At 44.6% G+C, this 57,671-nt stretch carries 39 protein-coding genes and 1 pseudogene (1 of these 40 cut by a window edge); 24 read left to right on the top strand and 16 right to left on the bottom strand.

Translation table 11 applies throughout. From position 1 onward, the window contains the following. The 16 genes and pseudogenes from ppsB to nrnB form a co-directional block, all read left to right on the top strand. Positions 1-1,193, top strand: partial view of a plipastatin non-ribosomal peptide synthetase PpsB gene (ppsB, locus tag ACFVP7_RS11390; RefSeq protein ID WP_396582135.1) — the final stretch only. It extends 6,490 nt beyond the left edge of the window; only the last 1,193 of its 7,683 coding nucleotides appear in the window; its start codon lies beyond the left edge, outside the window; its stop codon occupies positions 1,191-1,193. A 17-nt stretch (positions 1,194-1,210) separates the two neighbouring features. Then, the gene (ppsC, locus tag ACFVP7_RS11385) at positions 1,211-8,878 is read left to right on the top strand and encodes a plipastatin non-ribosomal peptide synthetase PpsC (RefSeq protein WP_338734032.1); all 7,668 of its coding nucleotides are present in this window, start codon (positions 1,211-1,213) and stop codon (positions 8,876-8,878) included. A 25-nt stretch (positions 8,879-8,903) separates the two neighbouring features. After that, a complete protein-coding gene (ppsD, locus tag ACFVP7_RS11380; RefSeq protein WP_338734030.1) occupies positions 8,904-19,703 on the top strand; it encodes a plipastatin non-ribosomal peptide synthetase PpsD in 10,800 nt (3,599 codons plus the stop codon). Between the two features lie 7 nt (positions 19,704-19,710). Then, positions 19,711-23,550, top strand: coding sequence for a plipastatin non-ribosomal peptide synthetase PpsE (gene ppsE / locus ACFVP7_RS11375; protein ID WP_396583264.1), 3,840 nt, complete (start codon positions 19,711-19,713; stop codon positions 23,548-23,550). A gap of 109 nt (positions 23,551-23,659) precedes the next feature. Beyond that, the gene (locus ACFVP7_RS11370) at positions 23,660-24,052 is read left to right on the top strand and encodes a DUF1360 domain-containing protein (RefSeq protein ID WP_003231518.1); all 393 of its coding nucleotides are present in this window, start codon (positions 23,660-23,662) and stop codon (positions 24,050-24,052) included. A 135-nt stretch (positions 24,053-24,187) separates the two neighbouring features. After that, positions 24,188-25,720: a glycoside hydrolase family 10 protein gene (locus tag ACFVP7_RS11365; RefSeq protein ID WP_285298576.1), complete on the top strand. Its 1,533-nt coding sequence runs from the start codon at positions 24,188-24,190 to the stop codon at positions 25,718-25,720. An 83-nt stretch (positions 25,721-25,803) separates the two neighbouring features. Further along, complete coding sequence (locus tag ACFVP7_RS11360) at positions 25,804-25,956, top strand: hypothetical protein (RefSeq protein ID WP_041055511.1); 153 nt, start codon at positions 25,804-25,806, stop codon at positions 25,954-25,956. Beyond that, positions 25,946-26,249, top strand: a pseudogene (locus ACFVP7_RS11355) (hypothetical protein). Before ACFVP7_RS11360 ends, ACFVP7_RS11355 begins: the two are co-directional and overlap by 11 nt. A gap of 90 nt (positions 26,250-26,339) precedes the next feature. Next, positions 26,340-27,482 (top strand): acyl-CoA dehydrogenase, encoded by a 1,143-nt coding sequence (locus tag ACFVP7_RS11350; protein ID WP_338734023.1) that lies wholly within the window; start codon positions 26,340-26,342, stop codon positions 27,480-27,482. A gap of 43 nt (positions 27,483-27,525) precedes the next feature. After that, positions 27,526-29,175, top strand: coding sequence for an AMP-binding protein (locus ACFVP7_RS11345; RefSeq protein WP_338734021.1), 1,650 nt, complete (start codon positions 27,526-27,528; stop codon positions 29,173-29,175). A 9-nt stretch (positions 29,176-29,184) separates the two neighbouring features. After that, positions 29,185-30,519: an acetyl-CoA carboxylase biotin carboxylase subunit gene (locus tag ACFVP7_RS11340; RefSeq protein WP_338734019.1), complete on the top strand. Its 1,335-nt coding sequence runs from the start codon at positions 29,185-29,187 to the stop codon at positions 30,517-30,519. Between the two features lie 14 nt (positions 30,520-30,533). Continuing rightward, complete coding sequence (locus ACFVP7_RS11335; protein ID WP_014476962.1) at positions 30,534-30,755, top strand: acetyl-CoA carboxylase biotin carboxyl carrier protein subunit; 222 nt, start codon at positions 30,534-30,536, stop codon at positions 30,753-30,755. A 14-nt stretch (positions 30,756-30,769) separates the two neighbouring features. Beyond that, positions 30,770-31,669, top strand: coding sequence for a hydroxymethylglutaryl-CoA lyase (gene ldeG / locus ACFVP7_RS11330; protein ID WP_185184388.1), 900 nt, complete (start codon positions 30,770-30,772; stop codon positions 31,667-31,669). A 20-nt stretch (positions 31,670-31,689) separates the two neighbouring features. Beyond that, complete coding sequence (locus ACFVP7_RS11325) at positions 31,690-32,472, top strand: enoyl-CoA hydratase (RefSeq protein ID WP_130572423.1); 783 nt, start codon at positions 31,690-31,692, stop codon at positions 32,470-32,472. Positions 32,473-32,482: 10 nt separating this feature from the next. Next, the gene (locus tag ACFVP7_RS11320) at positions 32,483-34,018 is read left to right on the top strand and encodes an acyl-CoA carboxylase subunit beta (protein ID WP_213420270.1); all 1,536 of its coding nucleotides are present in this window, start codon (positions 32,483-32,485) and stop codon (positions 34,016-34,018) included. Positions 34,019-34,187: 169 nt separating this feature from the next. After that, positions 34,188-35,387 carry an oligoribonuclease NrnB gene (gene nrnB / locus ACFVP7_RS11315; RefSeq protein WP_338734011.1) on the top strand — a complete coding sequence of 400 codons (1,200 nt, stop codon included), beginning with the start codon at positions 34,188-34,190 and terminating at the stop codon, positions 35,385-35,387. 48 nt (positions 35,388-35,435) lie between these two features. Here the strand turns inward: nrnB and ACFVP7_RS11310 are convergent, their stop codons facing one another. From ACFVP7_RS11310 to ACFVP7_RS11300, 3 genes are all read right to left on the bottom strand, one after another. After that, positions 35,436-36,032 (bottom strand): DedA family protein, encoded by a 597-nt coding sequence (locus tag ACFVP7_RS11310; RefSeq protein ID WP_338734009.1) that lies wholly within the window; start codon positions 36,030-36,032, stop codon positions 35,436-35,438. Between the two features lie 72 nt (positions 36,033-36,104). Then, on the bottom strand, positions 36,105-36,998 hold the full coding sequence (galU, locus tag ACFVP7_RS11305; RefSeq protein WP_338734007.1) for a UTP--glucose-1-phosphate uridylyltransferase GalU: 894 nt from the start codon (positions 36,996-36,998) through the stop codon (positions 36,105-36,107). Positions 36,999-37,004: 6 nt separating this feature from the next. Then, positions 37,005-37,451 (bottom strand): GtrA family protein, encoded by a 447-nt coding sequence (locus ACFVP7_RS11300; RefSeq protein WP_129137661.1) that lies wholly within the window; start codon positions 37,449-37,451, stop codon positions 37,005-37,007. Between the two features lie 634 nt (positions 37,452-38,085). Between ACFVP7_RS11300 and xynD the strand changes: the two genes are divergently transcribed. Then, a complete protein-coding gene (xynD, locus tag ACFVP7_RS11295) occupies positions 38,086-39,627 on the top strand; it encodes an alpha-L-arabinofuranosidase (protein WP_338734004.1) in 1,542 nt (513 codons plus the stop codon). 130 nt (positions 39,628-39,757) lie between these two features. Further along, positions 39,758-41,026 carry a glucuronoarabinoxylan endo-1,4-beta-xylanase XynC gene (xynC, locus tag ACFVP7_RS11290; RefSeq protein ID WP_029317861.1) on the top strand — a complete coding sequence of 423 codons (1,269 nt, stop codon included), beginning with the start codon at positions 39,758-39,760 and terminating at the stop codon, positions 41,024-41,026. Positions 41,027-41,304: 278 nt separating this feature from the next. Here the strand turns inward: xynC and ACFVP7_RS11285 are convergent, their stop codons facing one another. The 3 genes from ACFVP7_RS11285 to ACFVP7_RS11275 form a co-directional block, all read right to left on the bottom strand. Continuing rightward, positions 41,305-41,568, bottom strand: coding sequence for a YnfE family protein (locus tag ACFVP7_RS11285; RefSeq protein WP_003231535.1), 264 nt, complete (start codon positions 41,566-41,568; stop codon positions 41,305-41,307). Positions 41,569-41,634: 66 nt separating this feature from the next. Next, positions 41,635-43,134, bottom strand: a complete 1,500-nt coding sequence (gene eglS / locus ACFVP7_RS11280) for an endo-1,4-beta-glucanase EglS (RefSeq protein ID WP_122895420.1) — start codon at positions 43,132-43,134, stop codon at positions 41,635-41,637. A gap of 302 nt (positions 43,135-43,436) precedes the next feature. Beyond that, positions 43,437-44,834 carry a sodium:alanine symporter family protein gene (locus ACFVP7_RS11275; RefSeq protein ID WP_015383775.1) on the bottom strand — a complete coding sequence of 466 codons (1,398 nt, stop codon included), beginning with the start codon at positions 44,832-44,834 and terminating at the stop codon, positions 43,437-43,439. Positions 44,835-45,344: 510 nt separating this feature from the next. Between ACFVP7_RS11275 and ACFVP7_RS11270 the strand changes: the two genes are divergently transcribed. Further along, positions 45,345-45,698, top strand: a complete 354-nt coding sequence (locus ACFVP7_RS11270; RefSeq protein ID WP_221776841.1) for a hypothetical protein — start codon at positions 45,345-45,347, stop codon at positions 45,696-45,698. Positions 45,699-45,723: 25 nt separating this feature from the next. Beyond that, complete coding sequence (locus ACFVP7_RS11265) at positions 45,724-45,849, top strand: hypothetical protein (RefSeq protein ID WP_003231548.1); 126 nt, start codon at positions 45,724-45,726, stop codon at positions 45,847-45,849. Between the two features lie 46 nt (positions 45,850-45,895). Here the strand turns inward: ACFVP7_RS11265 and parC are convergent, their stop codons facing one another. The 3 genes from parC to ACFVP7_RS11250 all read right to left on the bottom strand — a co-directional run bounded on the left by parC (position 45,896) and on the right by ACFVP7_RS11250 (position 51,093). Beyond that, positions 45,896-48,316, bottom strand: coding sequence for a DNA topoisomerase IV subunit A (gene parC / locus ACFVP7_RS11260; RefSeq protein WP_338733994.1), 2,421 nt, complete (start codon positions 48,314-48,316; stop codon positions 45,896-45,898). 3 nt (positions 48,317-48,319) lie between these two features. Next, positions 48,320-50,287, bottom strand: coding sequence for a DNA topoisomerase IV subunit B (parE, locus tag ACFVP7_RS11255; RefSeq protein WP_029726677.1), 1,968 nt, complete (start codon positions 50,285-50,287; stop codon positions 48,320-48,322). Between the two features lie 398 nt (positions 50,288-50,685). Next, the gene (locus tag ACFVP7_RS11250) at positions 50,686-51,093 is read right to left on the bottom strand and encodes a CoA-binding protein (RefSeq protein WP_003245606.1); all 408 of its coding nucleotides are present in this window, start codon (positions 51,091-51,093) and stop codon (positions 50,686-50,688) included. A gap of 169 nt (positions 51,094-51,262) precedes the next feature. Between ACFVP7_RS11250 and plsY the strand changes: the two genes are divergently transcribed. Both plsY and ACFVP7_RS11240 read left to right on the top strand, forming a co-directional pair. Beyond that, complete coding sequence (gene plsY, locus ACFVP7_RS11245; protein ID WP_003231560.1) at positions 51,263-51,844, top strand: glycerol-3-phosphate 1-O-acyltransferase PlsY; 582 nt, start codon at positions 51,263-51,265, stop codon at positions 51,842-51,844. An 87-nt stretch (positions 51,845-51,931) separates the two neighbouring features. Continuing rightward, complete coding sequence (locus ACFVP7_RS11240; RefSeq protein WP_003231562.1) at positions 51,932-52,219, top strand: HesB/YadR/YfhF family protein; 288 nt, start codon at positions 51,932-51,934, stop codon at positions 52,217-52,219. Positions 52,220-52,249: 30 nt separating this feature from the next. Here the strand turns inward: ACFVP7_RS11240 and ACFVP7_RS11235 are convergent, their stop codons facing one another. From ACFVP7_RS11235 to acnA, 7 genes are all read right to left on the bottom strand, one after another. Continuing rightward, complete coding sequence (locus ACFVP7_RS11235) at positions 52,250-52,549, bottom strand: hypothetical protein (protein ID WP_069703549.1); 300 nt, start codon at positions 52,547-52,549, stop codon at positions 52,250-52,252. Positions 52,550-52,564: 15 nt separating this feature from the next. Beyond that, on the bottom strand, positions 52,565-52,981 hold the full coding sequence (locus ACFVP7_RS11230; RefSeq protein WP_212059646.1) for a YbgC/FadM family acyl-CoA thioesterase: 417 nt from the start codon (positions 52,979-52,981) through the stop codon (positions 52,565-52,567). 84 nt (positions 52,982-53,065) lie between these two features. Then, a complete protein-coding gene (tlp, locus tag ACFVP7_RS11225; protein ID WP_003231568.1) occupies positions 53,066-53,317 on the bottom strand; it encodes a small acid-soluble spore protein Tlp in 252 nt (83 codons plus the stop codon). A 36-nt stretch (positions 53,318-53,353) separates the two neighbouring features. Next, positions 53,354-53,500, bottom strand: a complete 147-nt coding sequence (gene sspN, locus ACFVP7_RS11220) for an acid-soluble spore protein SspN (RefSeq protein WP_003231569.1) — start codon at positions 53,498-53,500, stop codon at positions 53,354-53,356. 64 nt (positions 53,501-53,564) lie between these two features. Further along, positions 53,565-53,690 (bottom strand): FbpB family small basic protein, encoded by a 126-nt coding sequence (locus ACFVP7_RS11215; RefSeq protein ID WP_003244964.1) that lies wholly within the window; start codon positions 53,688-53,690, stop codon positions 53,565-53,567. A gap of 80 nt (positions 53,691-53,770) precedes the next feature. Continuing rightward, on the bottom strand, positions 53,771-54,283 hold the full coding sequence (locus tag ACFVP7_RS11210; RefSeq protein WP_003231571.1) for a redoxin domain-containing protein: 513 nt from the start codon (positions 54,281-54,283) through the stop codon (positions 53,771-53,773). 71 nt (positions 54,284-54,354) lie between these two features. Further along, complete coding sequence (acnA, locus tag ACFVP7_RS11205; RefSeq protein WP_003231573.1) at positions 54,355-57,084, bottom strand: aconitate hydratase AcnA; 2,730 nt, start codon at positions 57,082-57,084, stop codon at positions 54,355-54,357. A 227-nt stretch (positions 57,085-57,311) separates the two neighbouring features. Here acnA and sspO point away from each other — a divergent pair, with 227 nt between their 5' ends. Together sspO and ACFVP7_RS11195 are read left to right on the top strand one after the other, a co-directional pair. Then, the gene (gene sspO / locus ACFVP7_RS11200) at positions 57,312-57,458 is read left to right on the top strand and encodes an acid-soluble spore protein SspO (protein ID WP_003244839.1); all 147 of its coding nucleotides are present in this window, start codon (positions 57,312-57,314) and stop codon (positions 57,456-57,458) included. 31 nt (positions 57,459-57,489) lie between these two features. Continuing rightward, positions 57,490-57,636 (top strand): small acid-soluble spore protein P, encoded by a 147-nt coding sequence (locus ACFVP7_RS11195; RefSeq protein WP_003221237.1) that lies wholly within the window; start codon positions 57,490-57,492, stop codon positions 57,634-57,636. Positions 57,637-57,671 lie beyond the last annotated feature (35 nt).

The raw sequence follows: 57,671 nt of genomic DNA, 5'->3' as shown, positions 1-57,671 counted from the left end.
ATGAGGAGCTATATGCACTTGAACTGTTTGATGTAAAGGATAGCCTAACAGAAGCACGGTACACGATTGAGGAAGCAGCCAGCCGGATGCAAGAACATATTCGTTTGGAAACCGGCCCCTTGCTTCATGCTGGATTGTTTAGAACCGAGAATGGTGACCATTTATTTCTGACGATTCATCACTTAGTTGTTGATGCGGTTTCCTGGCGAATTTTGTTCGAGGATTTTTCAGCTGCTTACAAACAGGCAGTCTCAGGAGAATCTATTAAACTGCCGCAAAAAACAGATTCATATTTAACGTATTCTCAAAGAATAGTTGACTACTCTAAAAGCCGCCAGATGCAGCGCGAAGCAGCGTACTGGGATGAGTGCGAGAACCGTCACATCCAGCCTGTTCCAAAAGACAATGACGCAGCATCTAACACATTCATAGATACAGAAGTGATTGATTTTGAGCTATCTCGCCATCACACAGAATTACTATTAACGGCTGCACATAAAGCTTACAGCACGGAGATGAATGATATCCTTCTGACAGCTTTAGGTTTTGCTTTGCAGAAATGGACGGGAAATAACCAATTTAAAATCAGCATGGAGGGCCATGGAAGGGAATCATATCTTGAGGACATCGATATTAGCAGAACTGTTGGCTGGTTCACCTCCATTTATCCTGTGTGGCTTGATATGAGAGATTCCGATCATAAGGACAAAGAAGAGCGGCTGGGCCACCTTATTAAACAGACAAAAGATATGCTGCACCGTATACCGCATAAAGGCGCGGGCTACGGCGTGCAGAAATATATCAGCAAAAGATGGGGCTCTGAGAAAAACAGCCCAGAAATCAGCTTTAATTATTTAGGCCAGTTTGATCAGAATATTCAATCAAATGCCTTTGAGGTGTCTGACATCAAGCCAGGAAATGAGATCAGCCCGAACTGGGAGCGTCCTTATGCACTGGATATCAGCGGCGCCGTTTCTTCGGGGTGCCTGAACATGCACATCATCTATAACAGGCTGCAATTCGAAGAAAAAACAATCCAAACATTTTCCAGGCATTTTAAACAGACACTGGAAAACATCATTGAGCATTGTACGGGCAAAGAAAACCGAGAATGGAGCGCATCTGATTTCACTGATGAAGACTTAACGCTTGATGAATTGAGTGAGATTATGGGAGCCGTCAACAAACTATAGGGAGAGGAGATTCACTGATGCCGCAGCAACCCGAAATACAGGATATATACCCTTTGTCATTTATGCAGGAAGGGATGCTTTTTCACTCATTGTATGATGAACAGTCGAGAGCTTATTTTGAACAGGCTTCTTTTACAATCCATGGACAGCTCGACTTGGAGCGTTTCCAGAAAAGTATGGATGCTGTTTTTGACAGGTACGATATCTTTCGAACAGCATTCATCTATAAAAATGTAGCCAAACCTCGCCAAGTCGTGCTCAAGCAACGTCATTGCCATGTTCATGTTGAAGACATTTCTCATCTCAATGAAAGGGATAAAGAACATTGTACAGAGGCATTCAAAGAGCAGGATAAATCCAAAGGCTTCGATCTCCAAACGGATGTACTGATGAGAATATCTATTTTAAAATGGGCGCCTGATCATTATGTCTGTATCTGGAGCCACCATCATATTTTAATGGATGGCTGGTGTTTAGGCATCGTCATTAAAGACTTTCTCCATATTTATCAAGCGCTTGGAAAGGGGCAGTTTCCTGATTTGCCTCCCGTACAGCCGTACGGGACGTATATTAAATGGCTGATGCAGCAAGATCGTGAAGAAGCAGCTGAGTATTGGAAAAAGAGGCTTCAGCATTTCGAAAAAGCTTCGCCTCTGCCTAAAAGAACAGATCAAATGTCGGATGGGACATTACAGCAGATCACGTTTACCATTCCTGAAAAAGAAACCTCCGAATTACAGAAAATCGCTGCAGCATGTGGTGCGACACTTAACACTGTGTTCCAAGCTTTATGGGGAATCATGCTCCAAAAGTTCAATCGTCGCGACGATGCCGTATTCGGATCAGTTATATCAGGCAGACCTTCTGAGCTAAAAGATGTGGAAAACATGGTCGGACTTTTTATCAATACCATTCCTATTCGAGTCCAAAGTGATTTTCTGTCTTTTTCTGACCTAGTCAGCAGAATGCAAAAGGACATGACTGAGGCAGAAGCTTATAGTTACTTTCCCTTATATGATATTCAGGCGCAGAGCGCTCTTAAACAAGAGCTGATCGATCATATTATCGTCTTTGAAAATACACCTACTCAACAAGAGATTGAAGAGCTGAATCAAGCTGGATCATTTGATTTCTCCGTGAAAGATTTTGAGATGGAAGAGGTAACCAATTATAGATGCAGTGTCAAAGTAATCCCAGGGCGTACTTTGTACGTTCGGATTCATTTTCATACAGGCGCTTATCAACCAAATATGATGTCTGAGATAAAAGATTATTTACAGCACATGATCTCTGACGTCATCTCTGATCCATCTCTTCCTGTGTCAAAGATGACGTTGCTAGATGAGGACAAAACACGGAAAATCGTTTCTCAAAATAACAGGACAGTATCTGTTTCACCTGAAGCCCCAACCCTGCATGGGCTGTTTGAGCGACAGGCGGCAGTCACACCGGAGCGGCTGGCCATTCGCTTTTCCGGCGGTTTGCTGACGTACGCTGAGCTTGACTTGTATGCCAGTCGGCTGGCTGCGCACCTTGCGGCACGCGGCGTCACAAACGAAAGTATCGTCGGTGTCCTGTCTGAGCGGTCACCTGACATGCTGATCGCTGTCCTTGCTGTATTGAAGGCCGGAGGGGCGTATTTGCCGCTTGATTCTGCGTATCCAAAGGAGCGGCTGAGCTACATGCTGAAAGACAGCGGGGCATCGCTCTTGCTGACACAGCCGGGATGCTCCGCACCAAACTTTTCTGGCGAAATGCTTGAAGTGGACATGACATCTCTTGCGAGCGAAAAAGCAGAAAACCATGAGTTTACTCCAGCTGACGGCGGTTCACTCGCCTATGTCATCTATACATCGGGCTCTACCGGGCAGCCGAAAGGAGTGGCCGTTGAGCACCGTCAGGCTGTTTCTTTTCTGACCGGCATGCAGCACCAGTTTCCGCTTTCGGAAGATGACATTGTCATGGTGAAAACCTCTTTTTCCTTTGATGCGTCTGTCTGGCAGCTGTTTTGGTGGTCGCTTTCCGGCGCTTCGGCTTATCTGCTTCCGCCCGGCTGGGAGAAAGATCCGGCATTGATCGTAAAAGCCATTCATCAGGAAAACGTGACAACGGCTCATTTTATTCCGGCTATGCTGAACAGCTTTCTAGATCAAGCGGAAATGTTAGCGCTCGGTGACGGGACAAACCTAAAGCGTGTATTCGCCGGAGGTGAACCGCTTGCGCCGCGTACGGCAGCCCGTTTTGCTTCTATCTTGCCACAGGTCTCATTAATCCATGGTTACGGGCCGACAGAAGCAACGGTAGACGCGGCATTTTACGTGTTGGACCCAGAACGGGACAGGGACCGTTTGCGGATTCCGATTGGGAAGCCCGTACCCGGTGCGCGTTTGTATGTTTTAGATCCACATTTAGCCGTACAGCCTTCTGGTGTCGCCGGCGAACTGTACATTGCCGGAGCGGGTGTTGCCAGAGGTTATTTGAATCGGCCGGCATTAACGGAGGAGCGTTTTCTTAAGGACCCGTTTTACCCGGGTGAACGCATGTACAAAACCGGGGATGTGGCGCGCTGGCTCCCTGACGGGAATATTGAATTCCTCGGGCGCACGGATGATCAGGTGAAAATCCGCGGCTACCGGATTGAACCGGGAGAAATTGAAGCGGCACTAAGAAGCATAGAAGGCGTAAGGGAGGCGGCCGTTACCGTACGGACAGACAGCGGCGAGCCGGAATTATGCGCTTATGTAGAAGGGCTCGAAAGAAACGAAGTGCGGGCACAGCTTGAAAGACTGTTGCCGGGCTACATGGTCCCAGCCTATATGATAGAGATGGAACAGTGGCCGGTTACACCAAGCGGAAAGCTCGACCGAAACGCCCTGCCAGCTCTTAACGGAGCGGCAGATGCGGAGACCTACACGGCGCCGAGAAACGTGACTGAGATGAAGCTTTCTCAGCTGTGGGAGGACGTGCTGAAAAATGGCCCTGTCGGGATTCACGACAACTTTTTTGACCGCGGGGGACATTCCTTAAAAGCAACGGCGCTTGTCTCACGGATCTCAAAAGAATTCGATGTACAGGTGCCGCTAAAAGATGTGTTTGCCCATCCGACAGTAGAAGGGCTGGCGGCCGTTATCCGTGAAGGAACGGACAGTCCATATAAAGCGATAAAACCGGCTGAAAAACAGGAAACCTATCCGGTTTCCTCTGCCCAAAAGCGGATTTATGTCCTTCAGCAGCTGGAGGACGGAGGGACAGGCTACAATATGCCGGCTGTATTAGAGCTCGAAGGGAAGCTCAACCCTGAAAGGATGGACAGAGCTTTCAAAGAGCTGATCAAGCGCCACGAGTCGCTTCGGACCTCCTTCGAACAGGACGCAGGAGGCGATCCGGTGCAGCGCATCCATGACGAGGCGCCGTTTACGTTACAGACTACAGTTCTCGGCGCACGAACCGAACAGGAGGCCGCAGCCGCATTTATCAAACCGTTTGATCTCAGCCAAGCGCCGCTGTTCCGTGCCCAAATCGTAAAGGTATCAGATGAGCGGCACCTGTTGCTGGTTGATATGCATCACATCATTTCAGACGGTGTTTCCGTCAACATTCTGATTCGGGAATTCGGCGAACTGTACAATAATCGGAAGCTTCCGGCACTGCGCATTCAATATAAAGATTATGCCGTATGGCAAGAAGGATTCAAAACAGGAGATGCGTACAAAACGCAGGAAGAGTACTGGCTGAAGCAGCTCGAGGGCGAGCTGCCTGTGCTGGATCTTCCGGCTGATCATGCCCGCCCGCCTGTGCGAAGCTTCGCGGGTGACAAGGTCTCATTTACGCTGGAACCAGAGGTTGCATCAGGCCTTCACAAGCTGGCACGAGAAAACGGAAGCACACTGTACATGGTGCTCCTTGCGGCTTACACCGCGTTCTTGTCACGCTTAAGCGGACAGGAAGATATCATCGTCGGCTCGCCAATTGCCGGCCGGCCTCACAAGGATCTTGAGCCGATACTCGGCATGTTTGTGAACACGCTGGCGCTTCGGACGCGCCCGGAGGGCGGGAAGCCATTCGTACAGTATTTGCAGGAAGTGCGTGAGACAGCATTGGAAGCCTTTGAGCATCAGGATTACCCATTCGAAGAGCTTGTCGATAAGCTTGAATTGACACGGGATATGAGCCGAAATCCGCTGTTTGACGTAATGTTTGTTCTTCAAAACATGGATCAGGAATCGTTGGAGCTGGATGAACTTTGTCTCAAACCTGCAGCAAACAATGGGCATCAAACGTCCAAATTTGATTTAACCCTATATGCCCAGGAACAGCCCCACGGTTTGCTGACGTTCCAAATGGAGTTTAGTACTGACTTATATAAGAAAAAAACGATAGAAAAGTGGCTTCAATACTTCATCAATATGTTACTCTCCATCATCAAAGACAACAAAGCCGCTCTCGGAACAATAAATATCCTGAATGAGGATGAGACCCATTACCTTATCCACGAGCTCAATCGTACAAAAATAGATTATCCAAGAAATGAAACCATCAGCAGACTCTTTGAAATGCAGGCTGAACAAACGCCTAATGCTGTAGCAATTGTCAGCGACACCCAAGTATTTACTTACGAGGACCTGAACAGCTGGGCAAATCAAATTGCCTCAGTTCTACAGATTAAGGGCGTAGGGCCTGATAGTGTTGTAGCCTTGTTGACAGGCAGAACACCAGAACTCATTGCAGGAATGCTGGGCATTCTAAAAGCCGGGGGAGCCTATCTGCCTATTGCTTCTGATCTGCCTGTTGAACGAATAGCTTATATGCTGTCAGACAGCGGGGCGGCATTACTCCTTCAATCTGAAAAAACAGAAAAACAACTATTAGACATTGAATGTGAACAAATCATAATCGAAGATATTCAAAAGCAAGGAAAAACGAAGAACGTTGATTCTTCAGCAGGGCCACATTCACTCGCATATATCATTTATACTTCTGGATCAACCGGTAAACCAAAGGGTGTCATGATTGAGCAGCGAAGTGTAATTCGTCTTGTTAAAAACAGCAATTATATTACATTTACACCTGAAGACCGCCTTCTGATGACATCATCAATCGGTTTCGACGTTGGGTCATTTGAAATTTTCGGACCGCTGCTAAATGGTGCCGCTTTGCATCTGTCCGATCAACAAACATTTCTCGATTCCCATCAGCTTAAGAGGTACATAGAACATCAAGGAATCACAACGATTTGGCTGACATCTTCTCTATTCAATCATTTGACAGAACAAAATGAACAAACATTTTCACAGCTGAAACATTTGATTATAGGCGGAGAAGCTTTGTCGCCGAGCCACGTCAATCGAATCAGAAATGTCTGCCCTGAAGTATCTATATGGAATGGATATGGCCCTACCGAAAATACAACTTTTTCGACATGTCTTCACATTCAAAAAACATATGAACTTTCCATTCCGATCGGGCGGCCGGTTGGTAATTCCACCGCTTTTATCTTAAATCAATGGGGAGTGCTGCAGCCGGTCGGAGCTGTCGGTGAACTTTGTGTCGGCGGAGATGGCGTCGCCAGAGGATATTTGGGCCGTCCTGATTTAACGAAAGAGAAATTTGTCCCACATCCATTTGCACCTGGCGATCGACTGTATCGCACAGGTGATCTGGCGCGCTGGCTTCCTGATGGCACAATTGAGTACGTTGGGCGTATTGATGATCAAGTAAAAGTCAGAGGCTATCGGGTGGAGCTGGGTGAAATCGAATCAGCACTTCGTCAAATAGACGGGGTCAAAGAAGCCGCAGTGTTAGCACGTACAGCCCAGACCGGGAGCAAAGAGCTGTTTGGCTATATCAGCGTAAAAGCAGGCACGAATGCTGAACAAGTGCGTTCACTTCTCGCGCGTTCGCTGCCAAACTATATGATCCCGGCGTACATTATTGAAATGGAGACTCTTCCGCTCACATCAAACGGCAAATTGAACCGAAAAGCACTTCCTGAACCAAATTTCACATCTAAACAAACGTACGCTCCGCCTCGAAATGACCTTGAAGACCAACTTGTGTTGATCTGGCAGGAGGTTCTCGGCATCCAGAGGATCGGAATAGAGGATTCGTTTTTTGAATTGGGCGGAGATTCAATCAAAGCGCTTCAAGTTTCTGCACGCCTTGGGCGCTATGGGCTAAGCTTGCAGGTAAGTGATTTATTCCGTCATCCAAAGATAAAGGACTTATCACCATTTATCTGTAAGTCAGAGAGAATCATAGAGCAAGGATCCGTTCAGGGAGACGTTCCTTGGACGCCTGTTCAGCAATGGTTTTTTTCACAAGATATTGAAGAAAGACACCATTTCAATCAGTCTGTCATGCTATTCCATTCTGGACGTTTGTCTGAAAACGCCCTTAGACCAGCCTTGAAAAAACTGGCGGAGCATCATGATGCGCTTCGGATGGTTTATCGCAACGATGGCAAGCGATGGATTCAAATCAACCAAGGCATTCATGAGTCACAGCTATACAGCTTAAGAACCTCTGATCTTTCACAGTCAGAAAGCGGCTGGGAGACGCAAATCAAACAAGAAGTTGCAGATCTTCAGCAAAGCATCAATTTGCAGGAAGGGCCATTGTTGCACGCCGCTTTGTTTAAAACACTGACCGGAGATTACTTGTTCCTTGCGATCCATCACCTTGTCGTTGATGGTGTCTCATGGCGGATTTTGCTGGAGGATTTGTCAGCAGGATATCAACAAGCTGCTGCAGGCCAGACGATCCAGCTTCCGCCTAAAACGGATTCCTATCAGGAATACGCAAGACGCATACAGGAATATGCCCAAAGCAGTAAGCTGATTCGCGAAGAGGCGTATTGGCGAAGTGTAGAAGAACAACAAGCCGCAGAACTGCCATATGAAATACCGCATCATCTGAACATCGACTCCAGCAAAAGGGACTCATTAAGCTTTTCACTGACTGAAGCAGACACCGCCGTCTTGCTGCAAAACGTCAATTACGCCTATGGCACAGATACACAAGATATTCTGTTAACCGCAGCATCCTTGGCGATTTGTGAATGGACAGGAGGAAGTAAGCTCCGTATCGCTATGGAAGGACACGGGAGAGAACACATTCTGCCAGAGTTAGATATCAGCAGGACGGTCGGCTGGTTTACATCCATGTATCCGGCCCTCATAAGCTTTGAAAATCATAGGGATGAGCTCGGAACCGCAGTAAAAACCGTTAAAGATACACTGGGCCGGATACCAAACAAAGGGGTAGGTTACGGTATGCTGAAATACCTTACACACCCTGAAAATAAAAGCATTACGTTTTCAAAAACACCTGAAATCAGCTTTAACTATTTGGGCCAGTTCAACGACATCGAAAGACAGGACACCTTCCGCCCATCAAGCCTTGGTAGCGGAAAGGATATCACTCATACATGGAAGCGCGAGCAAATTATCGAGATGAGCGCAATGGCAGCAGACAAAAAGCTCCATTTCAATCTTAGTTATCCGCCAGCCCGCTTTCACAGAAACACAATGGAGCAGCTTATTAACAGGATTGAACACTTTTTGCTGGACATTATGAAACACTGCGCCGGTCAACAGAAAGCAGAAAAGACACTGAGCGATTTCAGCAGTCAATCATTAACGGCAGAGGACTTGGACAGCATATCCAGCTTGGTGGAAGAATTGTAGAAAATCGTGACAGGGAGACATGAACATGACAAAAGCGAATTCAATTCAGGATATTTATCCGCTGTCTTACATGCAGGAAGGGATGCTTTTCCATTCCCTCCTGCAAAAAGATTCACAGGCGTATGTTGAGCAAGCTTCTTTTACAATAGAAGGAAAAGTCAACCCGCAGTTTTTTCAAAACAGCATCAACGCTCTTATAGAAAGACATGATATTTTTAGAACGATTTTTATCAGCCAAAATGTTTCCTCCCCTCAGCAGGTTGTTCTGAGAGAACGAAATGTCATCGTACTGGAAGAAGACATTACTCATTTAAACGAGGCGGAGCAATCACAGTTTATCGAGCAATGGAAAGAAAAAGACCGGGACCGGGGGTTTCATTTGCAAAAGGATGTGCTCATGCGCATCGCTCTTATTCAAACAGGAGAGAGCCAGTACACTTGCATTTGGACCTTTCATCATATCATGATGGACGGTTGGTGCCTCAGCATTGTGCTAAAGGAGTTTCTGCATATTTACGCATCTTATGTAAATGCATCCCCAATAACATTGGAGCCGGTCCAGCCATACGGAAAGTATATCAAATGGCTGATGGAGCAAGACAAAGAGCAGGCGGTTTCTTATTGGGACCATTATCTTTCCGGCCACGAACAGCAAACCGTGCTCCCGAAGCAGAAAAAAACAAAGGGAAAAAGCAGGCAGGAACACGTTACATTTTCATTCTCTAAGGAAGAAAGCAGCAGGCTTTCAGAGCTTGCTGCTAGAGAAGAAGTGACACTCAGTACGATTTTTCATACCATTTGGGGCATTCTGCTACAAAAATATAATAATAACGATGACGCCGTATTCGGTTCTGTCATTTCAGGAAGACCCGCAGAAATCGAAGGCATTGAACATATGGTAGGTCTTTTCATTAATACGATGCCGGTTCGGGTGCAAGGGGCAAAAACGCCATTTCTTCAACTTATAAAAGATATGCAAAAAGACCGTCTTGCCGCTGAAGCGTACAGCTACCACCCTTTATATGAGATTCAATCCCGCTCAGCTGTTAAGCAAGGGCTGATTGATCATATTCTCGTATTTGAAAACTATCCGGTGCAGCAAGAGATTCAAATGCTGAACAAACAGGAACATGCTTCTGATCTTTTTCAGATTCATAATTTCACTGTCGCAGATGAAACCAACTACAGCTTTTATCTTATGGTGGCGCCAGGGGAAGAAATTCATATCAAAATGAACTATGATGCGGAGCAGCACGATCGGTCTTTTGTGCTCTCTGTCAAAGAGCATCTTCTGAATGCTGTATCACAAATCTTAAATAATCCGAATCTTCCACCTGAAGAAATCGATATCACGACAGATACTGAAAAGCGGCAGCTGATTGGAGAAATCACAGATCGAACACCAGTTTACGAAACCATCCATGCCATGTTTGAAAAGCAAGCGGAAAAGACACCAGATGCTCATGCTGTAATTGATCAAGCCTGCTCATTAACATACAGAGAACTGAATAAAGCGGCTAACAGATTGGCACGGCATTTACGAATGAAAGGCGTTGTGAGACAGGAACCCGTTGCGATTATGATGGAACGCTCTGCGGCGTTTATCACCGGCGTTCTTGGAATCTTAAAGGCAGGCGGCGCCATTGTTCCGGTTGATCCGCATTACCCGGCTGACAGAATCCGTTATATTCTGCATGATTGCGGCTGTTCGCATGTTGTTTCACAAGCGCACCTTTCCTCATCGTTAGAAGACAATTACATTATCACTCATCCAGAAGATATCGAAAGCAAAGTAGACGGCAGTAACATAAAGTCAGTCAACAATGCTGACGATCTGCTGTATATGATTTATACATCAGGCACAACAGGTAAACCAAAGGGTGTTCAATTTGAGCATCGAAACATGGCTAACTTGCTGAAGTTCGAATATACTCACTCCGGCATTGACTTTGAAGCAGATGTTCTGCAATTTGCTACACCTTCCTTCGACGTCTGCTATCAAGAAATATTTTCTGCGCTTCTGAAAGGCGGCACACTCCACATCGTGCCAGAAGCCATAAAAAGAGATGTGCCTCAGCTGTTTGCATTTATAAACAAGCATCAGACGAATATTGTGTTTCTCCCAACTGCTTTTATCAAAATGATTTTCAGCGAGCGAGAACTTGCGAACTCGTTTCCTGATGGCGTCAAACACCTGATCGCAGCCGGGGAACAATTAATGATTTCAGACCTTTTCCAAGATGTGTTGCGTGAACGCGGCATACACCTGCACAATCATTACGGACCTTCAGAAACTCATGTGGTATCTACGTATACCATTCATCCTGGAGACCCTATTCCTGAGCTTCCGCCAATCGGTAAACCGATAGGCTGTACTGATCTATATATTTTGAATCATCAAAAACAGCTTCAGCCATGCGGCGTACCAGGCGAACTCTATATTTCCGGCGCAAGTGTTGCCAGAGGATATGTCAATCACGATAAACTGACAAGCGACAAATTTTCATCCGATCCATTCAAGCCTGGTGTGATCATGTACCGGACAGGTGATTTGGCCAGACGGCTTGAAGACGGCAACATCGAATATATCGGACGGGCAGACAATCAAGTGAAAATCAGAGGTTATCGAATTGAGCCGCAAGAAATCGAAGTCACGTTAATGAATCACCCGGACATTAGTGAGGCTGCCATTCTCATCTGGCAAGATCAAAACGGTGAACATGAATTATGCGCTTACTATTGCAGTGTACAAAAGCTGAACGCAATAGATTTACGCAGTTATATGGCTAGTGAGCTCCCAGAATACATGATTCCGGCGAAATGGATATGGGTTGACAGCATACCTCTTACCCCAAACGGAAAAGTAGATCGCGCAGCACTTCCGGAGCCAGATGCTTCAATCAGCGGAAACCCATATACTGCCCCTCGAAATCTGTTAGAGGCAAAGCTTTCGCAACTATTTGAAGATGTGCTAAAGAATGGGCATATAGGCATCCAAGACAACTTTTTTGACAATGGCGGTCACTCGTTAAAAGCAACAGTGCTTATGTCACGGATCGCAAAGGAATTCCATGTGCAAGTTTCACTTAAGGACATCTTTGCTCATCCGACTGTTGAAGGATTAGCTTTAATTATTCGAGAGGCAGAACAAAATCTGTATGCAGCAATTGAACCAGCAGAAAAAAGGGATACATATCCTGTATCTTCGGCCCAAAAACGAATCTATGTGCTTCAACAGCTTGATGAGGGTGTCGCCTATAACATGCCTGCGGTCTTAGAACTGGAAGGTGCACTGGATGTCGCCAAACTGTCTGCTGTATGTAAAGAACTGATCAGTCGGCATGAGCCGCTTCGAACTTCCTTTGTACCCGGAGCTGATGACGAGCCGGTTCAGCGTATCCACACCGAAGTGCCGTTTACGTTAAGTAAAGAGACCACTATCGAGGGATTTGTCCGTCCCTTTGATTTCAGCCAGGCGCCATTATTTAGAGCAGGCCTTATAGAAGTGTCAAACGAGAAGCATGTATTGCTGGTGGATATGCACCATATCATTTCAGATGGTGTATCCGTTCAGCTCCTAATCCGAGAATTTACCGATCTTTATGCAAACCGGCAGCTTAAGCCATTGCGGATCCAATATAAAGATTACGCCGTATGGCAGCAGAAATTTAAAAAGGGAGACTCGTACCAAAAGCAGGAGACTTACTGGCAGCAGCAGTTTAGCGGGGATCTTCCTATACTGGAGCTTCCAACAGATAAACGACGTCCGGCAGAACGGCAATTCATAGGCGGAAAAGTAACCTTTCAATTGGACAAAGAGATCACGGCCCGCATAAAGCGGCTCGCCCATAAAAACAGAAGCACGCTTTATATGACGCTTCTCGCTTTGTATTCAGCCTTTTTGTCTCGGTTAAGCGGTCAGGATGATATCGTGATTGGTTCACCAATCGCCGGACGGCCCCATGCCGACCTTGAAGCTGTTCTTGGGATGTTCGTCAATACACTGGCTCTCCGCACACGCCCAGCGGGTAATAAGACATTTGAGGAATTTCTGAAAGAAGTCAGACAGACGGCATTAGAAGCGTATGAGCATCAGGATTACCCGTTTGAAGAGCTTGTGGACAAACTCGGTGTGCAGCGGGAAATGAGCCGGAATCCTTTGTTTGACACAACGCTAGTCCTTCAGAATATGGAACAGCAAAAGCTAAAAATGAATGATGTACAGCTTCAGTGGAACGACTTGGAGCACCCAATATCAAAATTTGATATTTCCCTATACGTTACAGAGCATGATTCCGAGCTTTTCTGTCAGTTTGAATACAGTACAGCTTTGTTTGAGAAAGAAACCATCCAAAGGTGGGCCAGCCTTTTCTCCACGCTTGTGGAACATACAGCTGCCAGCTCTGAAACAGAATTGGACGATATTCCAATCTTAACAAATGAAGAAGAGAGAGATTTCATTGAAGCATGCCATCCGTTTGAGGAGACGGGCTATTCAATGAATCAAACGCTCCACTATGCACTCGAACAGCAGGCAGCAAAAACGCCTGATCAGGCGGCCGTTATCTTCGAAGATGGAGCGATGACCTATAAAGAATTGAACGAACAGGCTAACCGTATCGCCTGGGAGCTGATTGGACGGGGGGTAAAACCCGAAACGACTGTTGCCATTATAGGAAAGCGTTCACCTGAAATGCTGCTTGGCATTTATGGCATTCTTAAAGCTGGCGGCGCTTATCTGCCCATCGACCCGGATTATCCGGAAGAACGAATCAGCTTTCTGCTGGAGGACAGCGGTACAAACATTCTCCTGCTTCAGTCTGCCAGCCTTCATATTCCGGCATTTACAGGAGAGATTATCTATCTCAATCAGACAAATAGCGGACTGGCACATCGTTTGTCCAATCCGAATGTGAACGTTCTCCCGCAATCTTTAGCCTATGTCATCTATACATCCGGCTCTACCGGGATGCCTAAGGGTGTTGAAATTGAACATCGATCAGCGGTGAATTTTTTGAATTCCCTACAGTCCCGCTATCAGCTAAAGCATTCAGATATGATTATGCACAAAACATCATATTCATTCGATGCTTCAATATGGGAGCTGTTTTGGTGGCCTTATGCCGGAGCTTCTGTTTATCTGCTTCCTCAGGGAGGCGAAAAAGAACCTGAAGTGATCGCAAAGGCCATAGAAGAACAAAAGATCACAGCTATGCATTTTGTGCCTTCAATGCTCCATGCATTTTTAGAACATATAAAATATCGCTCTGTACCGATTAAGACAAACAGACTCAAGCGAGTGTTTTCTGGAGGAGAACAGCTGGGGACCCATCTTGTCTCCCGATTTTACGAGTTGCTTCCAAATGTTTCAATATCCAATTCCTATGGGCCAACGGAAGCAACCGTAGAAGCTGCATTCTTTGATTGTCCGCCGCAAGAAAAACTTGAACGGATTCCAATTGGAAAACCTGTTCATCATGTCAGATTGTATATCCTGAATCAGAATCAGCGGATGCTGCCAGCTGGATGTATCGGAGAACTGTACATTGCCGGAGCGGGTGTTGCCAGAGGTTATTTGAATCGGCCGGCATTGACGGAGGAGCGTTTTCTAGAAGACCCGTTTTACCCGGGGGAACGCATGTACAAAACCGGAGATGTGGCGCGCTGGCTCCCTGACGGGAATATTGAATTCCTCGGACGCATGGATGATCAGGTGAAAATCCGCGGCTACCGGATTGAGCCGGGAGAGATTGAAGCGGCACTAAGAAGCATAGAAGGCGTAAGGGAGGCGGCTGTTACCGTACGGACAGACAGCGGGGAGCCGGAATTATGCGCTTATGTAGAAGGGCTCCAAAGAAACGAAGTCCGAGCGCAGCTTGAGAGCCTGTTGCCGGGCTACATGGTCCCAGCCTATATGATAGAAATGGAACAGTGGCCGGTTACACCAAGCGGAAAGCTCGACCGAAACGCCCTGCCAGCTCCTGGCGGAGCGGCAGATGCGGAGACCTACACGGCGCCGAGAAACGTGACTGAGATGAAGCTTTCTCAGCTGTGGGAGGACGTGCTGAAAAATGGCCCTGTCGGGATTCACGATAACTTTTTTGACCGCGGGGGGCATTCCTTAAAAGCAACGGCGCTTGTCTCACGGATCGCCAAAGAATTCGATGTACAGATGCCGCTAAAAGATGTGTTTGCCCATCCGACGGTAGAAGGACTGGCTACCGTTATCCGTGAAGGAACGGACAGTCCATATGAAGCGATTAAGCCCACTGAAAAACAGGAAACCTATCCGGTTTCCTCTGCCCAAAAGCGGATTTATGTCCTTCAGCAGCTGGAGGACGGAGGGACAGGCTACAATATGCCGGCTGTGTTAGAGCTCGAAGGGAAGCTCAACCCTGAAAGGATGGACAGAGCTTTCAAAGAGCTGATCAAGCGCCACGAGTCGCTTCGTACCTCCTTCGAACAGGACGCAGGAGGCGATCCGGTGCAGCGCATCCATGACGAGGTGCCGTTTACGTTACAGACTACAGTTCTCGGCGAACGAACCGAACAGGAGGCCGCTGCCGCATTTATCAAACCGTTTGATCTCAGCCAAGCGCCGCTGTTCCGTGCCCAATTCGTAAAGGTATCAGATGAGCGGCACCTGTTGCTGGTTGATATGCATCACATCATTTCAGACGGTGTTTCCGTCAACATTCTGATTCGGGAATTCGGCGAGCTGTACAATAATCGGAAGCTTCCGGCGCTGCGCATTCAATATAAAGATTATGCCGTATGGCAAGAAGGATTCAAAACAGGAGACGCGTACAAAACGCAAGAGGCGTACTGGCTGAAGCAGCTCGAAGGCGAGCTGCCTGTGCTGGATCTTCCGGCTGATCATGCCCGCCCGCCTGTACGAAGCTTCGCGGGTGACAAGGTATCATTTACGCTGGATCAAGAGGTTGCATCAGGCCTTCATAAGCTGGCACGAGAAAACGGAAGCACACTGTACATGGTGCTCCTTGCGGCTTACACCGCGTTCTTGTCACGCTTAAGCGGACAGGAAGATATCATCGTCGGCTCGCCAATTGCCGGCCGGCCGCACAAGGATCTTGAGCCGATACTCGGCATGTTTGTGAACACGCTGGCGCTTCGGACGCGCCCGGAGGGCGGGAAGCCATTCGTACAGTATTTGCAGGAAGTGCGTGAGACAGCATTGGAAGCCTTTGAGCACCAGGATTACCCGTTCGAAGAGCTTGTCGATAAGCTTGAATTGACACGGGATATGAGCCGGAACCCAGTGTTTGATGCGATGTTAGTTGTTCAAAATAATGATTACGAGCCATTGCATCTTCATGATTTGCAAATGAAGCCGGCACAAGTTTCTCATCTCGTTTCTAAATTTGATTTGACACTACAGGCATCTGAAGGCGACGGAAACATTCATTTCCTTTTTGAATATTCAACCGCATTGTTCGAGAAAACCACCATTGAACGCTGGGCATCGCATTTAACAAATGTACTTAGCATCATCGGCAAAAACCCGGAGGTGACACTCAACCATATCGACATCCTGACCCAAGAAGAGCGGCACCAGCTGCTTAATGAGTTTAACACCGGGCAAGCGAATCAATACGGAGTTCAAACAATCAGTCAACTGTTTGAGCAGCAAGCTGCACGAACACCAAAAGCTTCTGCACTTGTCAGCGGAGACAAAACACTCACTTATCAGGAGCTTGACGAGTGGTCCAATGGAATCGCACGTGCATTGCGCAGCCGAGGTGTTAAGCCGGACACACCAGTAGGCATCATGATGCATCGTTCGTTCAGTATGATAGCATCCATACTTGGTGTGTGGAAAGCCGGAGGCTGTTACGTTCCCATCGATCCTGAATACCCGACAGAACGGAAACGCTATATCCTTAGCGACAGCGGAACGAAACTGCTGATGACAATAAATGAAGCGGATCGGGAAGCACTTGCTGACTTTGAAGGAGAGATCTTAGCGATAGAAAGTGTAGAGGCAGACGACAAATCGCCGCTGCCGCAAATGTCGTCTGCCCATCATTTGGCTTATATCATTTATACCTCTGGAACGACTGGCCATCCAAAAGGGGTAATGGTCGAGCATAAAGGTATTGCCAACACTCTTCAGTGGCGGCGAAACGCTTATGCATTCAACGAGACAGATACCATTCTGCAGCTCTTTTCTTTCTCATTTGACGGCTTTTTAACTAGTATGTTTACACCGCTTTTGTCAGGTGCAAAAGCCGTTTTGCTTCATGAAGAGGAAGCGAAGGATATTCTGGCCATTAAGCATCAGCTGTCTTGTCAGCGGATTACACATATGATTATTGTGCCTGTTTTATATCGAGCGCTTTTGGACGTAGTGCAGCCGGAAGATGTAAAGACACTTAGAGTCGTCACACTGGCAGGAGAAGCAGCTGACCGCGAATTGATCGACCGCAGCTTAGCTATATGTCCGCATACCGAACTCGCCAACGAATATGGACCGACAGAAAACAGCGTGGCGACTACCGTCATGAGACATATGGAAAAGCAGGCATACGTAAGCATCGGCCAGCCGATTGACGGGACTCAAGTGCTGATTTTAAATAGCAATCATCAGCTTCAGCCAATCGGTGTTGCGGGAGAGCTTTGTATAGCAGGAACAGGGCTTGCAAGAGGGTACGTCAATCTTCCAGAACTGACAGAGAGAGCATTCATGCAGAATCCATTTAAACCCGAAACACGAATGTACCGAACAGGAGACGCCGCCAGATGGATGGCCGACGGTACACTCGAATATCTCGGAAGAATCGATGATCAAGTCAAAATCAGAGGATACCGTGTAGAAACGAAAGAAATTGAATCGGTCATCCGGTGTATAAATGGTGTAAAAGACGCCGCAGTAGTTGCTCATGTAACAGCGTCAGGACAAACCGAATTAAGTGCTTATGTGGTGGCAAAACCAGAGTTGAGCACAAATGCTGTACGCTCAGAATTACAAAACAAGCTGCCGGTGTTTATGCACCCTGCGTTTATTGAAAAACTGGACTCACTTCCATTGTCACCAAACGGCAAGCTGGATCGCGGAGCACTTCCAAAACCTGTATACAACCACGAAGGTGAACGTCCATTCCTCCCGCCAGCCAGCAAAATGGAACAAATACTGGCAGATATATGGAAAGAAGTACTGGGGGCAGAAAAGATCGGAACAGATGATTCGTTCTTTGAACTTGGCGGAGATTCAATCAAAGCGTTACAGGTATCTGCGCGGCTTCACCGGTTAGGCAAGCAAATGGCAGTGAAAGATTTGTTTAGCCATCCGACCATTCAAGAATTGGCAGCTTATATCCGTGATTCAGATACAAGTTCCAGCCAAGCTGCGGTTGAGGGAGACGTACAATGGTCGCCTGTTCAAAAATGGTTTCTTTCTCAAGATATAAAAGAAAAACACCATTTTAATCAGTCCGTAATGCTGCATCGAAGCACCTCTGTACAAGAAGACGCACTGCGCAAAACGTTAAAAGCAATAACGTGTCATCATGATGCGCTGCGAATGGTGTTTACACAGAATGAACAAGGAAAGTGGGATCAATATAATCGGCCGCTCAGTCATTCGGACGACGCGTTGTACGGCCTTCAGATGATTGATTTATGCACTGATGGAAATAGACCGTATGAACCTCTTATCAAGCGCCATGTACTTGATATTCAGCAGAAAATGGATTTGAAGAATGGTCCGCTGCTGCAAGCCGGTCTTTTCCACACAATTGACGGTGATTTCTTATTTTTATCGGCTCATCACCTCGTCGTTGACGGCATTTCATGGCGGGTTCTGCTTGAAGATTTGGCTTTAGGGTATCGCCAAGCTGCAGGCGGGGAGGATATCAAACTGCCGCCTAAAACAAGCTCATTTAAAGCGTATACGAAAAAGCTCTCTGACTACGCTGAAAGCCAGCAGCTCATGAAACAGTTCAAGTATTGGCGCGAAGCCGAAGAGTATCAAACAGAGGCATTGCCTTTTGATCACATCGATGGAACTAGAGCACACGAGGGACAACGGTCCACGATTTCGTTTACCTTAAACGAGAAAGAGACAGCAGCACTCTTAAAAAACGCCAACAGCGCATATAACACTGATACGCAGGACATGCTGCTCGCTTCTGTCATTCTTGCGCTGCGCCATTGGACCAATCAATCCGCCTTCAAACTATCATTAGAGGGCCACGGGCGAGAGGATGTATTAGAAGGAATAGATGTGAGCCGGACGGTTGGATGGTTTACCGCCATTTATCCGTTATTGGTTAAATTGAACGCAGACTTGCCAGATTCGGAAGAATACATGGTTCATGTGCTAAAAACAACAAAAGATACACTGAGACGTGTACCTGACAAAGGATTCGGCTACGGTGTCATCAAATATTTGACGCCTCCTGGCAAAAAAGACATCAATTTCACAGGTGCACCAGAAATCAGCTTTAATTATCTTGGTCAATTTGAAAGCGGCCGCTCAGCTGAAGTACCTGAGGAGGACGCCTTCTCATTCTCTCCGCTTGGTGCCGGAGGTGATATCAGCACAACATGGAACCGTGAACAGTCGCTGGATATCAGCGCAATCGCTGCAGAAGGAAAATTGACTGTCAATATGACTTATGACAATGCCCGCTTTCAGCGCAAAACCATCGAACAGCTTAGCGAAACATGCCGTCAATTTTTATTACAGCTGATCGAACACTGCCAGAACAAAAGAGAAACAGAAAAGACGATCAGTGATTTTGATGATCAAGAACTAACCGAGGACGCGCTGCAAGAGATTGCTGATATGCTCAGTTTTCACTAATGAAACCGTGAAGAAAGGTGCAGACACTATGGATAACATCAAAAAAATCAAGAACATTTATCCTCTGAGTCATATGCAGGAGGGAATGCTGTTTCATTCCTTCCTCCGTAAAGAGGAGGGGGCGTATGTCGAGCAGTCGCTCTTCACCATTAAAGGAAGCCTCAGCTATGACTGGTTCCAGCGCAGCATTCAAGCCATTATCGACCGCCATGATATTTTCAGAACCGTGTTTTTGCCGCACGTCCCGCATTTGTCGGGACCTCGGCAAGTCGTGATGACAGAACGTGAATTCCATTTGTACAGCGAAGACATTTCCCATCTGCCAACAAACGACCAGAATGAGTATATTGAACGCTTTAAAGAGAAGGACAAGCAAAAAGGCTTTGATCTGCAAAAAGACATGCTGATGCGGATTTCTCTGTTCAAAACAGCTGAAGATGAGCATGTCTGTCTTTGGAGTCACCATCACATTTTAATGGACGGATGGTGCCTAGGTATCGTTATGCAGGAATTTATGCAAATTTATCAATCGATTCATGCAGGAAAACCGCTTTCATTAGACCCTGTCCGTCCGTACAGCACCTATATTTCATGGCTGACAAACCGAGACAAAGAAAAAGCAGCGGCCTACTGGGATACCTATTTAAAAAACTACAGCACTCCATCACCTCTGCCTCGTGTGTCTGATAAAGAAACAAAAGAAGGTTATCACCGTGAAGATTTGATATTTTCATTAAATAAACCACTGACAGACAAGCTGAAAGAGACTGCCAAACAACACGGCGTCACGCTCGCTACCCTTATTCAGGCAGTCTGGGGTGTGATGCTGCAGCAATATAACCGCACAGACGACGTTGTGTTTGGCGCAGTTGTATCAGGAAGACCGTCAGAAATCCCAGGCGTGGAGCAAATGATAGGGTTGTTTATCAATACCATACCGATTCGAATTAAAACACACCAAGACGAAACGTTTCACGAGCTGCTCATACGCTGCCAGAAAGAAATGCTGGAAGCTGAGCCGTTTACCTGCCAGCCTTTATTTGATATTCAGGCAAACACCGCATTAAAACAGGAACTGATTGATCACATTATCGTCTTTGAAAACTATCCGTTACAGCAGAAAATCGCCGATTCCGCTGATCAAACCGATTCACCGCTGCAAATCGATCAAGTTCAAGTATCCGAGCAATCAGGATATAACTTTAATCTTGTCGTTGCTCCCGGCGAAGAGCTTGTCATCAAGTTCAGCTATAATGCATTCGTTTACGATGCTGCCTGGATCAGCTGTATCAAGAGGCAATTTACGCAAGCGCTTAGCACAGCTGCACAGCACCCTCATATGCCAATTGCTGATTTTTCTTTTCTTGATGCAACAGAAAAAGAGCAGATTGTCACACAGTTCAACAATACAAAAACGGAGTATCCAAAGAATCATACAATTATCGATTTATTTCGCGAACAAGCAGAAAAGACGCCAGACCATACCGCACTTGTGTATGGCAATATGTCTATTTCGTATAAAGAGCTTGATAAACGCTCTAATGTGCTCGCCAGAGAGTTAATTCAAAAGGGATTTCGGAAAAACGAGACAGCCGGAATATTGGCTGCACATTCTCCCGAATTCATGATCAGTGTGCTTGCCGTATTAAAAGCAGGGGGAGCATACCTCCCGCTTGATGCGGAGCTTCCGCCTGAACGAGTCAGCTTTATGCTTGAGGAAACGCAGGCAAAAATGCTGATTGTTCAAAAGGGATTGGAGCAAAACGCTGCGTTCTCAGGAACATGTATCATTTCAGATGCGCAGGGATTGATGGAAGAGAACGATATCCCTAATAATATCAGCTCCAGCCCGGATGATCTTGCGTACATCATGTATACCTCAGGATCAACAGGCCGGCCGAAAGGGGTCATGATCACGAATCGCAATGTCGTGTCCCTTGTCAGAAACAGCAATTACACGTCTGCGTCCGGTGATGACCGGTTTATTATGACTGGATCTATCAGCTTTGACGCCGTCACCTTTGAAATGTTCGGGGCACTTTTAAATGGCGCAAGCCTTCATATCATTGATAAATCGACAATGCTGACACCTGATCGGTTTGGAGCGTATTTGCTTGAAAATGACATCACAGTGCTATTTTTAACGACAGCTCTTTTTAATCAGCTGGCACAGGTACGAGCTGACATGTTTCGCGGACTCCATACGTTATATGTCGGAGGAGAAGCACTTTCGCCTGCTCTGATGAATGCTGTCAGGCACGCCTGCCCAGATCTCGCGCTTCATAATATTTACGGGCCAACGGAAAACACAACATTTTCAACCTTTTTTGAAATGAAGAGAGACTATGCGGGGCCGATTCCGATTGGAAAACCAATCAGCAATAGCACCGCTTACATCTTAGATACAAAAGGACGTCTTTTGCCAATAGGCGTTCCCGGCGAGCTTTGTGTTGGCGGTGATGGAGTCGCTAAAGGCTATTTGAACAGAGAAGATCTGACAAATGCTGTGTTTTCTCCTCATCCTTTCTTGCCTGGAGAAAGAATTTACCGTACTGGTGATTTGGCGCGCTGGCTGCCTGATGGAAACTTAGAATACATCAGCAGAATTGACAGGCAAATGAAAATCCGCGGAAAACGAATTGAGCCTGCCGAAATAGAAGCGCGCCTGTTAGAAATGGAAGGCGTTCAAGAAGCAGCCGTGACATTGAGAGAAAAAGATGGAGAGGCGCAGCTGTACACTCATTACGTCGGTGATCACAAAAAAACAGATACGGATTTTCGCACCGATTTGGCGCGTGTGCTTCCAGACTATATGATCCCGCAGCACTGGGTGCGTGTGGAACGGATGCCGCTTACCGGAAACGGAAAAATAGACCGCAGCGCGCTGCCTATTCCAGAAAATAAGCCTGCCAAACGACAGGACATCATATTGCCAAGAAACTTGGTTGAAGAAGAATTAGCGAACATTTGGAAGCAAGTCCTCGGTGTTAACACAATCAGTATTGATGATGACTTCTTTGCTATTGGCGGACATTCACTAAAAGCACTGCAAGTCATACATACACTAAAACATCAGCAGAACATTGACATACCGATTGATTTCTTGTTCGAACATCCGACAATCTCTCAGCTTGCCGAAAAACTTTATTCTAAACAGCTGAGAGCGGCAGATGAACAGCATGTGATCAAACTGAACCAGCACGGCGCGCAAAATCTTTTCTGCTTCCCGCCGATATCTGGATTTGGCATTTATTTTAAAGATCTTGCTTTATTGCTGAATGAGAAGGCAGCCGTATACGGGTTTCACTTTATTGAACAAGACACCCGCATTGAACAATATGTTAATTGCATGACGGACATACAGCCTGAGGGCCCATACGTTTTATTAGGCTACTCTGCAGGCGGAAACCTGGCTTTTGAAGTGGCACAGGCTATGGAGCGCAAAGGATTGGAAGTCAGCGACTTCATTATCGTGGACGCTTATCTAAAAGAACAGCCTTTGCCTATCGATACCGGGAATGACGAATCTGCAGCATATCTGCCTGAAGCAGTCAGAGAAAAGGTGATGAAGAAAAAAAGAAACTATCAGGAATATTGGGCACAATTGCTGAATGAAGGGCACATCAAAGCAAGCATTCATTTCATCGAAGCTGGAATCCACCCCGAAACCAGCGAGAATACAGGCTTAACGAAATGGGAAGGCGCCTGTGGAAATTATAGTGAGTACACGGGTTTTGGCGCTCATAAAGACATGCTGGAAGGAACATATGCTGAAAAGAATGCTGACATCATCCTCGACATTTTAGAAAAGATCACTTCAAATCAAGTAATACTGCACAAACGATAAAGCGGATTAGCGGACAGAGGCCATTCTCTGTCCGTCTTTCTTTTTGTATCAAGAATGGATAAGGGACACTTGGGAATGATAACATCATCCTTTTCTTGGAGGCTTCTCAATGGACCGTCTTTCTTTTCTAACTTTTATCATGCTGATTCTAGCCAGTTACAGGCTGACACATTTGATTGTATTCGACAAAATCACAGAATTTATCCGAAAACCTTTTATGAAAAAGAAAAGGATTGTTGATCAAAACGGGCATGTAGATGAAAAAAGCGTGCCGGCTTCTAACTTTGGATACATGCTCAATTGCTACTGGTGTGCCGGTGTTTGGTGTGCCATCTTGATCGGACTTGGCTATCTTTTTTTGCCTCGTATTGCAATACCGCTGATCTTTATTTTAGCCATTGCCGGAGCACAAGCGATCCTTGAAACGGCTGTCGGTGTCGGCGTAAAACTTATTGATGTGTTAAAAAGTCTGCAAACCATGATGAATGATAAAAAGTCCTAAAAGCGGTTCACAACATGCTTTAGGACTTTTTTCGTTTATTTAGTGAGATAGACATTCTGTTAATCACCCTTTTAAAGCCCGGGAATACCGTAATAGCGAATAGTGAAAGTGATGTAATGGGGGAGAAGAAACAGAATGAAGGTTTGCCAAAAGTCGATTGTCCGTTTCCTTGTCAGCTTGATCATCGGAACGTTTGTCATTTCCGTTCCGTTTATGGCCAATGCGCAGTCTGACAGGGAGCTGAGAGCCGTATGGATTGCTTCCGTATTAAATATTGATTGGCCGTCCAAAAAAGGGTTATCTGTGAAAGAGCAAAAACAGGAGTATATCAAACTGCTGGACGATGTGCAAAAAATGGGAATGAATGCCGTTATCGTTCAGATAAAACCGACGGCTGATGCCTTTTATCCGTCAGCTTACGGGCCTTGGTCGGAATACTTAACCGGTGTCCAAGGGAAGGACCCGGGCTATGATCCTCTTGCATTTATGATTGAAGAAACCCATAAACGAAATTTGGAATTTCACGCGTGGTTTAACCCTTACCGTATTACAATGAATCATACAGATCTTAATAAATTGTCTGAGAGTCACCCGGCAAGAAAACATCCAGATTGGGTTGCCGCCTACGGAAACCAGCTGTATTATCATCCAGGCATTCCAGAAGCGAGAGATTTTATCGTCAAAGGCATTGAAGAAGTCGTAAAACATTATGATATCGATGCTGTTCATATGGATGATTATTTTTACCCTTATAAAATAGCAGGACAGGAATTTCCTGATCAAGCACAGTATGAACAATACGGAAAAGGCGCTTTTTCTAATATCGATGACTGGCGGCGGGACAATGTGAACCAGCTTGTCAAACAAATCAACCAAACAATTAAAGCTGCAAAACCGTATGTCAAATTCGGCATCAGTCCCTTTGGAGTATGGAGAAACGCCGCAGATGATTCGACCGGATCGAATACAAAAGCAGGCGTCAGAAATTATGACGATCTATATGCAGACACAAGACATTGGATCCAAGAAGGCGACATCGATTATATTGCTCCGCAAATTTATTGGAGTATCGGCTTTAACGCAGCGGCTTACGACGTGCTGGCTGATTGGTGGAGCAATGAAGTCAAAAATAGGCCTGTTCACTTATATATTGGCCAGGCAGCATATAAAATCAATAACAATTTTGATCCGCCTTGGTCCGACCCTGAGGAATATGTGCGGCAAATCACTTTGAACCGCCAGCTTGAACTGGTGAAAGGAAGCATGCATTTCAGCCTCAAGGACCTCAACAAAAATCCGCTTGGCATCAAAGACAGGCTTATCGCCGATCTTTACAGCAAGCCGGCACTGGTTCCGCAAATGCCTTGGCTTGACAATACCGCCCCAAAAAAACCGAAGCTTACGAAAGTCACCGAAGACAAAAACGGCAATCTTCTGCAGATTAAAGATCACCCATCAAATCAAAAAACGAAAGAAACAGCCTATTATGCGATATACAGAGCCGAAGGGAAAAAGCAGAGAACATTGCTGGCAACGCAAAGAAAAACACATGAGCAGCAAACCTTCTTAGATAACACGGCAGATCCTAACAAGAAATATACGTATTATGTCACTTCAGCAGACCGGCTTCATAACGAAAGTAAGGCTTCCAAACGAACAACAAAATAAGAAATGAGAAGGACGGCTTTCTAAGTCGTCTTTTTTTAAAAGTGATTTTGGAGACAGGAAACGATGGTAAACCGCTGTAGGCGGTGTTTGGACATTTTCCATTATTGGAATCTGAGAAGCTAGTACTAAGTAAAATCGAAGAGAAACACGTACAGGACGTGTTTTACGTTTTCATTTCTAGTCTGGTTAGGTGCCACATTATTTTTTGTGCTGTTCGAAGATGCTGTGTTGACTGATACGGCTGAAGAAGCCTTTTTGACGAACTTTCTTCTCTTGGAAGCGGGCACCGCTCTTGTTTTATGCCTTGTGTTCTTTCTCTATCAAAAACTCGATCAATCACAGTTCGCGGTGATCAAGCTAGGTATATGGGGATCAGCGGTCGGTTTATTGATGGATACGATTTCCCTTTGGAATCTCCCTCATCTTCCCGGCTTTATCAAAGGGCCAAGTCATTGCGTTTGCGATATGGATGGTATGCGCCTACTGCATGTATTTGCTCATTCCGCTGAAATTATCACATAAAAAATGATTCAGTTTTAATTTTCAGACTTTTCTTGTCAGGGAATGATTATAGAACTCGCCTAATAGGATGTTACAAAGATGTGAAGGAGGAAACGATGTGAATTTTGAGCTGACAAAAGAACAACAAATGGTGCGTGAAATGGTAAAAGATTTTGCGAAAAAAGAAATTGCTCCTCACGCTGAACATGTAGATCAAACAGGCGAGTTCCCGATACAAACATTTGAAAAAATGGGTGAACTCGGTCTGATGGGTATTCCATTTCCAGAAGAATACGGCGGATCTGGCGGTGATACGATTTCATATGCCTTAGCGGTTGAAGAAGTCGGCAAAGCCTGCGGCAGTACTGGATTAAGCTATGCTGCAGCGGTCTCGCTAGGTGCAAGCCCTCTTTACTACTTCGGAACAGAAGAGCAAAAACAGACGCATTTGACGCCGCTGGCTTCAGGCACAGCACTCGGATCATTCGGCCTGACGGAGCCAAATGCCGGCTCAGATGCAGGAGGCACTCAAACAAAAGCGATTTCAAATGGTGACGAGTATGTAATCAACGGCGAAAAGTGCTGGATCACTAATGCAAGCTACGCACGCACAGTTATTGTAACCGCCGTAACAGGCAAAAACAAAGACAGAAAAAACATCATCTCCGCATTAATCGTGCCAACTGACACACCAGGACTTACGATTACGAGCCCGTACGATAAAATGGGCGTCCGCGGATCGAATACAGCGGAAATTTTGCTTGAGGATGTAAGAGTGCCTGCGGCCAACTTACTTGGCGATCCAACAAAAGGGTTTAAACAGTTTCTATATACGCTGGACGGAGGGCGAATCTCCATCGCTGCTCTTGCAGTCGGCATTGCCCAAGCGGCCCTTGACGCATCATTGGCATATGCGAAAGAACGAAAGCAGTTTGGACAGCCGATTTCTTCCTTTCAAGCGATTCAATTTAAGCTTGCTGACATGGCGATGGAAATTGATCTGGCACGGCAAATGGTGTTAAAAGCCGCTTGGCTGAAAGACCATAACCACCCGTTCACCAAAGAAGCGGCGTACGCCAAGCTATTCGCATCTGAAATGGCGACAAGAGCTTGCAATCAAGCCATTCAAATCCATGGAGGTTCAGGCTATATGAAAGAGTATGGGGTAGAACGGATGCTGCGGGACGCAAAATTAATGGAAATCGGTGAAGGCACATCTGAAATTCAGCGTCTCGTGATCGCCAGACAGCTTTTAAAATAAAAATGTAAACGCTTTCCCATCATTAAGAAAGGAGGAACAATGAATGGCTGAACTCATCCATTCCACAATCGGCAGGCTGCTGGAACAAACAGCTGATGCGTATCCCGATCGAGACGCTGTTGTGTATCCAGACCGAAATATCCGCTATACGTACGCTCAATTTGACAGTCTGTGCCGTCAAACCGCTAAAGGTCTCATGCGGATGGGGATTGGAAAAGGAGACCACGTCGCCATATGGACTTCTAATATCCCTGAATGGCTTGCCGTCCAGTTCGCAACTGCGAAGATCGGAGCCGTGCTCGTAACCGTCAATACCAATTATCAAGCACACGAACTGGACTACTTGTTAAAGCAATCGGATGCCGCCGCGCTTATTATCATGGATTCATACAGGGGCACTTCTTATCCAGACATCGTGAACAGTTTAATTCCAGAACTGCAAGAAGCAAAGCCCGGCCAACTGAAATCTGAACGCTATCCCTTTTTAAAAACGCTGATCTATATTGGCAATAAACGGTTGCCTGGCATGTATCATTGGGACGATACAGAGATATTGGCGAAAACAGTGACAGATGCTGAGCTTGAAGAGAGAATGAACAGCCTGGATAAAGACGATGTGATTAATATGCAATACACATCAGGAACGACAGGGTTTCCAAAAGGCGTGATGCTGACCCATTTTAATGTCATCAATAACGCTGCCAATATCGCTGAATGTATGGTTTTAACCTCTCAAGACCGCATGTGCATCCCGGTTCCGTTTTTTCACTGCTTTGGATGCGTGCTTGGGGTTTTGGCATGTGTATCGGTCGGGGCAGCCATGATACCCGTGCAAGAATTTGATCCCGTTACCGTCCTTAAAACGGTAGAAAAAGAGAGATGCACAGCGCTCCATGGTGTGCCTACCATGTTTATCGCCGAGCTGCATCATCCGGATTTTGATGCATATGATCTATCGACGCTCCGAACAGGAATCATGGCCGGCTCTCCCTGTCCAAGTGAAGTGATGAAAGCTGTGATTGAAAGGATGGGCATGAAAGACATTACGATCGCCTATGGACAAACCGAAGCCTCGCCAGTCATTACTCAAACGAGAGCAAATGATTCCTTCATAAGAAGAGTCGAAACAACCGGCCGCGCCCTGCCACATACTGAAGTGAAAATTGTAGAACCCGGGACATGTCAAGAAGTTCAAAGAGGCATGCAGGGAGAACTGTGCACCCGCGGCTATCACGTCATGAAAGGCTATTATAAAGACAAAGAAGCGACCAGAAAAGCAATCAATCACGACGAATGGCTGTTTACCGGAGATCTTGCTGTCATGGATGAAGACGGGTACTGCCGCATCACCGGAAGATTAAAAGATATGCTCATCAGAGGCGGCGAGAACATTTATCCGCGGGAAATTGAAGAATTTTTATACCGGCATCCCGCTGTTTTAGATGTACAGGTCGTTGGTGTGCCTGACGCCAAATTCGGGGAGGAAGCTGCAGCCTGGATTAAACTGAAAGACGGTAAAAGCGTTTCACCTGATGAGCTTAAAGCCTATTGCAAAGGGAAAATCGCCCGCCACAAAATTCCGCGTTATGTTATTTTTACGGATGACTATCCGATGACGGCCTCAGGCAAAATTCAAAAATATAAACTGCGAGAAAAAACGATTGAAATGTTCAACCTATCATCAAGTCAATGAGGTGAAATCATGTTTACAAAAGTACTGATCGCCAACCGCGGTGAAATTGCAATAAGAATTATCCGAACATGCAGCCGTCTCGGCATTAAAACGGTCGCGGTTTATTCAGAAGCAGACAAGGACGCGCCCCATACAAAAGCCGCTAAAGAGGCTTATTTGATCGGGGAATCGAGAGTCAGTGAAAGTTATTTAAATATAGAGAGAATCATAAAGACGGCGAAAAAAGCAAATGCCGACGCGATCCACCCTGGATATGGATTGTTATCAGAAAACAGCCGATTCGCTGAACGCTGCAAGCAAGAAAACATCGTGTTTATCGGGCCTTCCCCTGATATCATCGCAAAGATGGGCAGCAAAATTGAAGCGCGAAAAGCAATGGAGGCTGCAGGAGTCCCTGTGGTGCCGGGCGTTTCTGAATCCCTCGGAGATATAGAGGCAGCCTGCCGCACCGCAAGTCAAATCGGCTATCCTGTCATGCTGAAAGCTTCAGCGGGCGGAGGCGGCATCGGAATGCAGCGTGTTGAAAATGAAGAAGCATTAAAAAAAGCGTACGAGGGAAACAAAAAACGCGCAGCAGATTTTTTCGGTGACGGGTCGATGTATATAGAAAAAGTTATTGAACATGCGCGTCACATCGAGGTTCAGCTTTTGGCCGATCAACACGGCCATACAGTACATCTGTTTGAACGTGATTGCTCTGTTCAGAGGCGCCACCAAAAAGTCATTGAAGAAGCACCGTCTCCATTTGTAGACGATGAACTAAGAATGAAGATCGGGCAAACAGCGGTAAAAGCAGCGAAGGCAATCGGCTATACGAACGCAGGCACCATCGAATTTATAGTTGACCAGAAGCAAAATTTTTATTTCCTCGAAATGAATACGAGACTGCAAGTTGAACACCCCGTGACTGAAGAAATAACAGGCCTGGACTTAGTTGAGCAGCAGCTGCGGATTGCTGCGGGCCATACACTCACATTCTCCCAAAAAGACATCCAACGGAACGGGCATGCGATAGAGGTTCGAATATACGCGGAAGATCCCAAGACCTTCTTCCCGTCACCAGGTACGATCACTGCGTTTTCACTTCCTGACCAAAAAGGAGTCAGACACGAATGTGCGGTAGCAAAAGACAGCACCGTTACCCCTTTTTATGACCCGATGATCGCTAAGATGATTGTCAAAGGCCAAACCAGAACAGAAGCAATTGAAAAACTAGAGACAGCGCTTCGCGACTATCGTGTAGAGGGAATCAAAACAAATCTTCCGCTTCTCATACAGGCTGCGGCAACAAAGGCATTTAAAGAAGGGGATGTCACGACTGACTTTTTGAAACAACACCTATAAAGGAGGCAGTTGTCATGACGGTTAGCATACAAATGGCAGGAAACCTGTGGAAAGTCCACGTCAAAGCCGGCGACCAAATCGAAAAGGGCCAGGAGGTAGCCATTTTGGAATCGATGAAAATGGAAATCCCGATCGTTGCAGATAGAAGCGGAATCGTAAAAGAAGTCAAAAAAAATGAAGGCGACTTTGTAAATGAAGGAGACGTACTGCTCGAACTGAGCGATTCCACTCAATAATTTGGAGGAAGACCATGTCATATCCTAAAAAAGTGACAATCAAAGAAGTCGGCCCGCGTGACGGCTTACAAAACGAGCCCGTATGGATCGCAACAGAGGATAAAATAACCTGGATCAACCAGCTTTCCCGGACAGGGCTTTCGTATATTGAAATCACATCCTTCGTTCACCCGAAATGGATTCCGGCGCTTCGAGATGCTATCGACGTAGCAAAAGGCATCAACCGTGAAAAAGGGGTAACGTACGCGGCACTTGTCCCGAATCAAAGAGGACTGGAGAATGCGCTTGAAGGAGGCATTGACGAAGCTTGCGTTTTTATGTCCGCCAGCGAGACGCACAACAGAAAAAACATCAATAAATCCACTTCTGAATCCCTTCATATACTCAAACAAGTAAACAACGACGCAAAAAAAGCAAACCTCACAACAAGAGCCTACCTCTCGACTGTATTCGGCTGTCCGTACGAAAAAGATGTCCCCATTGAACAAGTCATTCGCCTTTCAGAAGCTCTATTTGAATTTGGAATTTCTGAACTGTCGCTTGGAGATACGATTGGAGCGGCTAATCCCGCCCAAGTGGAAACTGTACTTGAAGCTCTTTTGGCACGATTCCCGGCTAATCAAATTGCCTTGCATTTTCATGATACGAGAGGAACCGCTCTGGCCAACATGGTCACAGCACTCCAAATGGGCATCACGGTGTTCGACGGCTCGGCAGGCGGGCTTGGGGGATGCCCATATGCGCCAGGTTCATCAGGAAACGCCGCAACTGAGGATATCGTGTACATGCTTGAACAGATGGATATCAAAACAAATGTAAAGCTCGAAAAACTGCTATCTGCGGCAAAATGGATAGAAGAAAAAATGGGCAAACCGCTGCCGAGCAGAAATTTACAGGTGTTTAAATCATCTTGATAAAAGGGAGGACGCATACAATGGGAGACTCTATTCTTTTTACTGTTAAAAATGAACATATTGCGTTGATCACCTTAAACAGGCCTCAGGCAGCAAATGCTCTTTCAGCGGAAATGCTTAGAAACCTGCAAATGATTCTTCAGGAAATTGAATTCAACTCAAACATCCGCTGTGTCATCCTCACAGGCACCGGTGAAAAAGCGTTTTGTGCAGGGGCAGACCTGAAGGAACGGATAAAACTGAAAGAAGATCAGGTTCTGGAAAGTGTATCTCTCATTCAAAGAACGGCGGCTTTACTTGATGCCTTGCCGCAGCCGGTCATAGCTGCGATAAATGGAAGCGCATTAGGCGGCGGACTAGAATTGGCATTGGCATGCGACCTTCGAATCGCAACTGAATCAGCTGTGCTGGGACTTCCGGAAACAGGGTTAGCTATTATCCCAGGCGCTGGAGGGACCCAAAGGCTGCCCCGGCTGATTGGCAGAGGAAAAGCAAAAGAATTCATTTATACAGGCAGACGCGTGACCGCACACGAAGCAAAAGAAATCGGCCTTGTAGAGCATGTCACGGCTCCTTATGACCTTATGCCAAAAGCAGAGGAACTGGCCGCAGCCATTTCTGCCAACGGGCCGATCGCTGTCCGTCAGGCTAAATTTGCAATCAATAAAGGATTGGAGACAGATCTCGCTACAGGCCTTGCGATTGAACAAAAAGCGTATGAACAAACCATCCCGACAAAAGACAGGAGAGAAGGGCTTCAGGCCTTTCAAGAAAAAAGACGGGCCGTATACAAGGGAATATAAAAGGGAGGCAATGCTGATGGATTATGAAAAGGAACGAACAGAACGGGCTGAACGGATTCGAAAAGGCGGAGCGGAAAAGTATCATCAAAGCAATCGGGAAAAAGGCAAGCTCTTTGTCAGAGAGCGGCTTTCCCTTCTCTTTGACGATGACATTGAGCTAGAAGACGCTTTTTTTGCGGAATGTATGTCAGACGGGCTTCCCGCTGACGGAGTTGTAACCGCTATCGGCAAAATCGGCGGCCAAACTGTTTGCGTCATGGCGAATGATTCAACAGTGAAAGCGGGGTCATGGGGAGCTAAAACAGTTGAAAAAATCATCAGAATTCAAGAAACCGCCGAAAAATTAAACTGTCCGCTCATTTATTTAGTCGATTCGGCAGGCGCCCGAATTACCGACCAAATCAATGTCTTTCCAGGGAGACGCGGTGCAGGAAGAATTTTTTACAATCAAGTCAAATTATCGGGACGCATTCCGCAAATCTGTCTGCTTTTCGGACCATCTGCAGCAGGTGGCGCTTATATTCCGGCCTTCTGTGATATCGTCGTTATGGTAGACGGTAACGCCTCCATGTATTTAGGCTCGCCAAGGATGGCGGAAATGGTTATTGGCGAAAAAGTGTCTCTTGAAGAAATGGGTGGCGCCCGGATGCATTGCTCAATCTCCGGCTGCGGAGATATTCTTGCAGAAACTGAAGAAGAAGCCATACAGCTGGCGCGGGCTTATTTGTCTTACTTTCCGGCAAATTTTCAAGAAAAAGCGCCCATTCATAAGAAACGCCCGCCAAAACACTTCGACACTCCGCTTGCCGACGTCATTCCGCAAAATCAAAACGCACCTTTTGATATGCATGAGCTGATTGAGCGGGTCATAGATGAAGACTCATTTTTTGAGATCAAAGCCTTATTCGCACCGGAATTATTGACGGGCCTCGCACGAATCCACGGACAGCCTATCGGCATTGTTGCAAACCAGCCGAAGGTAAAAGGAGGCGTCTTATTCCACGATTCAGCAGACAAAGCGGCTAAGTTCATTACCTTATGTGACGCTTTTCATATCCCATTGCTGTTCTTAGCCGATATCCCCGGTTTTATGATTGGCACAAAAGTAGAACAGGCTGGGATTATCAGACACGGAGCGAAAATGATTTCTGCGATGTCGGAGGCAACTGTTCCAAAACTCTCTGTCATTGTCCGAAAAGCTTACGGGGCGGGGTTGTATGCAATGGCAGGGCCGGCATTTGAACCGGATTGCTGTCTAGCGCTCCCAACCGCCCAAATCGCCGTCATGGGCCCTGAGGCCGCTGTAAACGCTGTCTACGCTAAAAAAATCGCCGAGCTGCCAGAAGAAGAGAGAGCCGCATTTATCAGCAGCAAACGGGAGGAATACAAAGAGGACATCAATATCTACCGTCTGGCTTCAGAAATGATCATTGATGCTGTTATCCCAGCCAATTCGCTGCGTGATGAGCTGGCCAAACGGCTCAAGGCATACATGACAAAGGAAATGACATTTACCAATCGAAAGCATCCGGTTTATCCGGTGTAAAAGCAAGAACTTAGGAGCGCAAAAAAAGCGCTCCTTTATATATTTACAATAACAACATTATGTCAACTAATTACCATTGCATAAAACGCTTGGTTTTTTAGAATAGTAAATAAAGGCTGCCGCACCTCTAGCGGCAATTGTCAGTTTATCATAAAAAGGGGCCTACATTATGTATCATTTATATTCACATAACGACTTGGACGGAGTAGGATGCGGAATCGTAGCAAAATTGGCGTTCGGAAAAGACGTAGAGGTCCGGTATAACTCTGTCAACGGCTTAAACGCACAAGTGCAGTACTTTTTAGAAAAAGCGAAGGAGAGCAACAGACAGGACACGTTATTCATCACCGATCTCGCCGTCAATGAAGAAAACGAAGAGAGATTGAATGAGTATGTTCATGCAGGGGGCAAAGTGAAGCTCATAGACCATCATAAAACAGCCCTTCATTTGAATGAGCATGAATGGGGATTTATCCAGGTGGAATACGATGATGGAAGGCTCACATCCGCGACATCGCTTTTATATGGCTATCTCGTTGAAAATGGATTCATGAAACCGACAAACACCTTAGATCATTTCACAGAGCTCGTCCGCCAATACGATACATGGGAGTGGGAGCGGTACGATCAAAAACAGGCGAAGCGGCTTAATGATCTTTTCTTTTTGCTGTCAATCGATGAATTTGAAGCAAAAATGATCCAGCGCATTTCCGCGCATGACGAATTTTTCTTCGATGATTTTGAAGAAAAACTGCTTGATTTAGAAGACGAAAAAATCGAGCGCTACCTCCGCAGAAAGAAAAGGGAAATGGTACAAACCTTTGTTCACGAACACTGTGTAGGCATCGTTCACGCTGAATCGTACCATTCAGAGCTGGGGAACAGGCTAGGGAAAGATAATCCGCACCTCGATTACATTGCGATTTTGAGCATGGGGTCAAAACGAGTCAGTCTCCGCACCATTCATGATTACATCGATGTGTCAGAAATCGCCGGCCGATATGGCGGCGGAGGGCATGCAAAAGCGTCCGGCTGTTCAATAACTGATGAAGTATACGAGTTGTTTGTAGCTGAAGCTTTCCGTATTGATCCTGTACGGCCGGATGCCTTCCGTAACATCTATAATCTAAAGGGATCTGCGAATGGATCATTATATGAAAATCGCGCACAAATGAGATTTTTTCTTTTCCCTTTAGACAACGAATGGAATATTCAAATAAACGGAGAAACCCAAGACGAAACATTCGCAGCGTTTGAAGAGGCAGAATGGTTTATTAAGAGAAATTATGCCGCATCGCTCGTGCGGGATGAAGTGTTTGTCGCATTTTTAGCGGAGAATCTGAAGCTGGCAAATCAACATCGGAAGTAAAAAAATATGCATAGGGGAGCGTCAGTCACCCCTATGCATATCCGCTAGCTATCGTTTAAATATGGCTGTACGTTTCTTAATCACAAAATAAAGGGCTATCACGACAATAGCCAATATCATAATCGGTGTTGTATAAGTGCCCGCTATATTCTCAACATCATCCCACTGGCTTCCTAGCTGTATGCCTAAATAAACAAACAGAATAGACCATGGAATGATAGCAAGCACAGTCAGTACCACAAATTTGAGAAAAGGCATTCTGGCAATACCTGCCGGAATGGATATGGCATGTCTGACAACCGGTATAAAACGAGCCGAGAAGACAACTCCGGCGCCGTATTTCTGAAACCAGTTTTCCGACATGTCGATATGATGCTTTTTAATCAATAAATACTTCCCGTATTTGTCCAGAAATGGCCTGCCGCCATAGCGACCGATCCAGTAAATAAAGATCTGGGCAATAGTACCCCCGATAACACCCGCAATAATTGCGCCAATAAATCCAATCGTGCCTTCCGATACCATATAGCCGCCATAAGCTAATACAATCTCACTCGGAATGATTTCAATCATTAACCCAATCGCAATACCCGCATATCCCATGTTCGTCAGCCATGTTAAAATTTCGCTTATCAAACTGCCCACATTCTTCACAACCTGTCCTAATCTTTTTCACTATTATATGACTGATTGACGAGCAAGATGGTTACAATTTTTTTACCGCAGCATTTCTTTCGTTTCCCGTTTCATCACATCTTCTAAATAGGCCAAAAGCTGAGATCTCATTTCGGGACGCATTAAGCCGATTTCGGTGCTCGCTTTAAAACAGCCTAGCTTATCGCCAATGTCATATCGATTTCCTTCCAGCAGCCGGGCATGGATCGGCTCCTTACGGCAAACCTCACGAAGCGCATCTGTCAGCTGAATTTCGTTGCCCGCGCCTCTGCCAATTGTCTTCAAAACGGAGAAGATCGAAGAATTCAGCACATAACGTCCCATCACTGCGATTTCCGAAGGCGCTTCTTCAGGAGAAGGCTTTTCCACTAAATCGTTCACTTCGTATACATGCCCTTGAGACCCTGATGTATTTATAATACCATATTTGCTGACATCCTCAGGGAGAACTGACTGTACACCGACAACCTCTGTGCCATAAACGTCATATACATCCATTAATTGCCGAAGAGCCGGTGTTTCAGACACCATAATATCATCACCTAAGAGAACGGCAAAAGGCTCATCTCCGATAAAATGCTCCGCACACAGCACCGCATGGCCTAATCCGAGCGGTTCTTTCTGGCGGATGTAATGAATGTTGGCCAAATCGGCAATCTGCTGCATTTCCTCAAGTGTCTCCGTCTTGCCTTTTTCCCGGAGATTGAATTCCAATTCCGCCGACCGATCAAAATGATCTTCAATCGAGCGTTTGTTTCTCCCTGTAATAATCAGTATATCTTCAATTCCTGACTCTGCGGCCTCTTCTACAATATATTGGATTGCTGGTTTGTCGACGATTGGGAGCATTTCTTTAGGCTGCGCCTTTGTCGCCGGCAGAAATCTCGTTCCTAAACCCGCTGCGGGTATAACCGCTTTTCTCACTTTTTTTCTCATTCATCTTCACTCCTGATCCTGTATGTTTTTCAGCGAATCTCCAAATACCCAGATTCGGTTTCCGATAAAATTCATCATCATTCCGCCGATAGTGGCGGCGAGCTTACTCACCAAAAGCGAGCAGCCGCAATTTTGAAACAAATAAAGCAGCAAAAAGGTGATCCCCGACGCGGCAATATTAATCATGAGAAAACGCACGATCTCTTTCCCGTCAGCCTTACCTTTCACACAAAACGTCCAATTCCGGTTCCACACATAGCTGTTGACGATACCTGCAGTATAGGAGAAGATCTGCGCCGGCAGATAAGAGACGTGACAAGCGGTAAGAAGAAAGAAGACACCAAAATCTATCAGCGTATTGCCGACGCCTACGGTGCAAAAACGGCCTAATGTCTTTATTTTTTCTTTCAGCGTAACGAACCTCCCTTCATAAAAGATGCGAGTGGCAGTCATATTTGTTGATATGGATTACTATAGCGGACAGTGTTGAATAAACAATTAATAAAATATGAACAAAACATGAAAAAGCGGGTATACCGCTCAATAGTTCTTATACTCTTGAAAAAACAGCCGCATTGACGGCTGTTTTTTTGTGTCTGAAAACTATCTTTACATACAAATATAAACGGAGTGTTAGCCCCATCTTATCAATGAATAAATGTATCCAGTTCCTTTGTAGAATCGAACACTAACTCCTCCAAAAGTTTCTATACACAATTTTTTTAATGATGTAGGATGTTAGATAAAGGGATATCTTGGATAATGATGTAATTTCCGTTCAATGTGATTAGTGGGAGGCCATGAACAATCCTGTCTTTTTATTTTCTGGACAATGGTCGCTAGGAATGGGGAAATTTTTTTGAACAATTTTGAAGGAGTGGTGCGATCTCCTCGAAGGAAGGAGAGAATGGAAACACATGAAGATGAGCTTTCAGAACAGGAACTGGGAACATTCGATCCATGTATGCAAAATTAATTTTCCAGGCTAAACAGCTTCCGGCTACTTTATGCGTGCGTTCTTCGTGACCTGTTGTCATCAAATTTCAAAAGGAAATACCCTATTTTGGAAAAGGGAGGATGTGAAGTGATGAGCAAAAAGTATAGCGTATGTTTATGGGTTCTTGCTTTACTTTTGAGCTGCTTAGCTGGGAAGTCTGCGTATGCTGCCACAAATACTACAATTGCAAAACATATAGGGAATTCAAACCCGCTTATCGACCATCATTTGGGAGCGGATCCGATTGCGCTGACCTATAACGGAAGAGTCTACATCTATATGTCAAGTGATGACTATGAATATAATAGCAACGGAACAATTAAAGATAATTCATTTGCCAATTTGAATAGAGTATTCGTCATATCTTCAGCGGATATGGTGAACTGGACAGACCACGGAGCCATCCCGGTAGCAGGTGCCAATGGAGCTAATGGAGGCCGTGGAATTGCAAAATGGGCAGGTGCGTCATGGGCACCGTCAATCGCAGTTAAAAAAATTAATGGCAAGGATAAATTCTTCCTTTATTTCGCAAACAGCGGCGGAGGTATCGGGGTTCTCACCGCAGACAGCCCGATTGGTCCATGGACCGACCCAATCGGAAAACCGCTCGTAACGCCAAGTACGCCAGGAATGTCTGGTGTTGTATGGCTTTTTGATCCGGCAGTATTTGTAGATGATGACGGAACCGGTTACCTGTATGCCGGCGGAGGCGTTCCTGGCGGTTCAAACCCAACGCAGGCACAATGGGCCAATCCTAAAACGGCTAGAGTCATAAAATTGGGATCTGATATGACGAGTGTTGTTGGAAGTGCATCTACAATTGATGCGCCTTTCATGTTTGAAGATTCGGGATTGCACAAGTATAACGGAACATATTATTACTCCTATTGCATCAATTTCGGCGGCACACATCCGGCCAATAAACCCCCGGGTGAGATCGGCTACATGACCAGTTCAAATCCCATGGGTCCCTTTACATATAGAGGGCATTTCCTGAAAAATCCGGGTGCATTTTTCGGAGGCGGCGGAAACAACCATCATGCTGTTTTCAATTTTAAAAACGAGTGGTATGCAGTGTACCATGCTCAAACTGTCAGTTCCGCTTTGTTCGGGGCCGGCAAAGGATACCGTTCTCCACATATTAATAAGCTGGTGCATAATGCAGATGGATCTATTCAAGAGGTAGCGGCAAATTATGCAGGTGTAACACAGCTTTCCAATTTAAACCCATATAACCGGGTAGAAGCTGAAACGTTTGCTTGGAATGGACGCATTTTGACAGAGAAATCGACAGCACCCGGCGGGCCAGTAAATAATCAGCATGTAACAAGCATTCAAAATGGAGACTGGATTGCTGTAGGAAATGCAGACTTCGGAGCGGGCGGTGCCAGGACATTTAAAGCAAATGTAGCATCCACTATAGGCGGGAAAATAGAAGTGCGCCTCGACAGTGCAGACGGTAAACTTGTAGGAACCCTAAATGTACCTTCAACAGGTGGAGCGCAAACGTGGAGGGAAATAGAAACTGCGGTAAGCGGGGCAACCGGCGTGCACAAAGTATTCTTTGTACTTACCGGAACAGGTACAGGAAACTTGTTTAATTTTGATTACTGGCAGTTTACGCAAAGATAGTACTCGTAATGGGACCGCTTAAAAACGAGGCGGGTGAAGTACGAGCCATCACCGGAACAGCCCGCCATTATGGATATGCCATGCAGATTTTTTAATACCGTAAAAGACACATGACGAAGGAGAGGAATAAATGATTCCACGCATAAAAAAAACAATTTGTGTACTATTAGTATGTTTCACTATGCTGTCAGTCATGTTAGGGCCAGGCGCTACTGAAGTTTTGGCAGCAAGTGATGTAACAGTTAATGTATCTGCAGAGAAACAAGTGATTCGCGGTTTTGGAGGGATGAATCATCCCGCTTGGGCTGGGGATCTTACAGCAGCTCAAAGAGAAACTGCTTTTGGCAATGGACAGAACCAGTTAGGATTTTCAATCTTAAGAATTCATGTAGATGAAAATCGAAATAATTGGTATAAAGAGGTGGAGACTGCAAAGAGTGCGGTCAAACATGGAGCAATTGTTTTTGCTTCTCCTTGGAATCCTCCAAGTGATATGGTTGAGACCTTTAATCGTAATGGTGACACATCGGCTAAACGGCTGAAATACAACAAGTACGCAGCATACGCGCAGCATCTTAACGATTTTGTTACCTTCATGAAGAATAATGGTGTGAATCTTTACGCGATTTCGGTACAAAACGAGCCTGATTACGCTCACGAGTGGACGTGGTGGACGCCGCAAGAAATACTTCGCTTTATGAGAGAAAACGCCGGATCGATCAATGCCCGCGTCATTGCGCCTGAGTCATTTCAATACTTGAAGAATTTGTCGGACCCGATTTTGAACGATCCGCAGGCTCTTGCCAATATGGATATTCTCGGAACCCACCTGTACGGCACCCAGGTCAGCCAATTCCCTTATCCTCTTTTCAAACAAAAAGGAGCGGGGAAGGACCTTTGGATGACGGAAGTATACTATCCAAACAGTGATAACAACTCGGCGGATCGATGGCCTGAGGCATTGGATGTTTCACAGCATATTCACAATGCGATGGTAGAGGGGGACTTTCAAGCTTATGTATGGTGGTACATCCGAAGATCATATGGACCTATGAAAGAAGATGGTACGATCAGCAAACGCGGCTACAATATGGCTCATTTCTCAAAGTTTGTGCGTCCCGGCTATGTAAGGATTGATGCAACGAAAAACCCTAATGCGAACGTTTACGTGTCAGCCTATAAAGGTGACAACAAGGTCGTTATTGTTGCTATCAATAAAAGTAACACAGGGGTCAACCAAAACTTTGTTTTGCAGAATGGATCTGCTTCAAACGTATCTAGATGGATCACGAGCAGCAGCAGCAATCTACAACCTGGAACGAATCTCACTGTATCAGGCAATCATTTTTGGGCCCATCTTCCAGCTCAAAGCGTAACAACATTTGTTGTAAATCGTTAAGAGCACAAAGACACACATAAATAATAAATAATAGAGTGTCTGAATTGGCGATTTTCCGATTGGGAAATCGCTTTTTTATTTTGTTGCTGAATTACAGGAAGGGAAGAAGAAAGGATGTACATAAAAACAGCAAAGCTTTAATCTTCATCTTTTACAGTTTACATAATATATATTCTAGGAAGTAAACAAAATAAATAAATTTCTGTCTCAATATCAAAGTATACTTAAGTTAGTGAGACAGAAGTTGAAATTTTGAAATTTTACTGCTGAATGACAAATCAAAAAAATGGTGTTGTCAATCCATAATAAACGGCTTCTAAATCCTCCAGCGTCATATCGCCATATGCGCATTTGATAACAGAATCAGCAAACACATCATAGTCATAATCTGTAGAAAATCCTTGCTGCAGCTGTTTTTCGTAAACTTCTATCTGATCTTTTTGATGCTGGATGTCTTTTTCCTTACCTGGATAGTCCGGACCATTTATCATATTACTCATTTTTTTGTACAGCACCATATACTGTTTCAGTATTTCATCCACAACGCAAACCTCCTATTAGATGATAAAAACGGACATCGTTACTGATGTCCGCCAAAAAAAGCTTAACTAATTTGGTTCTGTTCCCCAAATCAGTTTTCCTTGATCATATAATGTGATTTTTTTCGTTGTTTTAAACGTATTTGATTTGAAAAAGGAATAATCGCCGCTTTGTGCATAATTGCTCCAGTCATCATTGTGAAGACGAAGCTGAATATTCCCTGTGCTTGCTCCCGGTCCCAGCGTTCCGTTTTTAAACCCAAGTTCCAGATAGGTATCTGCACCTTGCTTTGGTTTATGCAACGTCACAAACTTGTGTGTCACATTGCCGCATCCAATCTGCGCGTAGTCACAGTCAACGTTTTGGCCTTTGTTTTTCGCTTTATACCAGTAACGGGCAGTGACATCTTTTAAATCAACCGTGGTATTGCCGTTATTTTTTATTTGAAGCTGCGGACGGATTTGGTTGCTGTTCATACTCCCATCCCCTGCTCTGTATTGTACAGAAATACCGTTTTCCTGTGTGGGTTTATCTTTTGCTGGCGTTTCAGGAATGTCCTTCGTCGCATCTTTGGTGCCGAGAATGTTTTCTCTAACGAATGTTCCTGAAGCAGATAAATCTGACAACCGCCAGCCGCCTGTTTTAGATGCCCCCGGCTTTAAAGCTGAGGATGATTCCTGCTTATCAGAAAGATTCCAGTTCACCCAGCTGATGGTCTTGCTGTCGAGATAATTCAGCCATTCCCTCGATTGATCTAGGAATACACCGCCATTGCCAGACGCGTCGCTTGTTCCCCATTCTGTCACAAAAATAGGTGCTCCTTTGCTGAGTGCATAGTTTGCTTTATCCCGTAAAAACTGGCCGTGAGTACCGGCGTAAAAATGAAGCGCGTACATAACGTTTGCATCTTTTAGCTGGTCATCGGCAGCATCATTTACATCCTGGCTCCATGTACCGGTTCCGACAATGATGATGTTGTCTGGATCATTTTTGCGGATAACGGAAATCACTTCTTCCGCATACGGTTTAATATCACGCTTCCAGTTCACATCACCGTTTGGTTCGTTTGCAATTTCATAAATGACGTTTGGCGTGTTTCCGTAAAGGCTTGACATTTCCTTGAAGAATTCTTTTGCCTTCTCTTTATTTTGGTTTGGATTACCGTCATTTAAGATATGCCAGTCAATGATGACATATATCCCAAGCTCTTTTGCCGCTTCAACCGCTTCTTTTACTTTATTTTTCACGGACGGGTTGTCAATATAACCGCCATCTGCCGTATACATCGCTGCACGGAAAACGGTGATACCCCAATCGTCCCTCAGCCATTTTAAGCTGTCTTTATTGACATATTCTCCATACCATTGCAATCCGTGTGAACTGATTCCCTTCAGCTGTACCGCTTTACCGTCACGGTTAACGAGCTGTGTACCTTTTATGCTAAGCTGGCCATTCTTGGCTACTGGCGTTTTTGTCCCTGCTGCTGATGCCGGCGAAGCCATCATGCCGCCCATTGTCAATAACGTAATCAATAAACACGTAATAAAAATAGAGATTAACCGTTTCATAGCTGATCTTTTCCTCCTTCGTATCATTTTGGCTCTCCACTTCTTATGAGCACGAACTCATTGTAAAAATCTTTCTCATGATTGTCTATCAACCTAATTTCTTGTTTTTGGGAGGTTTAAAAGCCTGTCAATTTGCTCTACCTCCATTGAATAAGACACACATGACACATATAGAACAAAGAAAACTGGACTGAATTGGGACTTTACACGTCATTTTTCATTCGAGTCGAAAAATAAAATTTATTTCCAATAATGAAAAAGCTGCATTCAACTATTGAATGCAGCTTTGTTTTATATTTAAATTATGCTTCTTGTTTCTCATCTTCCCATGTTTCAGCGTTTTTCAGCCCTGGGATGTTTTTCGCTTTGAATACAGGATCAAGTCCTTGTTTACGCTGTTTCGCGTAATCTTTATACACTTTGTAAGCAACGTTTGACAGCAGCGTAATCACAATTAAGTTGATCAGCGCCATGATACCCATAAAGAGGTCCGCCATATCCCAAACGATTTGGAAGCCTGATAAAGATCCATACACAACCATAGCAATAACAGCGATACGGTAAATGTTCAGCCATGTTTTGCTTGTTTTAATAAATTCAATGTTTGTCTCGCCATAATAATAGTTGCCGACAACTGAACTGAATGCAAACAAGAACATTGCGACTGCGATGAAAGTCGGCGCCCAGCCTCCAATATGATGGTTAAGAGCAGCCTGTGTGACTTGGATGCCGTCGCCTTTTGGTGTTACACTGTACAGCAAAATAATAAATGCTGTGGACGTACATATGATAAATGTATCGAAAAATACGCCTAATGTTTGAATAAAGCCTTGCTTTGCCGGATGGGATACATGAGCCGTCGCAGCCGCGTTTGGTGCGCTTCCCATTCCTGCTTCGTTTGAAAAAAGTCCGCGCTGCGCACCGATAACGATGATGCCGCCTATTCCGCCGCCGACGACTTGTTCAAAACCTAAAGCATTTTTAACAATTGTAGCGATCACGCCAGGGAAAGCCGTAATATTCGTGATAACAACAAATAAAGCGATAAGGATATAAATGCCTGCCATAACCGGCACAATTAACTGTGAAACAGCGACAACACGTTTTAAACCGCCGAAAATGATAAACGCAGTTAAAACCGCCAGAACTATGGCTACAACTATTTTATTCACATGGAATGCGCCATCCAATGCTCCAGCAATTGTATTTGTTTGAACAGCGTTAAAAATCAAGCCGAATGAGACGGTAATTAAGATTGCAAAAACGATGCCAAGCCATCTGGCACCAAGACCCTTTTGAATATAGTAGGCCGGCCCTCCGCGGAAATCCTCCCCGTCTCTTACCTTATAAAGCTGCGCTAACGTACTTTCGACAAAGCTTGAAGCCATGCCTACTGCAGCCACTACCCACATCCAAAATACAGCGCCTGGTCCGCCTGTCGCAATTGCTAAGGCTACACCAGTCAAATTCCCTGTGCCGACTCGGGATGCGGCCGAAATAAAGAATGCCTGCATAGATGAAACACCTTTATTTCCTTCCGGCTTCTCCCCTACTATTCTGAACATTTCAATAAAATAACGGAATTGGATAAAACCAAAACGTATGGTAAAAAATAATCCAAGCCCTATTAAAATATAAAATAGGTAATTCCAGATGAAATCACTTGGAATATTAATTAAACTATTGAAAAAAGACTCCATATTTACCTCCCGTTTTCATCAATTCAACACGAATTCGATTTTGATGTTAGATTTTTTAACATAACGAGTTTTATTATATCACAATATGACGAATTAGGAAGTTTTTTCGAGAAGAATATTGTCATAGCCAGATGTTACTTTGTCGCCCCCTTCTCTTTTATTTTTCTACGAATAAAAACATTCCTTGCAAGCTGGCTTTTAAAAAAGAGTGCCCTATTAACAATGTAATCATTTCTTCCCATTCTCTTGCCTTTCTCTTTGATTTAGCACATAAATAAAGTAATAAACCCTAAACAACAAACATATCATTTAAAATATGTTTTTATTCACACCATAAACCGGGTATACATATGCTAATAAAAGAAGTTTTCTCTTTCAAAAATAAGCAAAAAGATATATACTTAACAAGGTTAAATTTATTTTTAAATTTAATAAATCAGGTTTACTTTTAGGATGGATTGGGGTATTATTATAAAAATATTCAGTAATATTAAAGGAGGGGGAGATCATTTGAAAAAAGTAACGATATTGAAAGCATCCATCTTATTCTTGGCGATTGCCAGTTTTCATTTGTTCTCAATTCCCCACGCCTTTGATATCGGCCATCATTATAAAGCCGTAGCCGACCAGCAGGAAATGCATGAAATGAAAGCCGGCCAAAATGCTGATGATGAGAAGAAATCCATCACAGGGGCATTTACGCTGACCGCTTTATGGGCAATGGCTGTTCTGCTGCTGACCGCTGAAAGCAAAAGTACGGGATACTCCCGCAGACGTCAGCGGAAAAAAAGCTTTATACTGGCCAAATTTTATCAATCGTCTTATTTCGGCAAACTTCATGTTCAACGTCACCCGATTATGTAACGAAAATATGAGGAGGCTGTTAAACATGTTGTTTATCTTAAGAATGGTGATTTTAGGCTTATTTTCTTTCACAGCGCTGAATTTATTTGTATGGCAGGGGATTGAAGTCATTCATGCTGTAACAGATCTATTCACCAACCATGAAAGCTGATAAAAAACAAACGAAACCCGCTCATATAGTATGAACGGGTTTTTTATTATTGTTCTGTATGAAGGCGCCAAACAGCTGTAACCTTGCCTGATTCCTCTTCATCAAAAAAGAAAGAGCCATTGCTGTATCTGTCGTTTGTCCGCAACTCTTTTGCCTGCAGTTCTTTTCTGTCGCCTTTTTCTGTTTCTGCCACTAGTCGCTGTTCAAGACCGCAAGCGAACAGTGCTACAACACGATGAGGATTCTTTTTCAGTTCCCTTAGCATTACGACACCGCGTTTTGCGCGGGATGTCTTCTCGAACTCAGAAAGACCCATGCGTTTTACCGCTCCCCGCTGTGTGAACAAGACAATTGAATCAGATTGCTGAAGGATCTCACCGGAGACAACAAAGTCATCCTCTTTTAAGTTAATCCCTTTGACACCTGCCGCACGCGCGCCAACTACATTCACTTCGTCTTCTCCAAACCATAGACCGTACCCTAAGTGAGTGGCCATAAAGATCTGGCTTTCCCCATTTGTTACATGTACATCAATCAGTTCATCTTCACCCTTCAGATTTAAGGCCACAAGCGCCTTAGAATAACGCTGTGCTTTATAATGGGTGAGCTCTGTCTTTTTCACCATCCCGTTTTTCGTAAAGAATAGAAGATATGCCGACGGATCAAATTCTTTTATCGGTATGGCCTTTACAATCGTTTCATCACGGTCAATAGTGATCAGATTTGAAAAATGCTGGCCCATGTCCTTCCATCTGATATCAGGCAGCTGGTGAACAGGACAATAGATGTAGCTTCCTTTGTTCGTAAAGAGCAGCAGCACGTCTGTCGTATTCATTTCAAACTGATGCAGCATCCTGTCCGTATCTTTCATTCCGAAGTCCTGACCGTTGGAAGCGGCAAATGAGCGCTGGCTCGTCCGTTTTAGGTAACCATCCTTCGTAACGGTTACATATACATCCTCAGATGCAACCATGACTTCGAGATTGATTTTAATTTCTTCAATTTTTTCTTCAATCACGGAGCGTCTCGTATCTGCATATTTCTTTTTCAGTGCTTTTAAGCTGTTTGTAATCACTTTTAGCAGTTTTTTATCATTGCTCAGAATAGATTCGAGCTCTTCAATTTTTTTACCGAGCTCTTCTGCCTCTTCCTTAAGCGCTGTAATATCTGTATTGGTTAAACGATATAGCTGCAATGACACAATGGCTTCAGCCTGAGGCTCCGTAAATTCATATTTGGCGATCAAATTGTTTTTAGCGTCACGTTTATCGCTAGAAGAACGGATTGTTGCAATCACTTCATCCAAAATAGACAAAGCTTTCATGAGCCCTTCTACGATATGATGTCTGTCTTTTGCTTTTTGAAGCTCGTAAACGGACCGGTTTGTGACAACTTCCTTTTGGTGTCCGATATATGCATCCAAAATAGACGGCAGGCTCATCAGCATCGGACGGCGGTTATGGATAGCCACCATATTGAAGTTATATGTGATCTGCAAATCAGTATTTTTATATAAGAAATTCAAAATGCCTTTGGCATCAGCTTCTTTTTTCAGTTCAATGACCACTCTCAGCCCTGTTCGATCCGTTTCATCACGAACCTCTGAGATGCCTTCAACCTTTTTATCAATACGGAACTCGTCCATTTTTTTTACAAGGTTTGCTTTATTTACTTCAAATGGAATTTCAGTAATGACAATTTGTTCTCGTCCGCCTCTGATTGTTTCAATTTCAGCCTTTCCGCGGATAATGATTTTTCCTTTTCCGGTTTCGTAAGCTTTTCTTATCCCGTCAACGCCCTGAATAATACCGCCTGTCGGAAAATCAGGCCCTTTAATGACTTCCATGAGTTCATCAACAGAGCAAGATGGCATTTGAATACGCTTAATGACAGCATCAATGACTTCTCCCAGATGATGAGGGGGAATGTCGGTCGCGTATCCTGCTGAAATCCCGGTAGATCCGTTGACCAATAGGTTAGGAAACATCGCCGGGAGTACGACAGGCTCCTTGCTTGTATCATCAAAGTTCGGCACAAATTCAACCGTGTTTTTGTCAATATCCCGAAGAAGCTCAGATGCAATCGGAGATAATCGTGCCTCTGTATAACGCATGGCTGCCGGGGGATCTCCGTCGATACTTCCATTGTTTCCATGCATTTCGATTAACACATTACGAACTTTCCAATCCTGGCTCATCCGCACCATTGCTTCATAAACCGAGCTGTCACCGTGCGGATGATAGTTACCGATGACGTTACCGACCGTTTTGGCCGCTTTTCTGAAGTTTTTATCAAACGTGTTTCCATCTGTATGCATTGCATACAGAATTCTGCGCTGTACCGGCTTTAATCCGTCTCTCGCATCGGGCAGTGCCCTGTCTTGAATAATATATTTACTGTAGCGTCCAAAACGGTCGCCGATCACCTCTTCTAATGGTAAATCATGAAATAATTCTGGCTGTGACAATCATTAAACCTCCTCAGCGACCGATAAGTTTTCATTTTCTAAAATATTGCTTTCTTCATCTAAGCCGAAAGCGACGTTTTTCTCAATCCACTTTCTGCGCGGCTCTACTTTGTCTCCCATTAACGTCGTCACACGTCTTTCTACACGTGCCGCATCGTCAATTTTGACCCTAACAAGTGTGCGGGACTCCGGATTCATCGTCGTTTCCCAAAGCTGGTCTGCGTTCATCTCTCCAAGACCCTTATATCGTTGAATGGTATAGCCTTTGCCGACTTTTTTCAGGACATCACCCATCTCTTCATCAGACCATGCATATTCAATGATTTCCTTCTTCCCGCTTCCTTTACTGACCTTATATAAAGGTGGCAGCGCAATGAACACCTTGCCATGCTCAATGAGCGGTTTCATATAGCGATAGAAAAAGGTAAGAAGCAACACTTGAATATGGGCGCCGTCAGTATCGGCATCGGTCATAATGATGATTTTGTCGTAGTTGATGTCATCGATTGAGAAATCTGCTCCGACTCCCCCGCCGATCGCATGAATGATCGTATTGATCTCTTCATTTTTAAAGATATCAGCAAGCTTAGCTTTTTCTGTATTAATGACTTTACCGCGTAAAGGCAGAACCGCTTGGAATCTGCGGTCTCGTCCCTGCTTGGCTGACCCGCCTGCTGAATCTCCCTCAACGAGATACAATTCATTTTTTGCCGGGTTTCTTGAACCCGCAGGCGTCAGCTTTCCGCTTAAAGTCGCTTCTGATTTTTTTCGTTTTTTGCCGCTTCTTGCTTCTTCACGGGCTTTGCGTGCCGCTTCGCGCGCCTGGCTCGCCTTGATTGCTTTTTTGACAAGAAGCGTTGCGGTGTCCCGATTTTCCTCTAAAAAGTAAGCAAGCTGCTCTGAAACAATCGCATCAACCGCTGATCTTGCTTCACTGGTACCGAGCTTTCCTTTTGTTTGTCCCTCAAATTGAAGAAGCTCCTCAGGAATGCGGACAGAAATAATGGCTGAAAGCCCTTCCCTTATATCGGTGCCTTCAAGGTTCTTATCCTTTTCTTTCAGCAAAGCCACTTTTCGCGCATATTCATTAAAAGCACGCGTCATCGCAGTTTTTGCACCTGACTCATGCGTCCCGCCGTCTTTTGTTCTGACATTGTTGACAAACGACAAAATATTTTCAGAATAACCATCGTTAAACTGGAACGCAAAGTCCACTTCTATAGAATGATGCTCACCCTCAAACGAGACCACTTCAGACAAGACGTCTTTTTCTTCATTTAAGTAAGCAACAAACGCTTCTATGCCGTTTTCATAATAAAAGACCTCACGCAGGTCATTGCGTTCATCAATCAGCTCAATTTTCAGTCCTTTTAACAAAAACGCAGACTCTCTTAAGCGCTCAGAGAGCGTTTCAAAATTATAAGTGGTTGTGCTGAACATCGTTGGATCTGGCTTAAAGTGAGTAAGAGTTCCCGTCTTTTTTGTTTTGCCGATCTTTTCGAGAGATGTAACCGGTTTTCCTCCATTTTCAAATCGCTGCTGATAGACAAAACCGTCCCGCTCAATGGTAACCGTCAGCCATTCAGATAAAGCATTCACGACTGATGCACCAACTCCGTGGAGCCCGCCGCTTGTCTTATAGCCGCCTTGGCCGAATTTTCCTCCGGCATGAAGCACCGTTAAAATCACTTCAGGGGTTGGTTTGCCGAGCTTATGCATTCCGGTCGGCATGCCGCGGCCTCTATCCTGTACAGAAATACTATTGTCTTTATGTATTTTGACGATTATGTGATCTCCATGGCCGGCAAGCACCTCGTCGACAGAGTTATCTACAATTTCATAAACCAAGTGGTGCAAACCCCGCGCGTCAGTAGAGCCAATATACATACCCGGCCTTTTCCTGACAGCCTCAAGGCCTTCGAGCACCTGTATGGCATCTTCGTTGTAATCAAATTGCTGTTTTCTAGCCAAACGTACAAACCCCTTTCAAAAACTAACATTGTCTTTCTCTTTTCAGTGTTACACATCATTTGTATATAAGATATTTTTTATAAACCTCGCCTCGAGCCAGTACTGCCTTGGACTCCTCATTATAACCAATATGTTTGCAATCGCAACATAGAGCTAACGAATCAGTTCTTCTCAAAACATCGGCTAGTGCTGTTTTTACACTATGAGAACGTATGTTTGTTTATTATATATAAAGCAGCAGACCTTCGCAAATCGAACGGCCGAAACCCAGCTGGACAAGGTATTCAAAAAAAGCTGTTCAAGCTTTATTGTATCTGTTTCACCGTAATACGCAAACAATATCTTAAAATTAAAAAGCAAAAATCCTTGAATTTACAAGGATTTTTGCAGTTCTGCACCTATTTTGTTACAGCGTGTGCCACTTTTATGCACAGATCCATGATAACCGTTCTGCCTTTTTCTTTTAGCATCTGGTATGCTTCCTCATTAACTAGCCCTTGCTGTGCCCAAAATACTGGCGCATCTGTCTCTAAAAACTCTTCCGCCACTCCAGGAAGCTGTTCTGAGCGCCGGAATACATTTACGATGTCAATCGGACCGTCTATCTCTTTTAAAGATGAAACGGCTTTGACACCTAGCGCCTCATCAATTGTAGGGTTCACAGGGATAATTTCATAACCCGCGTCCTGCATTGCTTTTGAAACCATATGTGACGTTCTATCCGGACGGTCTGAAAGCCCTACTACCGCTATACGTTTGCTTCTTTGAAGAATCTCTTTAATTTCCGCTTTAGAAGGGTTTTGCATCGTGTGTCACTCCTTTTTCACTTATTTTACACGATCAAAACAGGAGAAATCAAAATATGATGCATGTTTGATTAGATTTGTAAGCAAACTTTACAAAAAAACTTATCATCAGATCATGACATCTCATGTTAAAATAAAAAGAAGGGAATTTGAAAAAGGAGAAATGTAGATGTTAATTGCTTTATTGATTATTTTGGCCTACTTGATAGGCAGCATTCCATCTGGCTTAATTGTGGGCAAGCTTGCCAAGGGAATTGATATTCGGGAGCACGGAAGCGGCAACTTAGGCGCTACCAATGCATTCCGTACATTGGGTGTAAAAGCTGGTTCGGTCGTCATAGCCGGAGATATTTTGAAAGGGACACTGGCAACTGCATTGCCTTTTCTCATGCATGTTGATATTCACCCGCTTCTTGCAGGAGTCTTTGCGGTTTTAGGCCACGTGTTTCCCATCTTCGCCAAATTTAAAGGCGGTAAAGCCGTGGCGACATCAGGAGGCGTTTTGCTATTTTACGCACCCCTGTTATTTATCACGATGGTTGCGGTATTCTTCATCTTTTTATACTTGACTAAATTTGTTTCACTCTCATCGATGTTAACAGGGATCTATACTGTTATATATAGTTTCTTTGTCCATGATACGTATTTATTGATTGTCGTTACCCTGCTCACTATTTTTGTGATATACAGACACCGAGCGAACATTAAACGAATTATCAATAAAACAGAACCTAAAGTAAAATGGTTATAAGCTTAAAAAACTTCTCTTTTGACACAGAATAGCCTAATACGTTTATAATAGAGAAAATTCAAATGAAGAACAAAGGGGTGTTCTGTTATGAATATGACAATTAACGAAGACGCATTGAACTGGTATAAAGAAGAACTCGATTTGGAAAGCGGAGACCAGGTTCGCTTTTTCGTCCGCTATGGAGGCTGCAGCAACGTTCAAAAGGGTTTTTCTCTCGGTGTAGCGAAAGATGCCCCACAAGAGGCTGGAGTCACTGCAGAAGCTGACGGCATTACCTTCTTTATTGAAGAAAGTGATTTATGGTACTTTGATAACCACGACCTTCTCGTCAGCTATTCAGAAGACGCTGATGAACCGGTTTTTGAATACCAATAAAAAAGAACGCACATCATGTGCGTTCTTTTTTTACAAATGAAATCGTATAAGATGATCGGTTAGGTTTTCTTGTTCCAAAATATATTTTTGTGTTTCACCCAGCAGATCAAAGTGAGGAAATTCACTTTTCTTATGGAGCCATTCTTTTTTTAACCCGTACGCCGCTCCCCACTGAACCAGCTTATCAATGTCTGCACATCCGGCTTTTGTCACAGTCTTTGCTTCTGGAAATCGGTCATCCAGCCAGTAATGTGTTAAAAATGCGATTTCTCCTCTTTTCACTGCTTGTTTCCACCGGTTAAGTTCCTCCCGTTTCACACCAAACGCCATATCCCGTTCACTTCCCTATTTTTTGGCCTTTTCATATGCTGTGTGCCAATCAGGAAAAGCTTTGCGGAATTGAATTGGCTTAAAGCTTTCTTTATCCACACAAATATGAGATGAGGTGGCTTTGATGGAAAGCTCACCGGCCGGATTATAAATGTGATAACCATAGACGGTTTTAAAGCCGTTATATTCCTCTATCCATGTATGTACAACCGCGGTTTCTCCGTAATGAAGCGGCTTTTTATAGGAAATATTGATATCAACGACTGGGGACAGAACGCCTTTTTTTTCCATATCACTATATAAAAAGCCTAAGTCCTTAATCAAGGCCGTTCTGCCGACCTCCATCCACACAAGATAATTTGCGTGATAGACAATCCCCATTTGATCTGTTTCTGCATAACGCACTTCTATTTCTTTTTTTGATACATGCAAGATTACTCTGCTCCCTTAACGTCAATTTAGCCCCATTTTACCATAATCAAATCAGAAAGAAAAAAACCAGGTTTCCCTGGTTTTTTAAGAACGGTATCCGTTTTGTCTCGCTGCAGATTCGTCCTGTATTTCATTACGAAACGCTTCAATGCTCTGTTCGCGCCTTGCATTTTTTTCTTTGATACGCTGTTTATCTTCTCCTGAAGCAAACTCCATTGATGCTTCTGCTTCTTCTATATTTTCAATTGTATTTTGAACCATATCCTGCAATTTTTCCACATTGTCAGAACGATCATCAGGATTAGGCTGCTGATATTGATTTTGGTTCTTTGTCATTCGGATGTACCTCCTAGAAATAAACTCGAATTTTCGCTACTCGCCTTTTGTCTGCATGATAATCGGCCGCTGTCCTGAAGTATCATGCATTTTTTCCCCTTTATTGGCTTTATATTTTACAGGCTTTGTACCCAAGTGGCTTGGAGCATATTGAGGCTGACCGTTTTTCTTGTTGTTTCCCATGTTTATCCCTCCTCAACAGATAGGTTTCTCAAAAGGAGGGGTAAACATGAATACAAATTAAAGGTTATTTTTGCTTAAATCGCTGTTCAAGCTTTTCCTCAAGCTGATTTAAATACTCTGTATTGGTCATCAGCTCTTTTTTGTTTTCCATGACGAGCTCATGAAAAGAACGTTTTCTCATCTTCTTCACGCTTCTCACCTCCGCATATTCTTTTATTTTTTCCAATTCTGAAAACTTGTAAGCATATCTGAGCATAAAAAAAACTGAATCTAATCAAGATCCAGTTTTTGTTCCATTTCTTTTTTTGTCATGGTGCCAACGTGTATGTCTTGGATAACACCTTTTTCATCTAAGATATATGTCGTTGGATATGACATCACGTTATAGTCAGCATTGATCCCTTTTTTATCAATCAGAATGGGGAATGTTAAATCATACGTATCAGCAAACGCTCGGACCTGTTTCTCACTTTTCTCAGCTGAAGTGAAATTTACCGCAACAACCGCAAGTTTGTCGGCGTACTCTTTTTGCAGCTTTTCCATCGCAGGCATTTCCTGACGGCACGGTTTACACCAAGTTGCCCAAAAATTGAGCAGCACTTTTTTGCCTTTTGCATCCTGTAAAGAGCTTTTCTCTCCTGACAGCGTTTTCAAAGAAAAATCAGGTGCTTGTTTCCCCTCTTGAATTCCGACTTCTTTTTTGCTGTATGTTTGATATAAATTCCATCCCGTATAACCGGCTAGCATGATAAGCAGGATCCCTGCGAGCCATTTTTTCAGCATATGCCACCTCCGCAGCACATTGTGTCATAAAAAGAAGAGAAAGCGAAATGCCTTCTCTTCCTATTAATTCATCAGGACTGCTTCATTTTTTCACGAAGCACCATTTGAAGGATGCCGCCATGGCGGTAGTAATCAATTTCAACTTCACTATCAAAGCGGACGACTGCTTCAAAAGTTGTTACATTGCCGTCTTCATTGATTGCTCTTACAGTCACAAGGTCACGAGGACGAACTGTTTCATCAACATCTACCTCGATGACTTCTTTACCCGTTAAGCCGAGTGTATCCGCATTTTCACCTTGTTTAAACTGAAGCGGCAGCACACCCATGAATACAAGATTGCTTCTGTGAATTCTTTCGAAGCTCTCTGCAATGACCGTTCTGATGCCGAGAAGGTTTGTTCCTTTTGCAGCCCAGTCACGTGAAGATCCCATACCATAGTCTTTTCCTGCTAATACGACAAGACCGGTTTTATCTTCTTTGTATTTCATGCATGCATCATAGATGGATGTTACTTCACCAGTCGGCCAGTACGTCGTAAATCCGCCTTCTGTACCCGGTGCGATTTGGTTTTTGATGCGAATGTTGGCAAATGTTCCTCTCATCATGACTTCATGGTTTCCGCGGCGGGAGCCGTAGGAGTTAAAGTCACGAGGTGAAACACCTTTTTCTTGCAAATACTTTCCGGCAGGCGTATCTTTTCCGATTGCCCCCGCAGGAGAAATATGGTCAGTTGTGACTGAATCGCCGAATTTACCGACAACTCGCAAACCTTTTAATGGTTCAACCTTGCCTGGCTCAACAGACATTTCTTCGAAGAATGGCGGGTTTTGAATGTAAGTTGACTCGCTATCCCATTTATATAATGCTTCATCTGTTGTTTCAATTTCGTTCCAGCGCTTGTTGTCATCAAATACTGTTTCATACTCTTTGCGGAATAGCTCTGGCGTAACAGTTTGCTTAACAAGTGCATTGATTTCGTCCATTGACGGCCAAATATCATTAAAGTATACGTTTTGACCATCCTTGCCCACACCGATCGGGTCGGTTTTTAGGTTAATGTTCACCGTTCCAGCCAGCGCATATGCCACAACAAGCGGTGGTGAAGCAAGATAGTTGCCTTTAACAAGCGGGTGAATACGTCCTTCAAAGTTACGGTTTCCGGAAAGGACAGACGTAATCAGAAGATCATTTTTCGCAACCGCTTCTTCGATTTCCGGTGAAAGCGGACCTGAGTTCCCGATACATGTTGTACAACCGTAGCCAACGAGGTTAAAGCCAAGCTCTTTCATGTATGGAAGAAGGCCTGAATTCACAAGATATCCTGTAACAACTTTAGAACCCGGTGCAAGTGACGTTTTCACGTAATTAGGCACCTTAAGCCCTAACTCAACCGCTTTTTTCGCTACCAGTCCGGCGCCGATCAGCACGTATGGGTTTGATGTATTTGTACAGCTTGTAATCGCAGCAATGGCGATCGCACCCGTTTTCATAACTGTTTCTTCGCCGTTAAGGAGTTTAAACTTAATTTCCTTATTTTCTTCCTCAGCATTTAAACCGAATCCTTGGTTACCTGCAGGGCTGACTAATTGCTTTTTAAACGTTTCCTGCATAGCAGATAGCGGGATCAAATCCTGAGGACGCTTTGGACCCGATAAGTTTGCTTCAATTTGAGACAGGTCAATTTCAACCACATCAGTAAATTGAGGGTCTTCCGCATCTGGAGTGTAGAACAAGCCATTGCTTCTGCAGTATGCTTCAACAACATCAATATGTTCAGGATCACGGCCTGTCAGGCGCAGGTAGTTAAGCGCTTCTTCATCTACTGGGAAGAATCCACATGTAGCACCGTATTCCGGAGCCATATTCGCAATTGTTGCGCGATCTGCAAGCGGCAGTTCAGCAATTCCCGGTCCGAAGAATTCAACAAATTTACCGACAACGCCTTTTTCACGCAGCACTTGTGTTACTTTTAACGCCAAGTCAGTAGCTGTTGTTCCGTTTGGAAGCTTGCCGACAAGTTTCGCGCCGATTACCTCTGGAACTGGGAAATAAGAAGGCTGTCCAAGCATTCCCGCTTCAGCTTCAATTCCACCGACACCCCAGCCGAGAACACCGATACCGTTAATCATTGTTGTGTGTGAGTCTGTTCCGACAAGCGTATCAGGATACGTTACAAGCTCGCCGTCTTCTTCAATGGCATGGACAACACTTGCCAAGAACTCAAGGTTGACCTGGTGCACAATACCTGTTGCAGGCGGCACTGCCTGATAATTGTTAAACGCTTTCTTTGCCCAGCTTAAAAATTTGTAGCGCTCTGCATTTCTTTCGAATTCCAAGTCCATATTTACTGCTAATGCATCTTCTGTACCCGCTTTATCTACCTGTACAGAGTGGTCGATAACGAGATCAACAGGAATTTCAGGGTTGATTTTATCAGGATCTCCGCCGACAGCTGCCATTGCTTTACGCAGTGAAGCCAGATCTACTACTGCCGGAACCCCTGTGAAGTCTTGTAAAATAACACGAGACGGTTTGAACGGAACGTCGATATCCTTTAATTCGGCAGTTCCCCATTTTGCCAAATTTTCCACGTGTTCTTTTTTGATAACGAAGCCGTCAACTTGACGCAATACTGATTCTAAAAGAACTTTGATGGAATAAGGAAGCTTCGAAACCTTTCCGATACCTGAATCTTCTAACGCTTTTAAAGAGTAGTAATGATATGTTTTCCCATTTGTAGTAAACGTTTTTCTCGCTTGGAAAACGTCTTTTGCTGCAGTTTTTTGCTCGTTTGCCATTCTCCAAAATCCCCCTTCAGATCAGATCATTCTCAGATGAACATTACATTCCATCACAATTTTCTCACAATTTCATATTAAAACAAAATCATACATAAGTAAATATCAATGTTTTTATTAAATACAATAAGTTCGACTTATGAGAAAAATGTACCGGTAATTTTTACTGTTTACGCTCTCTCATATAACACAATAAAAGGAGCCATATTATGATTGAGGTGATAATGATGGTCAAAAGAAAAGCGAATCACGTCATTAACGGAATGAATGACGCAAAAAGCCAAGGCAAAGGCGCCGGCTACATTGAAAACGACCAGCTTGTACTGACTGAAGCAGAACGCCAAAATAACAAAAAAAGAAAAACCAATCAATAACACCAAACTCTTTTAAGGAGGTTCTCATTTTATGACCAATAAGAATACAAGTAAAGATATGCATAAAAACGCCCCTAAAGGACACAATCCCGGCCAACCTGAGCCTCTAAGCGGAAGCAAAAAAGTAAAGAACCGAAACCATACAAGACAAAAGCACAACTCAAGCCATGATATGTAAGAAAAGCAGACCTTAGGTCTGTTTTTTTATGCGTT

The organism is Bacillus sp. SG20033, from assembly GCF_044570195.1.
Taxonomy (GTDB): domain Bacteria; phylum Bacillota; class Bacilli; order Bacillales; family Bacillaceae; genus Bacillus; species Bacillus subtilis.
The sequence above is the reverse complement of the archived record's forward strand: the minus strand, read 5'-3'. Positions and strand labels throughout refer to the sequence as shown.

Coding starts and splice junctions, on each gene's coding strand:
- ppsC (WP_338734032.1), top strand. CDS start 1,211: ATGCCGCAGCAACCCGAAATACAGGATATATACCCTTTGTCATTTATG.
- ppsD (WP_338734030.1), top strand. CDS start 8,904: ATGACAAAAGCGAATTCAATTCAGGATATTTATCCGCTGTCTTACATG.
- ACFVP7_RS11370 (WP_003231518.1), top strand. CDS start 23,660: ATGGACCGTCTTTCTTTTCTAACTTTTATCATGCTGATTCTAGCCAGT.
- ACFVP7_RS11365 (WP_285298576.1), top strand. CDS start 24,188: ATGAAGGTTTGCCAAAAGTCGATTGTCCGTTTCCTTGTCAGCTTGATC.
- ACFVP7_RS11345 (WP_338734021.1), top strand. CDS start 27,526: ATGGCTGAACTCATCCATTCCACAATCGGCAGGCTGCTGGAACAAACA.
- ACFVP7_RS11340 (WP_338734019.1), top strand. CDS start 29,185: ATGTTTACAAAAGTACTGATCGCCAACCGCGGTGAAATTGCAATAAGA.
- ACFVP7_RS11335 (WP_014476962.1), top strand. CDS start 30,534: ATGACGGTTAGCATACAAATGGCAGGAAACCTGTGGAAAGTCCACGTC.
- ldeG (WP_185184388.1), top strand. CDS start 30,770: ATGTCATATCCTAAAAAAGTGACAATCAAAGAAGTCGGCCCGCGTGAC.
- ACFVP7_RS11325 (WP_130572423.1), top strand. CDS start 31,690: ATGGGAGACTCTATTCTTTTTACTGTTAAAAATGAACATATTGCGTTG.
- ACFVP7_RS11320 (WP_213420270.1), top strand. CDS start 32,483: ATGCTGATGGATTATGAAAAGGAACGAACAGAACGGGCTGAACGGATT.
- nrnB (WP_338734011.1), top strand. CDS start 34,188: ATGTATCATTTATATTCACATAACGACTTGGACGGAGTAGGATGCGGA.
- galU (WP_338734007.1), bottom strand. CDS start 36,998: ATGAGAAAAAAAGTGAGAAAAGCGGTTATACCCGCAGCGGGTTTAGGA.
- ACFVP7_RS11300 (WP_129137661.1), bottom strand. CDS start 37,451: ATGACTGCCACTCGCATCTTTTATGAAGGGAGGTTCGTTACGCTGAAA.
- xynD (WP_338734004.1), top strand. CDS start 38,086: ATGAGCAAAAAGTATAGCGTATGTTTATGGGTTCTTGCTTTACTTTTG.
- xynC (WP_029317861.1), top strand. CDS start 39,758: ATGATTCCACGCATAAAAAAAACAATTTGTGTACTATTAGTATGTTTC.
- eglS (WP_122895420.1), bottom strand. CDS start 43,134: ATGAAACGGTTAATCTCTATTTTTATTACGTGTTTATTGATTACGTTA.
- ACFVP7_RS11275 (WP_015383775.1), bottom strand. CDS start 44,834: ATGGAGTCTTTTTTCAATAGTTTAATTAATATTCCAAGTGATTTCATC.
- ACFVP7_RS11265 (WP_003231548.1), top strand. CDS start 45,724: ATGTTGTTTATCTTAAGAATGGTGATTTTAGGCTTATTTTCTTTCACA.
- ACFVP7_RS11250 (WP_003245606.1), bottom strand. CDS start 51,093: ATGCAAAACCCTTCTAAAGCGGAAATTAAAGAGATTCTTCAAAGAAGC.
- plsY (WP_003231560.1), top strand. CDS start 51,263: ATGTTAATTGCTTTATTGATTATTTTGGCCTACTTGATAGGCAGCATT.
- ACFVP7_RS11240 (WP_003231562.1), top strand. CDS start 51,932: ATGAATATGACAATTAACGAAGACGCATTGAACTGGTATAAAGAAGAA.
- ACFVP7_RS11235 (WP_069703549.1), bottom strand. CDS start 52,549: ATGGCGTTTGGTGTGAAACGGGAGGAACTTAACCGGTGGAAACAAGCA.
- tlp (WP_003231568.1), bottom strand. CDS start 53,317: ATGACAAAGAACCAAAATCAATATCAGCAGCCTAATCCTGATGATCGT.
- sspN (WP_003231569.1), bottom strand. CDS start 53,500: ATGGGAAACAACAAGAAAAACGGTCAGCCTCAATATGCTCCAAGCCAC.
- ACFVP7_RS11210 (WP_003231571.1), bottom strand. CDS start 54,283: ATGCTGAAAAAATGGCTCGCAGGGATCCTGCTTATCATGCTAGCCGGT.
- acnA (WP_003231573.1), bottom strand. CDS start 57,084: ATGGCAAACGAGCAAAAAACTGCAGCAAAAGACGTTTTCCAAGCGAGA.
- sspO (WP_003244839.1), top strand. CDS start 57,312: ATGGTCAAAAGAAAAGCGAATCACGTCATTAACGGAATGAATGACGCA.
- ACFVP7_RS11195 (WP_003221237.1), top strand. CDS start 57,490: ATGACCAATAAGAATACAAGTAAAGATATGCATAAAAACGCCCCTAAA.